This is a genomic window from Secundilactobacillus collinoides DSM 20515 = JCM 1123, from assembly GCF_001435975.1.
Lineage (GTDB): Bacteria > Bacillota > Bacilli > Lactobacillales > Lactobacillaceae > Secundilactobacillus > Secundilactobacillus collinoides.
In genome coordinates this window covers 115,343-173,013 of the sequence record NZ_AYYR01000043.1, presented here as the reverse complement: position 1 = coordinate 173,013, position 57,671 = coordinate 115,343, and the positions used below count along the sequence as shown (strand labels likewise).

The window sequence follows — 57,671 nt, the reverse complement described above, 5'->3', positions numbered from 1 at the left end:
GTGTACGGCAGTTCGGCCTCGTCAACGATCTTAATCGCGTAACGCTGTTGTTTCAGAAATTCACTGGTGTCACTAACGCCCTCATAATGCAGCGGTTCAGCAACTTCATTATCAATGCCGGCAACCGAACGCATCACCGTCCGGCACTGGGTCCCAGCCTCGCGAATCGCCGCAAAAACGGCCTCCAGCTTCCAATCCACATCCATGCCGATGAAGTCAGAGTAGATGACGTCCACGTCCTGCACGGCATTCTGGTACGTCTTTGCTTTGCGGGCATCCCCGTTGACTTGCTGGTCCAGCGGCACCCCTTTTACCGGATCTTCAGCGAACCCGACCACCGTCATCTCAGTCAGTTGTTCGGCTATCTGTTGGGCCACTGGCTGGTCGATACCCAAGATCAAACACTTCGTCATGTTGCGACTTCCTTTCATTGCTCATCGATTATTCATTTTCTCATTTCTACTATACCAGAGGTTTAGCACGCATTATAGCCCATTCACGATTTTCACATAAAACGTTAAACTGAATTTTTAATCATTCGACTATTGAAACAGAAATAAATAAATGATACTATGGAAAATGGTTTTTAAAAGTAAAACACGAACATTGTCGGCAATAATTACTTATTTAAGGGGTTTTAGATTATTATGGGTCAAAAGATTGCGTCATATTTTCAGTTTGAAGAATTAGGGACTAACTACAAGAAGGAATTCTTGGCAGGGCTGACGACCTTCATCTCCATGGTCTACATCCTGTTCGTTAACCCCAATGTCCTGAGCGTTTCCGGCATGGACAAAGGTGCCGTCTTCACGGCCACCGCACTCGCCAGTGCCTTCGGGTGTTTCTTAATGGGCATCATCGCCCGTTACCCGATCGCCATTTCTGCAAGCCTTGGGATCAACGCGTTCTTCTCCTACACCGTTGTGTTGGGGATGAAGATCCCGTGGCAGACAGCCCTCGCTGGTGTGTTTGTTGCCTCTATTTTATTTATGATCCTAACCGCTTTTAAGATTCGAGAAATGGTCGTTGACGCCATTCCGCGTGATTTAAAGATGGCCATCAGTGCCGGGATCGGCCTGTTCATTGCCTTCATCGGGCTCAGTGACGGCGGGCTGATCGTAGCTAATAAGTCCACCATGATCGGCCTTGGTTCCCTGCACGTCGGCAGTACCTGGTTGACCATTATTGGCCTGATTTTGACCATCATCCTCATGAGCGCCCGGATACCTGGTGCCATCTTTATTGGGATGGTTATCAACGTGATCATCGGTCTTTCCCTCGGTCTGATCAAGGCACCCTCTTCATGGATCGCTGGTGTGCCAAGTCTGAAGCCAACGTTTGGTGTTGCACTCTTACACGTTGGCAGCATCAATACACTCCAGTTAGCAGTGGTCGTCTTGACCTTCTTATTGGTCACCTTCTTTGACACCACGGGAACCTTGGTTGGCTTGGCTGAACAAGCTGGCCTCGTTAAGGATAACAAGATTCCACGTATCGGCCGGGCGCTGTCCGCAGACTCCACCACAATGGTTGTCGGTTCACTGTTAGGGACCTCACCAATGGGCGCCTTCGTTGAATCTTCAGCCGGGATCGCCGTTGGTGGCCGTTCCGGGTTCACCGCCGTCGTTGTCGGCGTGCTCTTCTTGCTAGGCTCATTCCTGTCACCGTTGTTAACGGTGATCACTGACCAAGTCACCGCACCCGCCCTGATCATTGTTGGGATGCTGATGGCCCAATCACTGACAAAGGTTCATTGGGACAAGTTCGAAATTGCCGCCCCATCCTTCCTGATCTTGGTTGGGATGCCACTGACGTACAGTATCTCAGACGGGATCGCCCTGGGCTTCATCACCTACCCACTGTCCATGATCGCCGCCAAGCGTGGTAAGGAAGTCAGCCCCATTATGTACGGTTTAGCTGTCGTTTTCGTCATCTTCCTCTGGATCTTGCAAGCCAGCTAATCAGCGACACTTTTAATATACGAAATAAAAATGGTTCTCTGCTCAGAATATAAGAGGCCCCAACTAAATTCCTAAATGGGTTTTTGGTTGGGGTCTCTTTTTGACCGGAAGTGACTGTTTCGTGCACATTTGGGCGAGATAAACTGGCAGTACCAAAGTTACAAATTTACGCCAACCTACAAGTAATATGAGCCGTGAAGCAACCCTTTTTTAACGGTTCAACCACTCTTAATGCGGTCAGTTGCGGTCTGTAATTTAATTAACCCCGTTCGAAAACTCATCACGGCCTGCCAGAAAATGAGCATCGAAACCCATTAAAATAACCAAGTACTACATTAAAATTTAAAAAGACGATTATCTAGTAACTTATTGATATATCAGTGTTTATCAACCAATATTCCAAGTAAACATTAAAATAAAATTAAAAAAGTTGTTGACGTGTTAAAATTTCTTAGCTATACTTACGTCATTCAATCAAGCAAATAAATTCTGACAAGGAGGTTACGACCATGAAAAACACATCATTTACACATACAGTTAACGTAACCTCTGCTCGTCAGAATTTAGTCTTATTATTAAAAACCAGGGACGCAACTTTGAATTAGCGCTTAGTAATCACGTTTACTAAACCACTTCAAACAAGTTGAGCCCTATTTTCGTTTTTAATGATGAGGGCTTGCTTCATACTTCGACTTCAACCCTCATTCATTTACTGGATGAGGATTTTTTTATTGCTCGAAATAAAGGAGGGTCGTCACGAGAAAACCTTTTTGGGATCAGGGATACATATTGCACCACTCGAAAAAATTATTGGAAAGTAGGAATTCAATTATGAAGAAGAACACGTTTAAGAAAATGGCAGGAATTGCCGCGATTATGATGTCAGCTGGGATTTTTGCAGGATGCAGCACTGCAACGACTAAGTCCGAGGGGAACACCGCAACCGGCAACACGATCAAAATTGGGGTCAACATGGAACTTTCAGGATCCGCAGCCGGTTATGGCCAACAGCAAAAACAAGGTATCCAATTGGCTGTCAATCAAATCAACAAAGATGGCGGCGTAAAGGTCGACGGCAAGAAGAAAAAGATCAAGCTGGTCGTCCGCGACAACAAGACATCAACCAGCACCAGTGCTTCAGTTGCCGCTCAACTGGTCAACAATGACAAAGTCAGTGCCATCGTCGGACCAGCAACCACCAATGCCGGAACCGCTGAAATTCCAACCATTACTAAGGCAAAGGTCCCAAGTGTCAGTCCTTCCGCCACCGACCCAGATTACACGTTGAAAAAGAACGGCAAGGTCCAACCATACGTCTTTCGTGCCTGTTACCAAAACAACTTCCAAGGATCAACCGCAGCTAAATTTACATACAACACACTCAAGGCTAAGAACGTGGCCATCCTGACCGATAACTCAAGTGATTACGGGACTGGATTGACCAAGGCCTTCAAGAAAACATATAAGGGCAAGGTCGTTTCAAGCCAGACCTTCCAAGAGGGCGACAAGGACTTCAACGCTATCCTAACCGCTATCAAGAACAAAAAAATTGATGCCATTTACGCGCCAGGGTACTACTCAGAAATCGGTTTGATCATCAAACAAGCGCGTCAAATGGGTATCAACGTCCCAATCGTCGGTAGTGACGGGATGGCCGATCCTAAATTGGCACAAATCGCTGGTGACAAGAACGCTTCAAAAGTTTACTACACCACACCGTTCTCAACCACGGTCGCTGAAAAGTCGAAGACCGCTAAGAAATTCATGGCAGCTTACAAGGCGCGTTACCACGCCGAAGCCCCTACTTTCTCAGCGTTGGCCTATGACTCTGTTTACATGATCAAGGACGCTATCGAAAAGGAAAATTCAACCAACTCCGTTAAAATTGCTAAGGGCTTGGCAAAGACCAAGAACTTTGACGGCGTGACCGGGACCATCACCGTTGACAAGAAGCACGATGCCAACAAGCCGATTGCAGTTGAACAGCTGACAAACGGTAAGGTAAGTGCCTCAACTGAAGTTAAGTAACACAATCGATCATTATCACGTTGAAATCATTCCCGTCTTTGGTGGGAATGATTTTCGCATATTGGGTTCTGACTGCCTGTCACACGCCGTAGTTGGCACGTGGCGCAGTCGATAACGCTGCTAAGTATCGCAAACCCAAGTCAGCAGATCATCCGTCCCCACCGCACGGCGCAGCAACGGTTGATCCGCATGAACTCGATATTAAATTCTTCCGCACATAACGATTAGGAGGAACCAAAGTGCAAACACTACTACAACAACTTATAAACGGCCTCTCGCTCGGCAGCATTTACGCGCTGCTGGCACTGGGCTACACCATGGTGTACGGGATCATTAAACTGATCAACTTCGCCCATGGTGACATCTACATGCTGGGTGCCTTTTGGGGCTACTACGTGATCAATTACTGGCACTTCAACTTCATCTTCGCGCTGCTGTCGGCCATGCTGGTCTGCGCAGTCAGCGGGGTGATTATTGAATACTTGGCTTACCGGCCGCTCCGGCACTCGCCGCGGATTGCCGCCTTGATCACCGCCATCGGGGTTTCGTACTTCCTGGAAAATGGGATGTCGTACCTTTACGGCTCCAGTACTCGGAGTTTTCCGCAAATTATTAAACAAGTGAACTACCACTTCGGCGGTGTTCAAATTTCAAACATTCAAATCTTGATCCTCGTCACTGCCTGCCTGTTGATGATCCTGCTTCAACTGATTATCAAACGCACTAAGATGGGCCGGGCCATGCGCGCTGTGTCTGTTGATCCGGACGCTGCCGAACTGGTCGGGATCAATATTAACCGCACCATTTCGTTTACCTTTGCCCTGGGTTCTTCAATGGCTGGGGCTGCCGGGGTTCTTATCGGGCTTTACTACAACTCGATCGACCCGCTGATGGGGATGACACCTGGGATCAAGGCCTTCGTTGCCGCCGTTGTTGGTGGCATTGGTTCGGTACCGGGTGCTTCGCTTGGCGGGTTCCTGATTGGCCTGCTTGAAACGGGTGTCCAAGCTATCGGTCTCTCCGCGTACAAAGATGCCGCAGTTTACCTCGTTTTGATTATTATCCTGTTGATCCTGCCAGCCGGGATCTTCGGTAAAAATACGAAAGAGAAGGTGTGACGGTCTATGAAAGCAAATTTTAAATATAACATTTGTTGGCTGATCGTGATGATTGCCGGTTTTTATGCCATCAACACCCTCATCCTCGTGGGCGTCATCAACGCCTTTATTGAAAATATGCTGGTCACGATTGGAATCAACATTATCCTCGCAGTCGGTTTGAACTTGGTTATCGGGTTCGCCGGTCAGTTCTCACTTGGACACGCTGGATTCATGGCCGTTGGGGCGTATGCCACAGCAATCATTACGTCGGACCATGCAAACGCTGCTGGCTTTTGGACGTCAATTGTGGTCGGTATCATCATTGCAATCGTGGCCGCTTTGATTGTTGGGATCCCAACACTGCGGTTACGCGGCGACTACCTGGCCATTGCCACCATGGGAGCTGCTGAGATCATCCGGATCATCATCAACAACCTGAAAATTACCAACGGCGCTGCTGGGATGTTTAACATTCCGCAATTTGCGACCTGGCCAGTTGTGTACATTATGGTCTGTGTGACCAGCATCCTCATCGTGAATTTCATTCACAGTCGCGGCGGCCGCGCTGCCATGGCGGTTCGGGAGGACGAAATCGCCACTGAGTCCATGGGAATCAACACGACTAAGTGGAAACTGGCCGCCTTCGTCTTTGGCGCTGCCACCGCAGCCATTGCCGGTTCTCTGCAGGCCTCTTACGTGCAGACCATCGCACCAACCAATTACAACATCATGGAATCCATTGCTATTCTGATCATCGTTGTCCTAGGCGGGACCGGCTCCATCACCGGCAGTTTCGTTGCCGCTTTTGTTCTGGGTATCCTGGATACCGTTTTGCAAGATTTCGGAACCCTGCGAATGGTCATTTATGCCGTCGTCCTTGTTGTGATGATGGTCTTCAAGCCATCCGGTCTGCTGGGCACCTGGGAATTCTCGTTTAAACGCCTCTTCGGCCACCGCAAACCAAAGGGGGAAACGCAAGCATGAGTACAATTCTAAAAGTTGACGACCTCGTTAAAAACTTTGGCGGGTTAGCCGCTGTATCCAACGTATCCATGGCGCTGAACGATGACGAACTTGTCGCCCTCATCGGCCCCAATGGTGCGGGGAAAACCACTGTGTTCAACCTGCTGACCGGCGTGATCGTGCCAAGTTCCGGCGCCATCACGTTTAACGGCCCCAACGGTACCGTACCGATCAATGGTATGAAACCGTATAAAGTCGCTAATCTTGGGCTTGCCCGGACGTTCCAAAACATTCGGCTATTCAAGAACCTCAGCGTCATCGACAACGTACTGATCGCGATGACCAGTCATTACAAGGAAGGGTTCATTCAATCTGTGTTTCGGCTGCCAAAGTACTACAAGACCGAAGCCCGCATTCGTGAAGAGGCCATCGACCTGCTGAAAATTTTTGACCTGCAGGACGACATCAACGTACTGGCAAAGAACCTGTCTTACGGGATTCAACGACGCCTAGAGATTGTCCGTGGCCTTGCCATGAAACCTAAGATTCTCTTCTTGGACGAACCGGCAGCCGGAATGAACCCCGAAGAAACCGCTGATTTAACACGACTGATCCGCAAGATCCAACGTGAATTTCACATCACGGTTTTGCTGATCGAACACGATATGTCCCTCGTCATGAATCTGGCCGAACGCATCTACGTGCTCGACCACGGATCCTTGCTTGCTGAGGGTACCCCAGATGAAATTCAACAAAACGACGCCGTTATCAAAGCGTATTTGGGAGAGGAGGCCTAGAAATGGCCATGTTATCAGTCGACAACCTTGCCGTGAATTACGGTGTCATCACCGCGGTCAAGGGCGTCAGTTTTGAAATCAACGAGGGCGAGATTGTTTCCCTGATTGGGGCAAACGGTGCTGGCAAGACCACGATTCTTAAGACCATTTCCGGCCTGCTCAAACCCGTTAGTGGCACCATTACCTATGAAGGCAAGCAGATTCAAAAGGAGAAAGCCCCAAAGATTGTGGCCCAGGGTATTTCGCAGGTGCCTGAAGGCCGCCATATCTTCCCCGGTTTAACCGTAAAAGAAAATCTGCAGATGGGGGCGTTCCTGCAATCCAATCACCAGCAGATCAGTGACACGTTTGGCGAAATTTACAAGCGGTTCCCCATCTTGAAACAACGGGAAAATCAGGACGCCGCCACCCTTTCCGGTGGTGAGCAGCAGATGTTGGCCATGGGCCGCGCCCTGATGTCCAAGCCGAAACTCATTTTGCTGGACGAGCCGTCCATGGGGTTAGCACCAATCTTCATCAACGAAATTTTCGACATCATCAAGGCCATTCAAGAACAGGGCACCACGGTGCTCCTGATCGAACAAAACGCAAAAAAAGCCCTCTCCATCGCGGACCGGGGCTACGTGCTGGCATCCGGCGAGGTCAAATTAACCGGGACCGGCCAGGAACTGCTGGCCAACGCCGACGTCCAGAAAGCATATCTAGGGGGTTAAACAATGAGTGTTGCAGATTATATGACAAAAAAGGTGATCACCATTTCACCGGATACCAAAATCAATGTGGCCATCAACACCATGAAGGACAATGCCATCCATCGGTTACCAGTTATTGACGGTAATCAGTTAGTCGGCCTTGTGACGGAATCATCCATCTCTGAGGCATCACCATCCAAAGCAACCAGCTTATCGATCTACGAGGTGAACTACCTCTTTAATAAGATGACCGTCGGCGAAGTCATGGTCAAGGACGTGAAGACCGTTGCCCAAACGGCGCAATTGGAAGATGCCATTTATCAAATGCGTCAAAACAATATCGGCGTGCTGCCAGTCATGGACGGTGCTGACGTGGTTGGCATTATTACCAATAACGACATCTTAAACGCCTTTTTGGACATCACCGACTACTACAAGGAAGCGACCGTTGTCCAGATTTTCATCAAGAAGGACCGTACCGGCGTCATCGGCGAAATCGGCACGTTAATGGCCGAGCACGCCTTCAATATTCAAACGCTCATGGTCACCCGTAATCTTGGTGAGATTATGATCGAAATGCACGTTGACCGTGCTGACCGGGATGCTGTTAATACTGTCCTGACGGAGGCTGGGTTTGAGGTTCGGTTTGTGATCGATCAACCGGAGCATCCGGCATAGTATTTAGAACTTGTTTTATATTTAGTTGCTGCTCGCGTTGCATGCCGCAATTTGGTACTCACTAGGCGCTCACTTAAAACACCAGTTAATGTCAAAACCAGTCAAAAACCGTTCGCAGAGAATCCGCCCTCAACGCAAATAAAACCATTGTCAGCGAAGCTTCGCCTGTGGTGTTGGGATAGTCTTTGTCACTTAACAGGGTAATAGATAGCACTGTTTCTTTGCAGCGTATGCACCTTGACCTGCAGTCTGCTTGCTAAACGTCACGCCTTCCCTAAACTGGACCAATCACTTGAACGTCGTCGTTTGGGAGCGTTCAGTTAACATATTTAAACCCAGTGCACTGTTAACTTCTTCAACCAAAACACACATTGCTGACACCTATTTCGAATGCCAAACATCGAAATGGCCTTTGCCTCAGTAGTTGCCCATCCGTTTGCGACTGTCTTCGCCGGTCATCACAGGAGATCCTGTCAGGTTGACGGTTCGAATCTCGGCTTCTGGAGGTGTTGGCAATGTGCTGCGTTTCATCAAGTACGAGATTCTTCGTCTCGCCAGCACCGCGGTGATGGCCCGTGATGTGTTTTTCCTACTACACACCCAAAAAGCACCGGCACAACTGCCTCCACAGTTTTGTCGGTACTTTTATGTGTGCTATTTTGCTTAAGTTGCGTGCCAAATTGAGACATACGATGACCAACCCAGTAAACGCCTATTTGTGTTCTGGAACGTTCACCTTCGACCAGTCGATCTGCCGGTCCTTAAAGTAATAGGCGCGGTCGTGATCGTTGACTTCGCGTATGACGTGCGCCGGTGTTCCGACCGCCACGATATTATCAGGCAAGTCCTTAGTAACAACACTGCCAGCACCGATGACAACGTTGTTGCCAATGGTGACACCAGGCAGCACTATGACGCCGGCACCCAACCAGCAATTTTCACCGATATGGATCGGCATGTTGTACTGGTACTCTTGCTCCCGTAATTCTGGCAGGATCGGGTGGCCAGCTGTCGCAAGCGTCACGTTGGGACCCAGCATCGTATGGGCACCGATATAGATATGCGTGTCATCGACAGCTGTAAAATTAAAGTTAGCGTACACGTGTGCGCCTAAATGCACATGTGCGCCACCCCAGTTAGAATGGAAAGGCGGTTCAATGTAGCACCCCTCCCCGCATTCCGCTAGCATATTTTGCAACATTGCGTCTCGTTTTGCCCCTTCCGTCGGTCGGGTATTGTTAAAATCGTACAGTTTATCTAAACATTTCGTTTGTTCGGCCAAAATGGCATCGCCGTTTGGCAGGTATAAGCTGCCATCATGTAATTCTTCGTTCATCGGTGCACCTACATAGGGTTTATGGGTCTAGTGTACCAGATTATGTAACCGGTTTCTTCATTTAAAATGTTTGTCGCGATGCTGTTTTTGGCATCGTCGCCGAAACGTGTTTCGAAAGGCTAAGGGGCGGCCATATAAGGGACTTTGGCAAAAAATCCTGGCCCGGGATGTCAGTTTGCTTATTTTGAGTGCTTGTGGCGATGTTCTTTTTGGCATCGTTGCCGAAACGTGTTCCGAAAGGCTGAGGGCTCCTGCAGAAGAGACTCTGGTCAAAAAAGTCAGGCCCAGACTTTTCTGACCAGAGTCTCTTCTGCTCCGCCCTCAAAACGCCTTTCTCCACACTCTACAAAAAAACCGCCCCACACACTACCTTGGGGGCGGTTCTGAAACTTTTACCGCGAATGCACTTAACCCATGCATCCGTTTGTACCTTGCAGAAGGTTATCGACCAATTCCTAGATGAATCTAACTCTTGGAGCTCAATCTATCTGGTTTCGTCTGGTTATGCCAGAAGGTTTTTCAGCGGGCGCCAATCTTTTCTTTGGTTACCCGACTCCTCGATCTTTTACTGCTGGTCATAACGTCACTGAGTACTTCCATTTCACTTCCTACACACGACCCGCATGGTCTAGTATCGCCAAACAGCGGGCCACGTTGCTTCTCAGCAACGGTACTTCTCACGCTTCGATGTTTCTTGAAACAATCGTTCATAAACTGGTACAAGCTACATGTGACGTGGTGCCGTGTTACATTGGTCTTATCTAACCTTCCAACATTATAATACCCGAAAATGTAACCGTTTACAAGCAATTAGCTCATCACAAAATTGGCGATAAGAGTCGGGAGAAATTCTGCTTAAGACGCAGGTAAAACGACTGGTCCGCAAACATTTTCGCGGTGATCAATTCGCTCTTGCGAATGTCTCCTTCATAGATGTCTGCCAGTTGCTGAGCCAGTTTATGGTCGTACAAAAAGGCGTTGATTTCAAAGTTTAATTTGAAGCTTCGAAAATCCATGTTTGCTGAACCGACGGAGGCCAGATCATCATCCACCACCATGGTTTTAGCATGCAGAAAGCCGTTTTGATAATAGTAGATTTTGACGCCGATTTTCGCCAGTTCATGAGCATAGTACTGAGTTGCCCGATAAACGAAGGCGTGATCCGGCATGTGTGGTATCATGATTCGCACGTCCACACCTGCCATAACGGCGATGCGCAATGAATCCATCACGCTGTCATCCGGAATCAGGTACGGACTTTGAATCCAAACACGTTTCTTTGCAGATTGAATCAGTCGGATGTAGCCCATCTTGATTTGCTGCAAGTCGGAATCCGGCCCGCTGGTTACGATCTGTAGGTTACTATCGCCTTTAACGCGCGTCAGCGGGAAATACTTGGAATCGATGTGGTCGGTCGGCAGGTCAGCATCCCGGGCCGTTACGTTCCAATCCAGCGTGAATTGACTTTGCAAGCCGAACACGCCGGAACCGGTGATCCGTAAATGTGTGTCGCGCCAGTTGCCGAACTTTTTTTTACGACCGAGGTACTGGTCACCGATGTTGAACCCGCCAACGTAACCGACTTTCCCATCAATGACCACGATTTTTCTGTGATCACGGAAGTTCAGTCGAAAATCGGTAAACAGTGACCGGGCCAAGAACGGTTCGGCATGGCCGCCGGCATCCAGCAGCGGTTTAAAGAAACGCCGGTAAGTCCCCATGGACCCAAACGGATCATAGATCACACGCACTTCAACGCCCGCTTTAGCCTTCAATACAAGCTGGTTCAGCATTCGGTTGCCGATTTTATCGTTATAGAACGAATAAAATTCCACGTGGATACTGCTTTTAGCACGCGCCATATCCTCAATTATTTCACGAAACAGGTCGTTACCATCCGTAAAGATCTTCACGCGGTTTTTTCGCGCCAGGAAGGCCCGGTTCGTGGTCATGAACATGCGGACCATGGACTTCATCGAATCAGAAACTTTATCTGCGAGCAGATTTTCATTTCCCAAAAAGTCACGCTGCTTCTTTAATAATTCATCCAGCTGCATCGTGACGTTGGATTTAACCTTGTACATCTTGTTTCGTGGCAGCTGACGCCCTAGAAACGCATACAACAAGAAACCCACAACCGGCAGAAATAACAGAACAAGCAGCCACGCTCAGATGGCCGCAATATCTCTCCGCTGTCTAAAAACCGTAATTATTGCTAAAATAACGTTAATGAAATAAATAATTTCAATAACCATCGCCCAAGAAATCGACATGTGACGCCCCCTTATCCTTATACGGGAATTATATCGTTTTAAAGGCCGATTTTCAAAACGCACGTTCAAATTGGATATCAAAGGAGTCTTTTCAATGTTGTCACAATTCATCACTGCCTATTACCACTTTGGCATGTTCCACATGTTTCACGTTATGTTCCGTGAAAACCCCGTCATTGGGATCGGCATCCTGGTCGCACTCGTACTTTGGTTGATCTATCGGTACTTTAATAACCGGAGATAGCTTGGCAGCCGACTTGCCACAAACGTTTTTCAGAATTAACGGAATACTTCCCTGCCCAACTTTGTACATTGGTTATCAACGTGTTGTTACGTTAGTGTGGTGCCAGTCGGCCGCATTTGCGCGGACCACTTAGAAAAGATGTGCACAACAAAAAAACGCGCTCAACGTAAAGTTGTGCAGCGCTTTTTTTATTTTCTAACCATCAAGTAATCACGCTGCTGTGTGCTGCAGCTGGAATTTGAGACACCGCTCAACATCAGCCACGAAACGATTGCGGCGCATTACTGAGGCTCCGCTAATCGATCAATCAATATTTATGGCTCGATTCTAATACCTCGGGCTGGTGGTTGCTCAGCAGATAGCCGTGCCCGCTCTTATCGAAAGCCAATCCCTCAAGTTCCCGTTTTGGCGATAACGATGACCAGTTGAAGTTGCCATTTGTCAGCGACCCGCGCCCATCCAGACGACTTGCTGTAAAGCTGGCGATCGAGCCATCCGAAACTAGGTAGAGTCGTTTCCGAACCGGATTATAACCCATCGACTGGATCCTCGTCCCAGGCAAGTGCTTGAGGATCTGGTGCGTTAAGTGAAACGACACATGCTTGGCACTGATTTTCCCTTTATAGACGTATCCGCCCGCACCGGGATTGGTCCAAAAATAAGCGTTACCGGACTTGTCAAACGCCAGGTCATGGCCACCAGGTACGTGCAGCCCGCCGGATGAAAGTTTAAACCGTACCATCCGGTCTGGCCGCAACGTTGACGGATTAATGTGTTGAATCTCGCCGTACATGCTGGTTGGCACCCGAGCACTCTTTTCCTTGTCGCGCCACATATAGAGCGCACCGCTCTTAAAATTGTACGCCAACGATTGGCCGTGACCGGTGGTAAACATCGGCCCGACTTTGATGGCTTTTTGAATCTTCTTTTGCAGGGCGGAATACTTGCCATTATGCTTTACGTAGACCGACTGCAACAGTTTCGGCGACGAGCGAATGCCCAGTTTATCCAACGTGTTCAGGTTGTAACGCACAATCTGACCCTTATTCTTTAAATTAGTTGGACAGTATACAACATACATTAAGCGACCCTTAGAAATTGCAATCGACTGTGGGTTTCCCCAACGCGCTTTGTTTCTCCCCGGTGACGGTAACAGGTATTTCGTTGTAAATGAGACCTTAGTGCCCTTCGTGGATTTGATGGTATGAATGCTGCCCGTCGCGTGCACGTAACTTTTTGGTACCTTGACGAAATGTACTTTACTGTCGTTGACCTTGCGCATTGATGACCGGTGGTACCCGACCAAACCAGATGTTTTTTGGTGCACGATTTTCCAACTTGCTGACGCTGATAGTGGCAGCATAAAAACCACCGCTGCAACACATGCAACGAGGCCTGCCATTCGATGTTTCACACTTACATCCCCCTAAAACGCTATGTTTTCATTTTGATTGACCCATGATGCTATGTCAGGATTTTTTTTCACGATTACTTCTATCATAGAACATTTTCGGGGGATGAGTGCACCAATTTTTTTCTTGTTTTCCCGTGTGTTGTGACGTGTTTGTAATGATGACACAGATAGCGTAAAGACTGCTGCGGTTATATTCTTCAATTTGGGATTGTTTTGCAGATGTTAACGCATGGGCGCTAAAATAATACGGTGACTGGTGGGCTAAAGATTACAATCTAAATCGCTCAGCACTATCAATGAAGTGGAGTCACTTAACCGTTACCCTATTGCGTGTTCGAGACCGTTGAATACCCCGTATCATAGTCAATCGTCGCCCCTGGTTGAACGTTAAAGATATAGATATTGAATCTGACCTGTTTGTCACCGATCGACTCACCTTGCATGTGCACGCCGCGAGCGACCAGTTCCTTTGCCTTAAAGATCGGTGTCACCTGATAACGCAGGTAGCTGTGCGGGTGTTCCTTCAGGTAGCTGGCGACCTCGTCTTCGTACTGTTCCATGTCTGGAGCGTTTAAGGAACGCGTCCCGGTCATCAAGTTTTTCAAGTTATTATTTTGACCAGTCAGCTGATAGCCAATCAAATGGCTTCGGTTATAGAGCCAGTCCATTTGGCCGTCGTAGGTCACCCGCTTATTATGGAAACCAGTCGGATCCACGTACAGCGGTTCCCGTTCAGCCGTTGGCATGAGTGCCTTGTTCAGTAACGCATCCGCCCCCGTGACCCGGTTCAGCGAATCCAGATGGTGGTATTCCTGCCACGGCCCCCTGGTCGTACTCAACTGAGCCTGCGTAAACGTGGGAACGTTCTTATTGACCTGAACGATTTGCTGATCCCTGTAGCGCAAATTGGCCAGGGCAGTTGTCCCCCTGGCCTTGGTGGTACCGGTTCCCGTGCTGGTGCTTGTATCGATACCGTTAGTGCCGCTGCTGCTGTTGTTGCTGCCCGTGGTCACTGATTTGATGAGTGATGACACTTGGCTTGTGATAGTCGGCTGGCTGGCGGCCGTTTTCGAGTTTGATTGACCGTCAGTTGCGGCTGAGATGCCGACAATCATGGCCACAAATAAAACGAGGTACGTGAAAAATGAATTATGATATCGGCGATACCGCTTTGGCATGCTGTCTTCCCCCCTGTAAGTCGCCTTCAAACTGCTGAATATCACCACTTCCCTAGGGATAATCAGCCAACTGTCTGATAAAAGTGGGTCGTTGCGTGACCCACTTTAGGTTTCTCGATTAATGGACACGTTTTATTTTACTAGGAAACATACGTTCGTGTAAAGACATTTTCGTTACTTTAATTTAACCTTTTATTAAAGCCCTAGTTATCCGAACGTCATTTAGATATGCTATACTATCGGCAATGAGGTGATATAAAATGAAGAAGAAGCAGACAAAAGCCCTGCTTTACAGTCTTGTTGCAGTATTGGCGATTTTTCTAGCCGCCTGTGGCAAACAAAGCCAATCCAAGAGTAACGAATCGGCCAGCTTCAAAAACGAGCCCACCACGTCAAAAACTTCTGACGTAAAGAGCACGGTCCTCAAGGGGGACGGTTTCTGGTACCTAGTAGGGTCCATTAACGGTAAGAGTAATTCAGGCATGGAGGCCATAGCATTTGATTCAGACACTGGCAAAGCAACCATGTATAACGTTGACAAGTACTACATGTCTTACGGCAACGCGCAAAAAGCAAACGCGTTGAACAAGGAAGGCACGGTCAACTACAGCTTCAAGCAAAACAGCAATAACCAAACCGTGATCACACTTTCCGGTAAGATGTCGGGTGTTCCATTTGACGAAACCCTTACCGTCAAGACTAAGACGCGCGGTAAAAACAAGAACAAGACGCTTAACATCAGCGGATACAAGGCCGTTCGTGATGTGGACTCAGACAAGACAAACATTGTCTTTGTTAGAGCGTACGCACCAAAAACTAAATAACACAAAAAATCCTAGCAGAAATTCTGCTGGGATTTTTATTTTGCTACATCTGCATTCAGTTGCAGTCTTTGAACTTTTCGGCTCAGCGTCAGTTATTCACGGTCCCTTGAACCAGCTTCATCACCACTGAAACCAACAGCAAAATAATTGGCAGAATCATGGTAACGTTACGCAGGTAGTAAGACAGTTGGTAAAAGCGGCCTGCCGTTTTGTTTGCCTTGAGAAAATCCTTTAACCACCAATATGAGATGCCAGTAATCAGCACGTAGTTGATTATCTGGGCAGTCAGCGAATGGTTCATGAAGATCGACGGCAGCATGGCTAATGCAAGCACACACCAAACGTCATAAATCGCAATGAATGTGCCAGTTCGTTTCATGACAATTGTCCCCTCTGCTATGTTTCGATCCCGATCCCGAAATACTCAGCTAGGCCACTGAGTTTAAACGTGAGCGGCGTTATTGCCGCGTTGTCATATTTCCCGGGAAATGCTTAAAATAATCATTACCGGTGCAGCATATTCAATCCGATTCGTTGACCAAAGACTTTCTCTGCCACACCAGTCGCGTTGGTCAGTACCACATAGACCGCCACGTAGATTAAGCCTAACACACCTGCCAGCAATAAAGCCAACATCTTTGAAACAACCGCCGTCAATACGTGATTTAACAGCAAAGTCACCACTACGAGTATCACCGCAAAAATCAGATTTAGTCGAATAATGGCCCACAGCTCACGTAAATGAATGCGGTAGTATCGTCGAATGTGATGCAGGCCCATCAAGATCAAGACACAGAACGCAATCGTCGTGGCGAGAATGGCGCCAAGTCCCTGCAGAGCGAATACAAGCGGCCATTGAAGAATAAGTTTGATACCTAGGCCGACAAGCAGCGTAACGGTGGCAAGTTTACTCATCCGCAGCGCCTGCATCAGTGTCAGCACGTCAATGCCCAGTCCCAAGGCAAAGCTTTGAACCACGTTATAAACGAGGTAGTGGGCACCGAGTTTATCGAAGTTGAAAAAGATGCCGTAAATGGGATAGGACAGCGCACTGATCATGATAACCATTGGCAGAAGTGTCACCAGCAACAGTTTCAGATTGTCAGTGATTAATTTTTCAATACTCTTGTAACTGGTCTTCACAGACGATAATTTCCCAGATATCAACGGCAGCGACGATTCTGAAACCGCCATGGCAAGCGAAATGACCACCGTGGTAATTTTATTGGGGTTGGCGGAAAAGATCGTGTACAGGTACTGAGTGTACCCCGCCGACATATGCAGACTGCCAATCAGGATCTGCTTGAAAAATAGTTGGTCGACCAGCTGACACAGGGTGATGCCGGAGCCCACGATAACAAACGGGATCGATTCGTAACTGATCATAAGGAGCGTCTTACTCAGTTGGCTGACCGAGGTGTCTTCAGCCAAGGCAGGTGCAGCCGGCTCCCCGCGATGGTGCCGAATCAGGCGCACCAACAAGTAACCGTAGCTGAACACCGCCCCAAAGAAGGCCGCCGCCACACTGATGTAGACCGCCTGAATATAGTTTTTATGAAGCACCTCAATAATGAAGTAGGTTCCTGCCAAAATGACGATGACCCGCACCAGTTGCTCCCACAGTTGTGACAGGCCGTACGGTTTCAGGTCGCCATTTCCTTGGAACCATCCCCGCAACGCGCTCATGGATGGTAAAATGACAATGGCGGGCACCAGCGCACGAATCGCCAGCGTCGCGTCACTGGTTGATTTTACCGGACTGCTGGAAGCCAGCAGCGGCGCAAATGCATACAGCAAAATGCCGCAGATGATACCCGATAGCAGCATGATCACGAACCCGGTCTGTGTCACCCGCTTCGCACTATTCGGCTTCCCCTGCCCATTGTAGTATGCAACCCGCCGCGCAATGGCGGATGGAAAACCTGCTGTACCCAGTGAAATAAACAGCGCATACGGGGTATAGGCACTGTTAAAAATGGCCTGCGCCGTCGTCTGGTGGCTTGGACTACCCAACATAGCCAACCACGGAATCAGGTACACAATGCCCAACACCCGCGAAAAAATGCTCCCAAATGAGAGCCAAAACGAGCCAGAAATTATTTTTGAATTCATATGTTTATCAACCAACCATCTTCCCTTTAATGCTGTTGTTGCTATTCTTACTAATACGTTCACTGCGTTGTTTTCGCTGCGGTTTGCCAATTGAGTACGGATAATCGTCGAACGCTATTGACACTTTTTAGTACTTCACCCGCGCATCACCCCAGCTCATAATGAGTAACCGGCAGCGACTCGCAACGATCAATGAGTCCCGTTATGAAACTACCATTATCAGCCTACAGGAACACCCGTGGCAACACAACACAGTAATCGTTTACAAAAATTATTTTTTCCGTTGTTTTTAATAAGTCACTAAGATAAAGTAAATGAAGGAGGCGCTTACATGGCGCATACAAACCAGTATCCATACCAAGATGTTTTTGAGCAATACCTGGAAAATGAGGGCTTGGCACAGCTCACGATCAACGAGTATCAAACGGTGCTGACGGACTTGTTCAGTTACATGAGTACATTTAACACGGGCTACCAGCGGGACCACCGAGTGGCAGCGCTGTTTGACCGTGACATCGAGCAGTATCTGGCGATGCTGATCAATGCGCGTCACGTGACAAATGGCACCTATAATAAAATGCTGTCACATATTAACATCTATTTCAAATACCTATTCACTCACAACTTAATTTCGCAGTTTCCGACGCTGACGCTGAAGGGCAAGTCAAAGGAACAATTGCGCGCACCGTCGACGAAGTGGCTGTATGCCCTGCCGGAGATCATGGCAAACGACCAGTTATCGTACTACACTCGGCTGACAATGCTGCTGACTAACCGCGGGTACACCGTAAAGGAAATGTTGACGCCAGGGTTCTACACCCAGCTGGATTCCCGTTCGTTCAACGACTGGGAAACAACATTTTGGGCCGAATTCACCAAGTTCATCACCCCGATTCAGGCCCGTCAGCACAGCCAGGACCTGTTTTTAAAACAACGCTTCGATGGCGACCCGCACCTTACTGTGCCTGGTTTGCATAAATACCTCAAACCGGACGAGAAATTGCTGGGCATCCCGCTGACGCCTACCAAGCTCTACCAAAGTATGGTCGTCAATTATTTTCTGACCCACGACAAACTTTCGGATCAGGAACTGGCCGCTAACCTGCGTCTCGACCCCCAATCCATTGCGTACTATCATCAATTAGCGACTGCCGTAAAATCTTAGGCGGTGGTTTTGAAAGGAAGATTCCAATGACCAACTATCAATTTCTGAAGCCCTACACCTTACGAAACGGCGTGACGATTGCCAATCGCATCGCCATGTCGCCAATGACCGAACAATCCAGTTTTGAGGACGGCACCACTACCAGTGATGAACGTGCCTACTACAACCTGCGCGCTGGCGGTGTCGGCATGCAGATCACCGGCTGTGCCAACGTTAATGATCTTGGTAAGGGGTTCGAAGGCGAACTCAGCGTTGCGCATGACGACATGCTGCCAGGGCTCAAAAAATTAGCAACGGCTATGAAAGTCGGCCACACCAAAGCTATTTTGCAGATTTTTAGCGCCGGTCGTATGAGCAATGCCAAGATTCTTCGCGGTGAGCAGCCCGTTTCAGCCGGAAACGTCAAGGCTGATCGACCAGGGGCCGAACAGCCGCGGGCACTCTCAACGTCCGAAGTTGAGGAAACCATCATGGATTTCGCGAAGGCCACCCAGTTGGCAATCGATGCGGGATTTGACGGGATTGAGCTCCACGGCGCCAACACTTATCTCATTCAGCAGTTTTTCAGTCCGCTGACTAACCAGCGCGACGATAAGTTTGGCGGCTCACTCGAAAAACGGATGACCTTCCCGTTAGCCGTGGTCAAGATTTGCGCCCAGGTAATTGCCAAAGCCAACCGCCCATTCATTTTGGGATATCGTTTATCCCCTGAAGAACGCGAAACGCCCGGCATCCGCATGGCTGACACCTTGGAATTGGTCAAGGCTCTGAATAAGACCCCCATTGACTACCTGCACATTTCGCTAGCCGACGCCTGGGGCAGTTCCATCGTGGACGCCAATGACAAGCAACCGGTCTTCGAGAAGATTAAAGAAGTTCTCGCACCAGGCCTGCCGCTCATGGTCGTCGGTCACCTCGCCAGTCCCGCCCAAGTCGAGAAACTCATTTCCGAAAACGTGGACTTTGCCGCTCTGGGCCGTGAAATGATCCGTGAACCAAAGTGGGTCCAAAAGGTCGAAGCCGGTGAAGAAGACAGCATCCGCTATACGTTCGCGTTAAGCGATGTTGACGAGTTAAAGGTCACCAAACCGCTGCTCAACTTCCTGCTGACCGTATTCCGGCGCGGATTCCCGTTGATTACAGATGACAAACAAATTCAACATTAATGTAAAAAGCGTAAAGCCTCTGTGAAATCGCGTTCAGGATCAGTGCTAGCACAATTGCGATGTGCCTCACCGCAGCACCCGATCCGCGGTTCGCAGGTCAATGCAGGTCGTAAATTGAATTAATGGACTGTTAGCCCAAATTACAAACTAATTAAATCGCTTTCATTCTCCCGAGAATAAGGTATGATAAAGAGAAAAGGAGTGATGGAAATGGCAAAAGAGATTACCGTTGATCTGTCAGACTTACAACGCATTGCTGACAAACACACTGAAATCATAAAGGACAACCCCTGGTTGATCCCGGCAGGACTGGCACTTGAACTGATTCCGTTAGCCCTGTTCATTCACGGCCGGGCGCAAAATGGGATTTACCGCAAGAAATTGCAGATCGAACGTGAAAAGACGAGACAGTTGATGCTGCAGTCCCACGGTCATTGCCATCACCACTACAAGCATAAGGGTGGCCACGGCCACCATGGTCCTGACATAAAACAGTTGGCCGACACACGTTCAAAGAAAAATGAAGACTATTAACGCACACTACTGCGCTTTTCGATGACAGCATATCTTTAAAAGGGATGAACCTTCAGTTAATTCACAGCTGAGGGTGCATTCTTTTTATTATCACAACACCCAATTTCAATATCAAAGCATTCATCACGATTCTAAATTAAAATTGTTTCACATGAAACATCAAAAACAAAAGGCTGCTGCGACACTTGTTTATGTGTCACAGCAGCCTTTGACTAGTCAGTAGTAAAATCACATTTATCTATCAGACACCCTATTTCGAAAATCGTTCAACCGGTTTCGCCGCTGGATGATCCGCAAGCCAGGCAAGGATCTGGTCACCCAAATCAGTGACCATCCCCTGCGTCGCTTGCATCTGTGCCGGTGTGATCTCATTTACGTGCATGCCGCCAATGATCATCGCATTGCTCTGCAGGTTCGGCCGCAACTGGGTCGCCAACTGTTCCGTCAGCACCCCTTCTTGGTGATGATGGCCGGGACGGCTTGGCATCGCAATCGTAGCCGGTGCTTCCTGTTGGCTGACAGTAGTTACCACACCATAGTGCGGCACGTCACCGCCGATCAGCTGAATCAGCAGGTCCTGACTCTGACGCGTCACGATGGCCTGCATCGTAAAGCCGGCGCGCGTGACTGAAAACGTGAGTGGCATTACGCATTCCCCTCCCGTTTTGCAGCAGCCTTTGCCTCGTTGAGACCCTGCCAGCGTCCCTGAAAATCATTACTGATGTGCAAATGGTCCAGCAGTTTCATCGTGTTGTGATTGACTAGATCATCAATCGTCTTTGGGTTGTTATAGAAAGCTGGAATCGGTGGGATGATTTCCACACCCATTTTGGCCAGTTTCAGCATATTCTCCAGATGGATTTGATTGAACGGGGATTCCCGCGGCACGATCAGCAACGGTCGATGTTCCTTAAGTGTGACATCAGCTGCCCGGGCAATTAAATTATCCGCCAGGCCAACCGAAATGGCCGCCACAGTCTTCATGCTGGCGGGCACAATCACCATGCCGTCGTGCTGGAACGAACCGCTGGCAATCGTTGCGCCCAGGTTGCGGTCATCTTCGACAACGTCGGCCAGGTCCTGCACGTCCTTGAGCGACCATTCCGGGGCCTCCACCGCTAGATTCTCCTTAGCCCAGCGACTCATAACCAAGTGCGTTTCAACGTCTGGTTGCGCGTGAAGTGCTTGCAGCAGACTGATACCGTAAATGGTACCGGACGCGCCGGTGATACCAACAACGATTCGTTTCATTTTAATCATCCTCTCAATCATTAATCATCCTTAGAATTTTCGCTAAGGTCGTACTGTCCATGCACCGCATAACTGGTCGTTACGTTATTCTAGGTACTCTTTCCAGTTAGGCATTTCCTTAAATGGTGCCCGTTTAAATTTATCTTTCATATCAAAGGGCACGGTACCGTCCAAAATGAGTTTGGAACTCATGCCCCGAATCCGAATTCGCGCTGGGTCGTATTCAGGCAATTCTGACGGATCCAGCGGGTGGTTACGCATGCCTTCCAGCACCATGATGTCCTTGTCGGCCTGGAACCGGGTGTTAACGGTCCACATCACATCGTTCCAGTCGAAGATATCGACATCTTCATCGACCAAAATGACGGTCTTGAGTTCCTTAAACGCTGAGAACGCTAAGATTGCAGCTTGTCGTTGAATCCCCTCATCCGCCTCGTCTTCTTTGTGGATCTGCATAATGATCATGAGCTTCCCACCACCAGCCGGTGCATTGTACACGTTCTTCACCTTACCGGGAATAGCACGATCAACAAGGTTCAAAATTGAGGCTTCAGTTGGGATGCCAGCCATTGAAACATGTTCTTCGGACGGGCCGATAACCGTTTGCACAATTGGGTTGTCCTTTCGGTGGGTCACGGCTTTAATCTTGACCACGTTAACGGCTGGGTTGGCGGTGCCGTTATAACCTGGAAACTCTGGCATAGCAAAGCCGGTATTGGTGTTGATGTCCTCTTGCATGTGGGTGTTTGGTAAAATCTCACCCTCAATGATCCATTCAGAGCGGGCAATCCCCAACTGATTGACGGCAACCCCGTTGACCAGTTGAACGGGTTCGTCACGCAACGCACCAGCTACCTGTAATTCATTGTAGCCCAGTGGTGTTGTCGGCGGCTCGAAAGTGGCGCCAATGGTAATGGCGGGATCCAACCCGATATTGATTGTGATCGGCATCGGTTCGTTTTTCGCCTCGTATTCCTTTAAGAAGGCGCCTAAATGACGACCACCGGGCATGATGTACATACCGATAGTATCCTTGCCTTCCAACACCATTCGGTGAATCGTAACATCGCTTTGCTGGTTGTCAGGACTGGAACCATAGACCACCCCAACAGTGATGTAGGGGCCAGCATCAACTGGTGTGTTGGTTGGTGCCGCCAGCAGTTTGCGAATATCAAAGTCCGGGTCCGTTGCCTTGTGAACAACTTCCTGCGCTGGGGCAGCATCGTGAGCGACCTTCACCGGTTCAACAGGATGGGTCACCGCGTCGTTTAACAAATGGCCCAACGTTTTGTAATCGTGATGCAGGATCTTCCCGACCCGCTTACGACTGGCCATCAGACCAATCAGCACGCGACTATCTGGGAAACCAGTGACGTTGTTAAACATCATCGCCGGACCCTCAGTCGTTGGCCGCTGCACAGTACCGCCAGCACCAATGTAACGGTACACGCCAGCTAAATCAGCTTCTGGATTAATTTCTTTATTGGTTTCATGGTACTGTGTCGGATCATCCTTGATCTCGGCCAGCACTTTTCTCAAATCATACGGTTCTTCACTCATGTCATGACCTCCGTTTCTTGATTACAATGCCCATTATGCCGAGTTCATTCATTGGAAACAATTCTGATTCTAAAAAGAACCATTCCGTTATGGAATAGTTCCGTAAATTACTGTGAGTATGACATTGCGGTATCGGTCACAAAATCTTCATGCAGTCGATTCTGACAACCATCCATGACTGGCATACAAACAAACCGACAAGAACACCCTGTCAACATCCAACCACACTACAACGGTTCCCATGCGCCGTAAAGGCCGACCATATCAGCAATCTTCAGGTACTATGCGGTCTGCGGCGTCTGACCAGTTAAGGGCGGCCAATCTAAAAACTGTCGCTAATGCAGTTTAAATCTTTAGTCAACCGATACAGAACTGACCAATATGAGTGACGTGCCAAATCGCGGACAGAACGGAACACTAATACGATCTCAAACCATCATTCAACATGACTCTGCTGAACAAACGCCCAAAACAGGTCTCCAGCCCGGCTATGATGCAAGGGCGACCGCAAAAAAGCAAGGTAGCTGACACGTTGCGGCTCAAGCGGAACGGTCGTAATGGCGGAGTAGTCGGTGAGGTCGAGGGAGTGCTGCATCATGACGGAAAGCCCCATACCGCGGCTGATCATACCGAGAATAAGATCGATGCGCTGTCCTTTATAAATGATATTGGGCGTGACTCCGGCAGCGTGTGCGGCGTCCATGACGGGTTGGTAAAGATCGGTGGTTTCGTTTAACAATAAAAACGACTCCCCGCTCAAATCCGCCATAGTCAAGGATGGCCGCTGCGCTAACGGACTCGACTTTGGCAGTACGACTGCAAACTGATCCTGCTCTTCAACGAGTTGTTCATACGGACTGGCTTCCAAACTGAACAGTCGTAAAAAAACAACGTCACTGTTCCCATTATCCAGTGATGTCAGCAAGTTTTCATTTTCCGCCTCCGCAAAATGCAGTGCTACTTCGGGATGGGCGGCATGAAAGGCGGCAATCAGATTGAATGCCCGGTACTGAGAAATTGACGGTATACTGTGGATTGTCAGCGTCAAATCGGCTGTTTGCTGGTATTGGCTCACGGTTTCGGTCAGGCGTTCAGCTTCGTGCACCAGTCGTTTTGCGTTGGGGAGAATCGCAATGCCGACTTCTGTCAGCGCCACTTGTCGATGGGCGCGGCTGAATAGTTTGACCCCGAGTGCCTTTTCTAATGAAAGAATTTGTTTAGAAACCGTCGCCTGCGAACTGAATAGCCGCTCGGCAGTCTTCGTATAGTTCAGCGTCGTGGCCAGATCCACGAACGCCTGAATCTTCTTCACGTCCACTGGCTACTCGCCCCGCTTCCGATACCAATAACGGTCTTCCAGTGTATCGATCATCGTGTAGTTGGCTGGAACCGCTAGCCGATTTTCTCGGTGAATAACGAAGCCCTCCTTGTCGTAAAACTTCAGGGCCTCAGTGTTGGCCATGACACACTTGAGTGTCATCAACCCACTGGCCTGTTGGCGCATGCCCTCGATCAAAGCGTGGCCAACCCCCTGCTGGCGGCAGTTCGGATCCACGAACAGCAGGTGAATGAAATTCATCAGCCGGTACAAACTGGCAAACCCAACGATCTGACCGTCTGACTCGGCCACTAGCACAAACTCCCCTGTCGAATCTCGGTCAAAATCAGTGAGTTCCGGTTTGGCGACCCAGGGAAATTGGGCCTGATCCATCTGATAGATCCACGCAACGGCATCGTGATCCGCTGATTTCATTTCGCGAATTAATAGTGTCATAAAAAAAGCTCCTTTTTCGGTCCGCTATGGTCGCCAATTTGTGAAAACCACTTGGTAACGCCCAAAATAGTGCCATGACAGCGAACATTATTTTAAATAATTAATTTATTTCTAATGCATATAATAATTAAAGTATCAAGACGTAAAAATTTCATTTATCACCTGTTAAAAAAGATGATCAAAAAGGGTGCAATTCCCCATTGTTTGCGGTATAGTAGTCACATACCAAATAACCTAATAACCAATCTATGTTCCCTTTACTGATCCGAAACGCTCGGACAATAAAGTGTTTTTCCGAAAGACAAGCATGTTAATCATGGTTGTCTTTTTTATTTCTTATTAATATAATAAGTAATAATTAATCGTTTACAAAATCCTTATAAAATCGCAACACAATCTTTACACTTTTGTTGGAAAATAAACGACCGTTAGCATGCTATACTATTGGGTGACTTTTAATTAAGCATGCCATAATTCAACCTGATTGAACAGGATTAAGGCACCAAAACCCACAATTCCCCCAATTTTTATATTGTGGCGATTATTTTCCCCAAACACTTGGATTTTTTTCACGATTATTGTTAAAAAGACCGCAACTCGACCAGATAGGTGACAGTATTGCAATCAATTTACGAAAATAATCCAAAAACTCTAACACTCGGAGGTCTGACCTATTTTTAACCTGAAATTAAGACGACCGAAAGCTTGGCTGATTATGCTGAGCTGTCTAGTGATGGTCTTTGCGCCAGCACTACCATCATTTGCCGCCAAAAAAGATAAAGACACTAAAATGTCGAACTACAAATCAGTCAAGAGCGCTTACGTCATGGACGCGACAACTGGCCAAACGCTGTATAGCGATAAGGGTGACAAAAAGTTGCCGATTGCCAGTCTGTCTAAGCTGATGACTCTCTACCTGACAACGAAAGCCATTCAGGCCCACAAAATTAGCTGGAATGAGAAGGTCCCGGTCAGCAAAGAACTGATCAAAATGAGTAAAAGTTATGAGCTTGGCACGTTCAAGATCAAGGAAAGCAAGGAATACACTGTTAAGCAGCTCTACCAAGCGGCTCTAATCGCCTCATCGAACTCCTCGGCAATCGCTCTAGGCGAATTAGTCGCCGGCGGAAGCAACAGCAAGTTTATCAGCGAGATGAACCAGCAAGCAAAAAAATGGGGCATTGACGCCACCTTTGTAAGTGCTTCCGGCTTGGATAACACCGACCTGCGGCACTACGGTCTGCAAATTGCAGGCACTTCAAAGAAGGCTCAAAATGAGGTCAGTGCCAAAGCCATTTCAATTGTGGCACAAAAGCTTCTGAAACTGGACGGCGGCATCACCCGCTGGAGTTCCCTGACGTCAAAGACCATCGGCAACCAGACACTGACCAACGTCAACGCGTTGCTGAAGGGTGGTGCCTACTACCGCAGCAGTAACCACGTTACTGGCTTGAAAAACGGCTATACGGAAACCGCCGGCCTGTGCCTGACGACGACTTACTACCGTGACGGCCACCTGCTGATTGCAACGGTGCTGGGCAGCGATACGATCTTCACCACGACAAACGGCCTGATCACCCATCTGGATAAGGTGCTGGATCACAAGGAAGTCACGCTGAAAACGCCGACCTACCACGTTAAAAACCACCAAGTCAAAACGACAACCAGCACCAAGAAGGTGTTAGTCTGGTACCTCAAGAACAAGGATGCCGACAACGTTGCCGTCAAGGACACCCTCACCGCCAAAACGTTGCCGGTCAAAAAGGGCGCAACCGTTGCGACGACAAAATTCACCAATACCGGGCTGCCAACCGCAACAAGTTTGACCCTGCAGGCGAAAAATAAGGTTGCCAGTGACAAGGCGACCCAGTCGAAAACCGCTAAGCAAGAATCATTGATGCAAAAAATTGCCGACTTTTTTGGGCATTTATTTTAACAAAAAATAAAACTTCTCTAAAACACTAAATAACCTTATAGGCCTCTTTTCTACATGAAACAATCTTCTTTTTCAGATCAAGACTTAAAACTTAATGTTTATCCGACCCGCTGAGTGATACAACGGGATACATTAGGAGGGAAACTAATTGAAAAAACATATGCTACATACTTGACTATTCAGCGCTGTAATCGCTTTCGCAACTATCTCTGCAACTGGCGCTACTGCCCACGCACAATCTTGGTTATCCAGTACCAAGACGACTTGGAATGCCACGCAGAAAAATGGCGATAAAGATAATTACAAGTTATTTTACACTAGCATTGGTAACAACAAGAAAGCCTACGTTTGGACAAGTACACATTCAAAACGCATTCACAATCTCAAAAATTACAAGAACACCACTTGGTACGCTTCAAAGACGATCACCAAAGGCAGTGCAACATACGTTCAAATACACAACGCCAGCGGATCAGTCCGGCTTAGTTTGGCGCGGTTACCTGAATGCATTCTCCACAAAAACATCAAAGAACTTTTCAACGCTCAGCTCTTACGAGAATTACATTCAAACCAATCGTTCTCAAGTCCTGACTAAGGCGCTACTAAAAGAATTCCCAAATGCAACATTAAGTTTGTCTCTCTCAAAATACACGACTACAAAATTTGGGAGTTTTCCAAGTACGATCAGCGGGTTTAAAAACATCACACCGTTAAGTACGTATCGCGTTTCCAATAGCGACTTTACCGCTGTGACCAATGCCCAAAACAATGAATTAAATACATCGACGGGTATCTTGAACCTCATGAACTATTGGAATTACACCGCTGGTCTACCAGTTTCATCTCGGATTACAGAAAGTGAAAAGATCTGGAATGAAAATGGCATGACTGCCACGAAACGTGATTCATATGGAAGTGATTGGTATATTGGGATTACCAATTATGAAGGCGATGAAAACCCAACGTTAATTCTCGCGCAAGCAACTGATTAATTTAAATCGAATAATGAGGTGTCAGTCAAAACCAGATTCTTGGCTTGACTGGCACCTCTTTTTGCAGATTAATGTGGCGCCACGTTCGCCCTCCGTATTCAGTTCGTACACTAACCGAACTTTCCCGTGACCCTTACAACTAAATGCGGTAAACTCAAGATAGTAGCTTTATGTAAGCGCTAACAAAGGAGGCACTATCATGACCCTCTCCATGATGAGCAAAACGCAACTGCACCGCCGAAATCTGCAGGTGGTGCTGGCGTATATTTTTAACCACCAACCGGTTGCTCGAACGCAGATTGCAACCGACCTGAACGTGACGAAATCGACCATTTCCACCCTGTACAAAGCCTTAAAAGAGCGCGGCCTAGTTACTGAATCCGGCATTGGCGACCCAACAGAAATTGGCGGCCGCAAGCCAGTCCTCGTTTCGTTGAACACGCGCTACGGCTACACCATGAACATCGACCTGGGCTACCCTGGCATGCTGATCATGCAAAATGACCTGGCGGGCGGCGTGGTGACGATCAAACCAGTAAACACGACCTATTTGCCCATCGAATCCATCTTAAAACGAATCGATCAGCAGGTGGACTACGCAGCCAAAACAAACTGGACGACAAACGGCCTGCAGGGCATCAGTCTGGCCATTCACGGCCGTGTCGCAAACCGACAAGTCATGGATTCACCATTTCTGGATATGCATGACATCGATATTGCGACCTATTTGGAAGACCGTTATCAGGTACCGGTGACCATCGCCAACGAAGCAAGCCTTGCAGCCGTGTACTATCGCGATTTCGATAATCGGGACAACCAGTTAAACAACCTGGTGCTCGTCAGCATCCAACGCGGGGTGAACACGGGACTGCTCCTTAACCGCCATCTCTATCGGGGCGGGCAAGGCCGTGCCGGTGAACTCGGCCACGTGAGAGAGAATGGTCAGCAGTTGACCAGCACCAGCTCGGAGGCAACAATCATCAGCCACATCAGCAACGCCAAGGGTGAAAATCAGCTTTCACTGGTGGAGGTCAAAAAATATCACCAGCGTCATGACAACACAACGGATTTGATTTTGACCGACTGGATCAACCAACTGGCACAAATTACCTTCAACCTAACGTCCCTGTATGACCCGGATGAGATTGTTTACAAATCCCCGCTAATGGACGCGATTCCTGAACTCTTTAACCGTTTACAAGCGATTACGACCCAACTTTCCCCAATGCAAGAGACCCCAGTACCACTTAGTTTAGTCGCCCACACAAAGTACGCCTCATTACTGGGCGGCTGCGCAATGGTGACGAGAAAGATTCTGGACCTGGAGGACTTGGAGCTTAATTTCACGCCGGTGAGAGAACGGGCACTAGTATAAGCAAACTTGCTGATCAAAACATCGCTGAAACTGCATGTTCAATAACTGAACAAACTAGCAAATTACGCAACAGGAAATGACATCCAAGACACTTAATGAGTTTCCGAACACAATGTTGCCCCTTAGTTTCCACCTCGTCATTAGGTTACCGATTGCTTGGGATAAAGGCAGGCGAGAGCGGATAATCTAGAAACCAGGGTTAATGCACTTCCGATTTTTCACAACCATAAAACAGATTATGGCTATTAGTGTAGTGGAGCGCCAAATCGCGAAACGAAACGACAGTCAAAACACAAAACCAAAAAAAGCCAGGAGCTCAACCCTGACTTCTTTTGGTGTGTGAAAAAATCGATAAACAGTCGTCATTCTAATGAACCAACAAAGCTTTAAAGATGTGAAGTGTTTAAATTTGGAACACTGTAGTTAACGTCCGGTAACTGCGTGAGCCACTTTTTCGACTGACGCTTCAAGTGGTAAGCCAAAGTCAACAACCATCCGGCCTTCGATCTTACCGGCTTTCATTTCATCGATGATGTCGTTAACGTCGCCTAAAGGCCGGGTAGCAACGATTGGGTGAATGGCGCCCTCAGCAGCGAGCTGGAAGGCTTCAGCAAGATCCTGCCGAGTGCCGACGAGTGAGCCGGCAATTTGGATCCCGTCCAAAACAACTTTGACAATGGAGAGTTCCATGTTCCCTTTAGGCAGTCCAACGGCAACTACCCGGGCACCGGCGCGGACTGATCCAACAGCTTGGTCAAAGGCAATTTGAGAAACGGCGGTGACAACTGCAGCGTGGGCGCCGCCGATTTTGCCCTGAATCCACTTGCCGGAATCTTCTGTCCGTGAGTTAAAGGTTAGATCAGCCCCCATTTTCTTGGCAGAGTCCAACTTGTCATCGTTGATATCAATGGCGATAACGTGAGCTTTAAAGACGTTCTTCGCCCACTGAATGGCCAAGTTGCCCAAACCACCGACACCATAGATGGCAACCCATTCGCCTGGATGAATATTCGCGGTCTTCAAGGCTTTGTAAGTGGTCACACCGGCACAGGTGATGGAACTGGCTTCAATTGGATCTAGGTCATCCGGTACCTTAACCGCGTAGTCAGCGTCGGCGATAACTTCTTCGGCCATGGCACCATCCACGTTATAACCAGCATTTTGGACTTCTCGGCAGAGTGTCTCACGCCCAGTCAAACAATATTCACAATGCCCGCAGCCCTTGAAAAACCAAGCAATTGAAACGCGGTCGCCCTTCTTTAAATTGGTCACCTCGGACCCGAGTTCGGTAACAATACCAACCCCCTCGTGACCGATAATTCGACCAGGGACTTCGCCGAAATCACCATTTGCAACGTGGATGTCTGTGTGACAAAGCCCGCAGTATTCAGTTTTAACTAAGACTTCGTTCGGTTTGATTGGCCGTAACGTAACATCTTTAATATCAACATATCCATCTGAATTGGAACGAACAACGGCTGCTTTCATAATCGTGATCCCTCGTTTTCTTAATTTTAGTTTCGCTATTGACCTCTGTTGCTTGAACACACCCACATTATGTGAATTTTTCTACAATCAAGCAATGTTTTTCGCAAAACTATTTTTAATCGACGCCCCCAAACTTAGTGAAATGTGGGGGTAACACATTCTCTTTCAGAAAACACGACTGATTATGAAAACTGGTATTATCGCAACTACAGTCGCTTCACTCTTATAAAATGTACCTTTAATAAAATAATAATTTCTGTTCGTTCGGGTAACATACTAAGCAATAATTCTTGTGCTTTTAGTAACAAATTCAGCTGATTTTTGATTCATTTAACCTTTTTTCGACCAGATAATCAATATGTTCAGGCAATATCGTTATTAAAAACACTAAATACCGATGGGGTTGAACCCCCTTTTCGCATTAATTCTGTTTCACACGCCGTTTCACACGCAAAAACATCCGCTAGTTCAGTTACTGTACGAACCTGACGACAAGTGCAGTTCTTCCCATGTCAGACCCGATTATTTTTAATCATGTTCTAATGTTGACTTCTCTGCTATACTATTTCCAAGAGAAAAACTGTAAGGAGCTGCGAAATGAATACGATAAAAATCGGCCTCATTGGTCTGGGTACTGTCGGAACAGGTGTCCTCCAAATGGTCATGAATAACCAAGATAAGGTTTCCAACATTACGGGTCAGAACCTGAGTGTCAAAACGATTGTGGTCCACGATGTCAACAAACCGCGTAACGTTGACACCGGTGATATCACGGTCACCGATGATCTGAACGCGATCATTGACGACCCGGAAATTAAGATTGTCGTTGAAGTCATGGGCGGCGTACACCCAGCCAAGGAAATTATTTCTAAATTGTTAAACGCCAAAAAACACGTCGTTACAGCAAACAAAGACTTGATTGCCTCGGCTGGTGAAGAACTGGCAGCTATCGCGCGTGAGAACCACTGTGATTTGATGTACGAAGCCAGTGTGGCCGGTGGCATCCCAATTCTGAGAACCATTGTCAACAGCTTTTCAGCCGATAATATTATCGAGGTCAAAGGAATCGTCAATGGGACGACCAACTACATCCTGACCCAGATGCAGCAACATCATTGGAAGTACGAAGACGCGCTGAAGAAGGCTCAGGAACTCGGGTTTGCTGAATCCGACCCCACAAACGACGTCGCCGGTATTGACGCCGCCTACAAGATGATCATTCTCAGCCAGTTTTCGTTTGGCACCCACATCACCATGGACGATATGGCTGTGGAAGGGATTCAAAACATCCAGTTATCAGATGTGAAACAGGCCGCAGCGTTTGGCTACACCATTAAACTGCTGGGTATTGCCCGCCGCATCAACGACGGTGTGTTCGCCGAAGTCGGCCCCGTACTGGTGCCATTGGACCACCCGCTGGCCACCATCAACAACGAAAACAACGCTGTAATGGTCACCGGGCAGGCCGTTGGTGACACGCTATTCTACGGACCCGGTGCCGGTGGTCTCCCAACCGCCAACAGTGTGTTGAGCGACATCGTTTCGGTGACAAAGAACATTGTGCTGAAAACGACCGGGAATTCGTTTAACAATTTCCAAGCCGAAGTCAGTTCGGCCGCAGCCAGCGAAGTTGTCTACCCGTACTACCTCGCGTTGAAGATGCCTGACGTGCCCGGCGAAATGTTGAAGGTCACAAAGATCATGACCGATATCAAAGCCAGCTTCAGCCAGATCATTCAAACCAAGAATCCGGACCAAACCGCCCGCGTCGTCATCATCACCCACAACATGTCCAAAGAACAACTCGCCCAACTCACTGAGCGCCTGCGTCAAACGCAAACGATCGAACTGTTGGCTGCCTATAAAGTAATGGACAAGGGGTAGTGTTTCTTCTATATAATATGTATCTTTTCGTAACACTATAACGTGTTACTTTCGCTTCCCAGGTTAACTGCTTGGGAGCGTTTTTATTTTGGCCAGATAATGACTGAAAATGGGTGTTCTGTTTCGCGATTTGGCACGGTGTTCGGTTAATGCGAGTGACGACCGCACTTTGGCCGATACTCACGTGTGAGACGAATGAATATCATATATGTATATATCGTGAATATTCCATCAACAAGTAAGTAATTATTTACTGACTTCGCAGTAAATTCACCATAACCACCCAGTTAAATGAGAATAACATGAGCCTTACTGATAGGAAATGCATAAAAACATCCCATGACCAGGTACCGCACCGAAGAAATCCAGAACTGCGGTGATGTGGAGCAGTATTAATTTTAACTGTATAACCAATGCCAACAGCAAAGTAACACGAAAACGTGAACTAAAACACGAACTACCCTGCATAAATTCTCAAAATTATTAGCAAAAAGCATTGTAATGCAGACTAGATTAGAATATCATTAGAATATATTTCAAAAACTATCCTGATTTCAAAAAAATTGAGACTGTTCATTAAAAGTAGGTGTTCTTAAATGCAAAACCCAACTTCACAAGAGAAGCTGATGTACGACCCGCGCTTTGAACATGATGCGTGTGGGATGGGTTTTATTACCCAAGTCGATGGTCGTGCCAGTCACGATCTCGTTGAAAAAGCACTAACGATGCTGCAACGGATGAATCACCGTGGCGGGACCGGTGCAGAACCAGACACTGGTGACGGTGCCGGAATTCTGATGGCCATGCCAGACCCCTTTTTTAGAAACCAGATGAAACAGGTGGGCCTAGCCCTGCCTGACGTGGGTGATTATGCGGTTGGCCAGTTCTTTTTGCCACACGACGAACAGGCCCGCGATATCTTGCTAAAAGCTGTGACCCAACAAATTAGCGACGCTGGTTTTCAAGTGCTGTGGACCCGTAACGTACCGTTTGTGTACGAAAACTGCGGCCCAACGGCACAACAAACCATGCCGAGCTTCATTCAAGTCATCATCCAGCGCCCGTATGACAGTGCTGCCGGCCGCCCGTTTGAAGACCGTCTTTACCATCTGCGTCGCCAACTGGAGAAGACTTATGATGCAGAAGCGCTGTCAATTTGTTCGTTATCAAGTCGGACCATCGTGTACAAGGGGATGCTGCACGCCTATCAAGTCGGCCTGTTCTATCCTGACCTGCATGATGAGACGATGGCGAGCTGTATCTGCCTGATTCACTCACGATTCTCGACCAACACGTTTCCAAGCTGGAACCGGGCCCAACCATTCCGTTTTCTTGCCCATAACGGTGAAATCAATACCTTAAAGGGTGCTGAAAACTGGATGACGAGTCACGGCATTGAAATTTACGATGAGGACGATTCTGACTCTGCGAAGCTAGAAAACTGTATGGAATATCTCTACCGTCACGGTCGCGATATTCCGCAGGCGCTCATGATGATGATTCCTGAAGCTTGGGGACCAGATGCCAAGCTGCCGAAACAGCAACGCTCGTTTGACGAATACAATGCCACCTTCATGGCACCATGGGACGGCCCAGCCGCGCTGTGTTTCACCGATGGTATCCAAGTCGGCGCCTTTTTGGACCGAAATGGTCTGCGACCATCACGGTACACGCTGACTAAGGATAACCTCCTAGTCGTCGCTTCTGAATCCGGCGTGGTTGACATCGACCCCGGCGACATTGCCGATAAGGGGATCCTGTCACCTGCAGAAATGTTGTTGGTAGATACCAGCACCGGCAAACTCTATAAGACTGAAGAATTAAAGAAAAAATATGCTAACGCCCACCCGTACCAGCAATGGTTAACGGGTAACCGGTTAGCCCTCGACACCCTGCCCGAAGTAAAGGCCGATGCTGAAATTAGTGACGCAGCCTTGCAACAATTGTGGCGTCGCTATGGTTACACCTATGAAGCTATCAAGACGGCGGTGATTCCCATGGCCAAAAATGGCGGTGACCCCACCGTTGCTATGGGCTTTGACTCACCGCTTGCAGTCTTGAGCAAAAAAGCTGAGTCACTATTTACCTACTTTAAGCAGTCCTTCGCTCAAGTCACCAACCCGCCAATTGACCCGTTGCGTGAAAAAGTCGTGATTAGTACCACCCTGTTCCTTGGGCGGGATACCGACATCACCAAAGACGAAGCGGATAACTGTCAAAAATTAAAGATTGAAACACCGTTGCTCAATGACCGGGATTTTGCGAAACTCACAAGTCTGGACCTGCCAGCACTGAAGGTCGCGACCCTTTCATTAGCATACGACATCACCGACCGGCCAAACCGATTGGCCCATGCGTTAGATGACCTGTTTAAGCAGGCCGAGAATGCTATCGACAACGGCGCCACTATCCTGATTCTCTCCGACCAGCACGCTAAGAAGGGGCAACTGACCATTCCGATCCTGCTTGCGGTTGCCGGGCTGCATAATGACCTGGTTCGACAGGGTAAAGGCACCGATGCGTCCATCGTTGCCGACACCGGTGAAGCCTGTGAAATTCACCACTTCGCCTGCCTTGTCGGTTACGGTGCTGCTGCCATTCACCCATATGGCGCCTTTGCAACTTTAAAGGAACGCGGGCTTGGCGACAAAATTGACACCTACTGCGATGCCGGAACCAAGGGCATCATTAAGATCATGAGCCGAATGGGGATCTCAACGGTTGCCGGATACCAAGGCGCCCAGTTGTTTGAAGCAGTCGGTCTCGCTGACGATGTAGTCAACCAGTACTTTACCGGTACCCCTAGTCGGTTGGGCGGGATTTCTCTCGACCAGATCGAAAACGAAACTAAGCGTCACTACGACGATATTTACAGCAACCACGCCATCGATGACCTGCCATCCGGCGGGAGCTTCCAGTTCAAGGAAGACGGCGAGGCGCACCTGTACAACCCAATGTCCATCTATCGGTTCCAAAAGGCTGTCCGTTCGGGCGACTATGACGAGTACAAGACCTACGCGAAAGCTATGGAAAAGGAATCGCTAGATAACCCAGTAACGTTGCGCTCCATGTGGCAGATCAACAAGGCCGGTAACAAGGCCGTGCCAATCAGTGAAGTCGAACCAGTCAGCGCTATCGTTAAACGGTTCAAGTCTGGTGCCATGAGTTTCGGTGCGCTCTCAGAGGAAGCTCACGAAACGATTGCCATCGCCATGAACCGACTCGGTGCCCGCAGCAACTCTGGTGAAGGTGGCGAAAATCGCAAACGGTTTAAGATCGGCGCTGACGGTGAAAACCGCAACAGTAAGATCAAGCAGGTCTCAACAGCGCGGTTCGGTGTGAATACCGAATACTTGATGAGTGCCGAAGAGATTCAAATTAAAATGGCGCAGGGGGCTAAACCCGGCGAAGGTGGCCAACTGCCCGCTAAAAAAGCTTACCCATGGGTTGCAAGTATCCGGGGCTCAATTGCCGGCGTGCAGCTGATTTCTCCGCCGCCTCACCATGATATCTACTCCATTGAAGACTTGGCTCAATTGATTTACGACCTCAAGCAGGTTAACCCCTATGCCAAAATCAACGTGAAGCTCGTTTCCTCGACCGGTGTCGGCACAATTGCTACCGGGGTTGTTAAAGCGGGCGCGAACACCGTGGTTATCGCCGGTTACGATGGCGGTACCGGGGCCGCACCGCGGAATTCTACCCGTGACTGTGGACTCCCATGGGAAATGGGACTCGCTGATGCCCACCAGACGCTGGCAATGAACAACCTACGCCAACGCACCACGCTGGAAGTGGATGGGAAACTCATGACCGGTCGCGACATTGCTGTGGCCATCATGTTGGGCGCCGAAGAATTTAGTTTTGCCACCCTAACGATGGTCTCGATCGGTTGTATCATGATGCGCAAGTGTAACTTAAACACCTGCCCTGTAGGCATCACCACCCAAAATCCAGACCTGCGCCGTCTCTATGCCGGTAAGCCAGAGTACGTGGAAAATATGATGCGGTTTTTGGCTCAAGACCTGCGAGAAACAATGGCCAAACTTGGATACCGGACCGTGGACCAAATGGTGGGTCATGGTGAACATTTAACACCGCGTTACGTACCTGCTGGTAAGGCCAAGACCCTAAACTACGATCGCCTGATTCAAAAGACCATCCCGATCGAACGTAAGGTCACCGATCCGTTCAAAGCCAAGTATGACTGGCCTGATTTGGACAAGTTTGCTGAAACGAGTCTGCAGGCTGATACTGAAACGGCAGTCGAACTGCCAATCAACAACACGCAACGAACTGTCGGTGCCCGCATGGGTGGCTGGATCGCCAGCCACTTTGGTAACGACGGTCTAAAACCTGGCCGAATGAAGTTCAGCTATAAGGGCACAGCTGGTCAATCCTTCGGCGCCTTTATTACCCAAGGCCAGGAACTCAAACTCACCGGTGAAGCTAACGACTACGCCGGCAAGGGGCTTTCTGGCGGTCGTTTGATTGTTGCTGCGCCAAAACAAGCACAGGACCTCTACGCCCACTCGCCCATTATCGGTAACGTGGCCTGCTTTGGTGCTACCAGTGGTGAAGCCTACTTCAACGGCCGCGCTGGTGAACGGTTCGCCGTTCGAAACTCCGGGGCCAAGGTCGTGGTTGAAGGCATCGGCAACAACGGTTGTGAGTACATGACCGGTGGTGTTGCCGTCATCCTTGGCCGCACGGGTCGAAACTTCGCTGCTGGGATGTCAGGCGGTGTTGCCTACGTCTACGACTGGACCCACGATTTCAAGTCCAAGTGCAACCAGGGCCTCGTGGACCTCTACAAACTAGGCGAATCAGACGATGACAGCGAATTGAAAGATCTCATCTCACGCCATTACTACTTCACGAACTCGGCTCAGGCCAAGCAGATTCTTGATGACTGGGATAACCAGAAACAAAACTTCATCAAGGTTTACCCACGCGACTTCCATAAGATGCGCGACCTGATTGCTAAGTATCAAAAAGATGGCATTCCAGAAGACCAAGTTGTTTCAAAGGCCTTCTTCGCTGCCACTAACGACCAGAAATAGGAGGACTGAACATGGCAGATCCAAATGGTTTCTTAAAATACGATCGTAAAGACAATCCCATGCGTCCTATTCCTGAACGTATCAAGGACTTTAACATCATGGAACTGGACCTCGACGACGCTGAACGTCGCCAGCAGGCCGCTCGCTGCATGAACTGCGGAATCCCATTTTGTCACCACGGACTTTTCTACGCCGGCAACCGCGCTGTCAGCGGCTGTCCCAACGACAACCTGATTCCCGAATGGAACGACATGGTTTACGAAAACGAGGACAAACGCGCTTTTGAACGCCTCACTCGGACCAACTACCTGCCCGATATGACCGGACGGGTGTGCCCTGCCCCCTGCGAAGTCGCCTGCGTTCAGGCACTGAACGGCCCCGGCATCACCATTCGCAACAACGAAAAATTCATCATCGAAAAAGCCTTCGAAAACGGTTGGGTGGTGGACTCCGGCAAGCCGAACCATCGTACCGGCAAGAAAATTGCCGTGATTGGCAGCGGCCCCGCTGGCATCTCAGCCGCCTGGCGACTGAACCAGCTCGGGCACTCCGTCACCATCTTCGAACGCGACGACCGGTTCGGCGGCTTCCTAATGTACGGCATTCCCAACATGAAGCTGCCTAAGAAAGTGGTTGACCGCCGTTTTGACGCCCTGAAACAAATTGGCGTTAAGCTGGTCGCCAACACTGAAGTCGGCAAGGACATTTCGGCTGACGATCTAAAGCAGGACTTCGATCGGGTCATCATCTGTACGGGTGCCCGCCAAGCACGGGAGCTCAACGTCCCGGGTCGCGACCTCGACGGTGTGCACCAGGCTGCCGAATACCTGAAGACCACGATGCAGCACGTCCTGAAAAACGGAACCCGTGCCACCACGGAACTCCAGGGCAAGCACGTCCTCGTCCTCGGGGGTGGTGATACAGGAAACGACTGTATCGGTACCGTCATCCGTCAGGGCGCAGCCGGCATCACTCAGCTGGAGATTAACCCAGCGTTGCCGGACGAGCGTACCCCGCAGAACCAGTGGCCTGAGTGGCCGATGGTCAAAAAGCACGGTTACGGTCAGCTGGAAGCCCAGTCGTTGTTTGGCGACGTCACCAGCTACTCGGCAACAGCCACGCAGGTGTTCGGCAAGAACGGCCACGTTACCGCTGCAGAGATCAGCGAGGTGGGGCCGGACTTCAAACCGATCAAGGGCACCGAAAAGCGCATCGATGTTGACCTGATCCTCCTCGCCATGGGCTTCACAGGCGCAGAACAGTGGTTATTTGACGCGTTCAACATCACCGAGTGCCACGACGATTACACAACCAACGACAGCCAGATCTACGTCGCAGGCGATTGCCGCCGCGGTCCAAGCCTCGTGATCTGGGGCGTCTATGAAGGCCGAACCTGTGCTGAAAAGGTCGATGCCTCGCTTAAGATGGCATCGGTCGCTGTGGATTGATTCTTATGGATACGCAAAAGAGACTAGCAGCCTGTATTGGGTTGCTGGTCTCTTTTACTGTGCCGTTTATTTGTCGGTAAGAGTCTAAAGTAATTGTAATGCACACCATTGTTTCACGTGAAACTTTTAGTGTAGCTTTGAAGCTATGTAGTAAAGAATGTTCGCTGCTCATTAAATCATATACCGCACGCATCGTTCCCTACGTTGTCTGCAACAACTGTCAATACATTTTCTAATGTATGAGCTACAGCCGATGCGATATACTAAACTAAACGAGGGGAGCATTTAACTATGAAATTTAAAAAATTATCAATTCTAATTGCACTATGTACTGTCGGTTTATGCTTAACAATTCCAAATCAGGCGCACGCAAGCGTCTATAAAACCGTAAAAACAACTTATACCAAATCTGGCGAACGTACACCATTACTATACCATGCTACCAATACTAGTAAGTCAATCTCTGTATGGAACCTTAACCACACTAAGGTTCGTTATAATTTAAAAAATCATCCGGCGACAACTTACACAGTTAATGCCATTACCACGTTCAGTCATAACGGGAAAAAGGCGGTCTATTACCATGTCATCCCACTATCGCCTGAAAAAGATACCAAATTACCTGGTGGCTATGTTTGGCACAACTACTTGGCAAAGGGACATAATCCAAACTACCAGTTAATCAATAATGAAAGCATTTTCTACTTTGACACCTCAAAAGAATACCAAGCCTACATCAAAAAATCCCCCTCGCAGGCATTAACAAGAAAAGTATTAGCGCTCTTTCCTAATAGCACGGTTTCGCTTGACCTGTCTCGGGCAGCACTAAAAGTTAATCAGAACACTTTTAACATTACTAATATTCAATCAATCAACCGCATTAGTACGTTAGATGTCTACCTGAATACAGCTAATAGTACGTCCACTTCACAACGATACGCCAAAATCAAATCACTGCTTCTAGCAAATGGGTACACTACTAGTAAAAGAAACCAAAAATTAGTGATTGGTACTGATCTTGATAACTTCACGTTTCACTCCTGGGCAGATGGCATGATGGAACAAGGATTCATTACTGGTATAGAAAAGTAATTAGCCATCGTTTAGTCAAATTAAACCAATTAAAAAGAGACTGTCCACAAACATATGGACAGTCTCTTTTTAATGATCAAACTACTTTAAATTAACATTAACTCAAGCGCACTTTGAGTTATAGCAACCAGTTAAATTAATCAGAAAAGCTTGAACCATAATAACAAGAGACTATAATGAACAATATTAAACTACAATTTACCTTTTTGGGGGAGACAACATGAAACCAATCAAATTAGCCCTTGCTGTGACAATCGCTCTTGTAGGAATCGGCACTCCAGGCATTAAAAAAGCTAACGCAAGTAGCTACACTATTACTCATACTGAATATTATCAGACACGTCCAATTTATCATGCCGCTAATAAATCGCAAAGCGCCTATGTATGGAATAAAGCACATACAAAAAAGATCCATAATTTAAAAAATTACCCCAATACCAATTGGGATGCGACTGCCGCTATCACACTTAAACATAATGGTAAAAGTGCACTTTACTACGCTGTTATTGCTTCAACGCCTAACAATAAAACCAATGTTGAAGGCTACGTATGGCATGGCTATTTAACTAAGGGATATAACAAAAACTATGCCGTTTGGAACAACCTCGCACTGCAAGGATTCACTTCGACTTCCGATTATCAATCCTATATTAACCAGTCAAGCTCCCAGCAACTAACCAGAGATGTTTTAAAGCTTTTCCCAAATAGCTCGCTATCCCTATCACTTTCAAACTATGTTGAAAACCGTGATATGTTAGCAGATGATTCCGCTACATTTAATAAAAGCTATAGTAATGCAGTGATTCCAAGCAAGGCTAACAACTATTTTTATCACAGTTATAAGGACACCCGTTCAACTACAACACGCCTACAAGAAATTGAGACGGCTCTAAACGCAGAAGGCTACAGTGCCACAAAACGAGCATCACTTAAAGGATACCAAATTGGGATTTATTATGTTGATAAGTACTATGGTGATACAGATGATACTGGTCTTGGTATTATCCTTGCAAAACCAACCAACTAGTCATTGAGTCCCCTTGGAACATTAATGACTGTATTCAAAAAGCCTCCAACTTGGGAGGCTTTTTGAATACAATTAACTAAAAATAGATTTAGGAACCGTATAAATTATAGTTATCTGAAACTGAATCCCCTGTATAATGTGCAACGGCAAAGTAGATATCGTCACCTTTTAGCTGAATACCCTCAGTTTCAGTAACACCGACAGTACCATCAGATATCGTCTGAACTTCATTGGAGGTGAACTCCCAAAGCGATTTTTGAATTTTTGTTTCCTGTGTTTTACTACCGCTTGTAAAGTACATTGCACGCCCATCTGAAAATTCTAACCCTTGAATTGATTCGTTAGCAACTTCTCCATAGGCATGAAATTTGTTTAAAGGCGCATACGCCAAAACAGTACCAGTTACATCTTGAAACGACGTAAATTTCTGATTGGCAGCTTCGTTCGTATCTAAGATATCATTCAAAGCCTCATTATCATAAATTGTATAATTACCGATTCGAGGAGAGGCATCATTGATGGAGAGAACTAACAACTCAAGCTTTTTACTTGGTGTATCTGTGTCGCTTGATAAAGCTGCTTCAAACCGAGTAAGATTACCAGACGATGAGCCATCGTAATTGGCACGGATAACAGATGATAATCTTGTTGCGTCTGTATAGTTATAGTCATTAGGCTCAGTCTTAGATGGATCGTACGTAATTCGAGCAAGTTGAGTTGCCCAATAAGTTGTATCATTTTCACTTATTAAGGTTTGTTCACCCTTAGTGCCAATCCAGAAGTAAGAAATTCCTTTATGACTGAACCACTGTAGCGTTTCACTATGCCCAAAGTTCGTCAGATACATATCATCAATACGTGCCCCAGTCATATCACATCGCGTTAAAATGGCATCGGTGTCAATACGCTGTAATGCGTAAATATACGTAGTTCCCACATAAAATGTTTGAACTGCATTTGTATATCGCAGTCCACTAAACGTCACAAATTTTGTTGCTGTCACGGCCATAATTATTACCTCTATTCATTATTTTGTATAATCACCGGCGATTACAATCTCAATACTAATATCATTCACATTTCCTATGTTTCCATTTTATTTCTGAGCTATCAAACTAATAATTCACTTCGAAACAAATGCTGGTCCATGCTTCAAGCTTTAGCAAGTCCATCTACGTTTGGAATCTAAACCATACAAAAGTTCGCTATAACTTAAAAAACTATCCAGCCACAACATACTCTGTTAATGCCATTACAACCTTCAGTCATAATGGCCAAAGATCTGTTTATTATCATACCTATCCAATTTCTCCAGAAAAAGATACTAAGTTAGCTGGTGGATATGTATCGCATAAGTACCTTACAAAGGAGCACAATCCGAATTACCAGCTGATCAATAACGAAGATATTATGCACTCTGGAAATTCAACAGAGTATCAAACCTATATCAAAAAATCGCCATCTCAGGCACTAACTAGAAAGATACTTGCCTTATTCCCCAACAGTACTTTCTCTCTTGATTTAAGTCTGGCATCATTAAAGTACAACAAAAACACTTATAACATCACCAATATCCAATCGATAAAACGGATTAATTCATTAGATACGTATCTCAATACGAAAAACACGTCATCCAATGCCCAAAAGTACACAAAAATCAAAGCTTATTTAGCAGCTAATGGCTATACCACTAGTGTACGGAACCAAAAACTCGTCATCGGTATTTACATTAACAACTTCACGTTTCACTCCTGGGCAGATGGCATGATGGAACAAGGATTCATAACCGGTATTGAAAAGTAATTAGCCGTCATATCACCCATTATTTAATCGAATTAAACCAATTAAAAGAGACTGTCCACAAACATATGGACAGTCTCTTTTAATGATCAAACTACTTTAAATTAACGTTTACCCAAGCGTACCCTGAGTTATAGTTACCAGTTGAATTAATGCAAATTGTATTCACCCTAAGGCTAGTCTCACCCTGCTTAGTCACTGTCTTCTTCGAATGCAGTAACAATTCAAATTTCTCAGACTTATGAGGACCGAGGAAATCTGTATAAGTGCCATTAGATTTAATGTTAAACATCTTAGGACTTAAACTGGTTGTTTGTGAAAAAGCAAAATGATTTGGAACTGTGCTACTAACTGGGTATAATTCTCCGACGTAATTTGTGACAATGCCGTCAAAAGCACTGATCGCGCCAAACCGGTAATACCCATTATCAGTATTATTATAGGCAGTTCCCGTTATCTTGGCCCAAGTTGGATAGTTAGAATGTTTTTTGGACACTTGATAAAGATAGACATTATTGACCTTTAACTTATAGTTCGTGTTAAACGTAAATGTCTTTTTTACTGAATAACTTTTCTTGCTAGTGTACGTCTTATGCAATTTTTTAGGTTGGTTATTCTGATAATAATTGAAGTAGGCCGCATGTGCACTGACGCTATTAGTAACTAGTCCAATTCCGAATAGCGCAACCATTACTGCAATGATTCTAATTTTTCTACCAATTGAATGACTCATGATTAACACTCCCTCTTTGATTGAAACTAGTATAACACAGATTTTGCTATGTTAAATATTTAGATATGCGGAAAAAGGCTCAGGCTGAATTTTTTAAACACATAAAAACTAGGTACCCCAATATTGATGAGTACCTAGTAATGCTCTAAATCAGTGCTAAAAAAGCTAACTTTTTGTTACCAGTTATCCTTCGAAACCGAATATACATAGTTACCTGTTGTATAATTATCAGTGCCTGAGCTATCATTTAGATGCGTTGAAATACCAAGATATAATACATCCTTAATTTGAACACCCTCAGTCTCGACATACGAACCTGGAAATTGCGAAGTTGCAAAGGTGACAGGAGTGAAAGTCCCATTCCAACTAGACTTATCAATTGCCGGCGTTTCACCAACATTACCACTACTTACATAAATTGCTTCTCCATCAGATAAGTCAATCCCTTGAACTGAATCGTTTGGTGTCATTCTATACAAAGACCCAGAGGTTTCCCATGAGTGACTATCACTCCCAGCTGCGGCCTTCATTTCTGAATTTGTACATGAGACGTAGTTCTTGCCAAGTGCAATTTGATCATCCAACGCCTTGTTTGCCTTTTGCAAGTCATAGTACGTTAAGCGAGCATGATGATCACTAATTCGAATCGTAGTCATCAACATATACTCGCGACTGGTTGAAATAGCACCCTCGACACGTAAAGTAGTCCCAATTGAAGAACCACTATAATTGTTATAATTAACTTCAGCAAAACGTTCAATATCAGTATAATCTTCAATTGTAGTTGCAGAATATTGAATCCGTCCAAGTTGTGTAGCCCATTCTTTATCGCTACCTGGTTCATTTGCTTTTGGATCAATAGCAACCAAAAAGTAGTCGTTGCCATTATAACTATACCAATCAAGTGTCTGTGCATGACCAGTATTCTTTAAAGTCATCTTATCATTTCCCGCAGCTGAAAAATCAATTGTTGTTCCAGTCAAAGCTGCTCGAGAAATAACAGAGTCATTACCAAATTGTTGTAATGCGTAGATGTTACTAGTACCTACATATACTTTTTGGACCACATTTTGATGACCAGAAGAGTTTGTTGGTAAATTGATTAATGTATACTCCAGATTTGCAGTTGCCATAATTATTACCTCTATTCATTATTTTTTATAACCACCGGCGATTACAAGTTTCATACTAATATCATTCACATTTCCTATGTTTCCATTTTATTTCCGAGATGCTAAATCAATAATTCACTTCGAAGCAGTTGCCAGCCAACGCTGATAAATCAGCGTTGGCTGGCAACTGCTTTTTAAAATTAGATTTTCTCTTTTAAGCGTTAATGCCTTAAAAAAACTAGTAAACCACTGCTCATTATCATCAAATCAGAAAAAAACTCGAAATATTTCAAAGACTATTTGTATTATTATATAATCGTTAAATGGTTTTTATTTAATGAATCTATAATAAATCATTGAACACGGTGTCTTATGTATTGTATGCTAAGGGTGAGATTAATATCATCCGATTACGAAACGTTACAGTAAGTTTAGGGGACTTTCTGTTAGCGCTTACGTGGTGGCCGAAAAAGCTAGCTTTCTATGTTTTTCAACATTAATCTCACTGTACCCACTAGGAGTAATCATTTTCAAAACGCTTCACGGATGCTGATAACAGAGCGTTTGTTTAGGGAAGGATGATTACGATGAGAACTGGAACGTTCACTTTTTTAGAAGATATTTTACGGGATTATCCGATAACTGATGACTACATTAATAAGCGTCAGTGTCAGATTACCTACACAGCAGACATTTGCGACCAGGGAATCGCAAGTAAAACTGCCAAGCAACTTCAAAAAAACATGAAACTCACAACTGAATTGGATGAGCGCTTGGTTCAACTTCGGCTCAACGAAGCCTGTGTTGCCTATTGTTTAGCCCATACCGACCAAGAAACACTAACCATTATTGACGAATTATACTTCAAGCGTCACTCAGCCTTGACCCTCGAAGGTCTCGGCCAGCAGCTGCACCTGAGTAAATCGTGCATCAGCAAACGCCGCGCACAGTTCATGATGCTGCTTGCGGACCAGCTTGGACTATCTAGTTCAATGAGTTATTAGAAAGGAGCTAATTCGATGACCTATGACGAAATTGCAGATATTTCCAGTCACCAAGACGATTCACTCGCCTTTATGACGCAACTTGCCCGGTATGCACAGGGCGTTATGATCAAACTCACTGAAGGGTCTGAGAATGGTGATGCCTATGTGAATCCCAAAGCAGGAAATCAAGTCACTAACGGCTTAACTGTTTTTCAGAGTGTGGGCGCCTACCACTACTTTAAAGCTAATTCCGGCAAGTTCGGGACCGTTGATCCGGTGAATGAGGCGAAGTGGTTTGTCAAAAACCTAACCGCGCTGGGCTTGGATCAATCAACCTACTGTGCGCTAGATGTAGAGGATAACGCATTGATGAAGGAGGTGACGCTCGACATTAACTTGTTTTTACAATACATGATGAGCCAAGGCTACACCCATCTTAGTGTCTACGCTTCAGCTTCTTGGTTTACTTCTGGGCGTATCCGTCAAAAAGACTTGTTTAACAATGTTCCTATCTGGGTGGCTGCCTACGGTGGATCACAGCCAGGTGTCCCCGACGCGGGCGCATGGCAGTATACCAATAACGGCCACCAGTTAGGTGTTGATTTTAGCTATGATTTTGCCGGTATTCTCCATTAATTTAACGACTTGAACGGTAGGAGGTGTAACGATGTGGCAGGAAATTTCTGAGTGGCTGCAGTGGGCGGACTCAACAGGACTGATAACGTTTTTGATCTCACTGACAGTTGTTTTGTATCGATTGATTCATCCACTCATTCAAAGTAAGATCCAGGACAGTGATACTGACATTAAGGTTCAGACGCTGACCATTGCGGATAATTTAGCCAGTGCAATCGTGCCGGAACTCGCTATTATGGCCGAAATGACCAACGACGAACGTAAAACAGAAGCGATTCGATTCGTCAATAATAAGCTGACGATTTTGGGCTTACAGCTGACTGATGAAACGGTATCCGCTAAGGTTGAGAAGGCCTACCAGGAGTATAAACGGGCGGATCAGACAACGAACAATTAATACCAAAGCGTTTCTAAGCATAAATCATGTGCTTAGAAACGCTTTTGATTTTTGAACATATAATCACTGTTACAAACAACACAGTACGAAATAGATAAATCTATTTTAATTGACAGAAATCATTTATTCGGTTTAAGTAATTAAGAGTTATGTTGTCAAACGGACCACAGGACCACAGGGAAAATCTAAAAAGCCATGTTTTTGGCAGTTACCTATGTTAAAATTCAATTATAGAGAGAGGATGGTACCTATGAAAAAAGCACTTATTGCCGGGCTCGCTCTTGCGAGTTTCGTCTTATACTTAGGATTCACAACGCAAAACGTTTCAGCCAGTACTGCCTACCGAACAGTTACAACAAAAAGCTATGCCAAATCAACCCCGACCTATCATGCTAAAAACGCAACTAAGAGTGTCTACATGTGGAACAGCACACTGACGAAGAAACTTCATAACTTAAAAAACTATCCACGTACAACTTGGTACGTAAAAAAAAGCGTTAAATTAACTAATGGTAAAAAAACCGGAATTTTCTACTATATCCAAAATAAAAGTAACTCAGTTAGCGGATATGTTTGGCGCAACTATTTAATCAAGGGTGCCTACAAGTCATCAGCAACTCCAACAAGGGCGTCACTGTCTGAAGCAGAAATTGTAAAGCAGGTCATGACTGTATTACCAGGTACAGTATATGATGCTAGTCTTCAAAAAATTGCTGATAGCAACATTGCTCATGATGGCGACGTCTATGCAAATATGCAAGAAGCGTTACCAAAGAATGAACAGTCAAACTTTGCGATGCTTGGCTTTGATTACTTTGATAATGCAACGTTATTATCGGAATTAAAGGCTGGTAAGATCTCATATGCTGCTTATTCAAAACAACTGTTAACTGAGAACTTAACCGCACAGTTGAAAGATAAAGGCCAAGTATTCTACTCACTCATTAAGGGAAAAACAATTAACGACTTTTCTGGATGGCACATTGCGGTATCAGCTTATCCTTCAACTTCAAAGTACTTTGGGTCTGCGCTGGTATTGTTACTTAAACCCACGGCTTAATGTAATTAAAAGACACCTACCAATTGGTAGGTGCCTTTTAATTATATGTCTATTCATCCCATAAACTCTTATCAGTTCGGTAAATACGATTCTGTTCAGTTGAATAAGGTGACATTGTTTGGTGATACGAAATACCAACGTACAGATCAGAAGAAATTTGAACACCCTCTGTTTCAATGTTTTGTGAAGACCAATTTGTATTATAAAGACTATTTTGTACTAGCGATTCAGTGCCCCAATAATACTTAGAAATTGCAGGCGTGTCCTGTGTCGCATGATTGTCACCTTTAGCCTGACCACCAGAGATATAAATTGCACGGCCATCAGAAATGTCAAACCCTTGAACCGAATCATTGAGTAACGCACCATTGGTAATATTTTTGATTTCTCTAATCGGATCACTTGCCAAAGCTGAGGTTAAATCACCACAAGAATAGTTGCCATGTTCAGCGTCAACTGTATCAAGTAAATTATTCACCTTTTCATTGTCGTACAGGGTAAAATGACCCATTAAATCAGTATCAATTCCGGCAATAAGTAGCAACCGATTTGAATCATTGGTAGTGGATAGTGCTGCCTCAACCCGGTGAATCTTTCCATATGCGCTACCGCTCGTTGTTGCACTGCTAACACTTGACAGACGAGTAATCGTGGTATTTCCATTATATGGCGTTGAAGCTTCTGTATTGGCCTCAAATTGAATACGTCCAACTTGCGTCCCCCAGTTTTCTGTAGTGCCATCCCCCTTTGTAACAATCCACCAGTAATCCAAACCTTTATGCGTGAAATACTCAAAGGTTTGCCCATGCCCCATATTTAATAGATACATATGCTCAGCATTAGCACCTGAAAAGTCTAAATCATAGGTATCAGTAGCAGACGCTTTGGGAACCCGTGAAATCACTACATTTGTATTAGCATCATACAATTGTAAAGCATAGACATAAGTGGCCCCTACATAAGCCTTTTGAACAACATTGGTTTTGGGTAAATTATTAAGTCGATAAAGTAAATAAGCTGGTTCACTTGCCATAATTAAAGCCTCATTTCTGATAAATGTTAATCACCGGTGATTACAGTTATTATCTTAAGCTCAATTACGGTAGTAGTGTTTCCACTTTATTTCTAAATTAAACTCACTTAATTTCCATTCATTTTTTGATTGATACCCACTTACAAACTTCAATAATTCAGTTTTGATATTAATTATTTTAGGTTTTCAACTAGTGGTACAAATCATATCGGCTAAAACTTTCCAAAATCTATCCGGATTTCAAGTGCTCTTACCAAACAATATCTAACTATTATTTTTCACAGTCAAAATAACGTCATCAGATAACGGGTCCTTTAGTCAATATCCGATGACGTTATTTAACTTAATTTGCTGGAATCGCTAACTGAAGTCCAAATTCAACCTCGTCGACATCCACCAGCCTTGTACAATAGTAAATCCCAATCTTGTAATTACTCATCGCATCCCGCTTGGCTTGCGTATAACCTGCATCATTCAACGCTTGTTCAATTGCTGCAGCTCGTTGATTGGTAGAGAGGTTCGTGTACTTTGTTGGATCAAAATAAGTATTGACGCTCGGCAACAAAATGGTGTCCGTAAACGCGTTACTATAATATTTTGAATCAACCAGATTCTCACTCAGATCGATGGACACCTTTGAATTCGGAAACATCGCGAGTACCTTTCGTGTCAGCGCTTGTGAAGGAGATTTTTGAATGTAGTTTGCGTAGTCTGTATCCGAGACAAAGTCATGGTTACCTGGTATGACAAATAAATTATTCCAAACGGCGTAATTCTGGTTATACCCCTTGGTGAGGTACCCTCGCCAGATACGACCGTTAACTGGCGTATGATACCGCTTATTAGGTGATGCTGCTGTAACGTAGTAGTAAACCGCGTCCTTGCCATTATGACGGACAATTTCACTCTTAGTCAGCGTCCAAATAGAGTTGGGATAGTTTTTGATATTGTGCAGTTTCTTTGTATGTGTCTTATTCCAAAGGTAAGCATTTTGCGTTTTATTCTTGGCATGAAATTTTGGAGCATGTGAATAATACTTTGTCTTAATGATTTGATACGAACTGGCGCTGGCTTTTGTTTGGTTTGTGTTAACAGCTATCGTCATCGTTGCCAGAATACCTGCTAATGTGGCAAGGTATTTTACTGTTTTGTGCATGATTGACCCTCCTGATTTAAAGAAAATCGTCCCCTGATTAATTCTATTTTACATCAAGAAAGGGATTAACAATACAACATCAAGTAGCCTGGTTAGGTGTTCAGTATGAACGTGCGGGTCATATGAGGATTAGCTACTCACCGCCGTAACTCGTACGATTCAAAAAAGCCATGCAGCCTCATTAGCGTTTACCTAATGAGGCTGCATGGTCGTTTTTATTAATCAATTATCCTCTAAAGTGACCTAGGCCCGTCTGCGATGCGAAACGGCAAATACGATCAGCTCGCCTACTAAAATAAGTGCAAAGAAGATAACGAGCACAACGAATGTGACCAATCGTAAATGCGTCGATTGTGCCAGACCCGCCCCATCCGTTTTACGCAGGAAAATAACCGCAGATAGTAAAATGAAGATCACCGCCAAAATGACGTTGGTGATGAGATAGCCGTGTTTCATGAGTCCTTCACCTCTTACACAGATTTGTTTTTAAAGACCAGATAACTAGCAACTAAAAAGAGCGCCACATACACAACAATACCCACAACGAAATTAGTGATACTTAACCCCGTCTGTGTTTGCAAAGAATGACTGATCAGTTGCGCTTTGAAATTTAACATGTTGACGATATTCCATTTTAATAGGCTTAATTTAGCGATCAACGAGAAGTTTGCCCCATCAATCAACCCGACCATTAAGTAGACCAATACCCCAATGGCCACTGGTATCGCAGGTGTTTTAGAGATCACTGACAGAAAGAAGACAAACGACCCAAGTAACAGTGTTTCAAATGCCGAACCCAAGATCCAAAGAAATGTGTCCTTCATGATGATCGATTGGAACGCCTCGTGGAATAGGGCACCACTGACAATGGTATCCAGGAAAAAAATACCTAAATACATGAGGCCAATAACGATAATCAACGCAACCGCCTTTGAGGCAATGATCTGTAGTCGCGATTTAGCCGCAATAATTAGATTCTTAATGGTGCCCTGCTGAAATTCTGAGGACATCAGATCCGCTGCAAAAACCATAACGATCAGTGGGATGAACTGTAACGTGGAAAACGAATTTTCGACCATAAATTTGGTACCAAAATAAGCTGGTTTTATAGCCGTAACGCCCACCATGACAAGGTAAAAAACACTAATGACTAGTAAAATAAGTCTAACATCTTTGCGACTTCGTAATTTGTAAAGCTCAAGGCCAATGCCATGCACCATCCTATTTCCCTCGTTTCATCTGATCTAAAATTTGCATCTCTAAATCATCATCCGTTTGCCTGATTTCGGTCACTTCGATATGGTTAGCGGCAATAATATTGAATACCGTTTTAGTCGTGGCTTCGGTAGCGAGATTCACGACAACACGACCATGGGCCTGATGAGTTGAAATTGTTGCTCGCGTCAACTCAGTCAGCAGCTTGTTGTTATTTGTCGTTGCCAATTCAAACCAATGATTAGCGTCACCACCACGAATATCAAATGCTTCAAGATGACCGCCGTTGTTTAAAATATAAAGGTTGTCCGCTAACCTTTCTAATTCACTAATGAGATGACTAGAGATTAAAAAGGTGACCCCTGTTGCGGCTAAGTCTTGGATGATGGTTCTAAAATCCACGACAGACTGTGGATCAAGCCCATTGATCGGTTCATCTAAAATCACAACCTTTTTCCCCGTAATGATGGCCTGTAAGATACCAACCTTTTGTCGCATCCCTAATGAGTAACCCGAAACTTTCTTTTGAATGTAATGGTCCATTTTGAAGATCGTAATCACGCGTTCCAAAAGTGCCTCATCGACATCATTCGTATAAAGTCTAATGTTGTCCATTCCTGACAGATAGGTGTACAGTCCTGGGCTTTCGATCAAAGCACCAATTTCAGTTATTTTTGGTTTTTTCCTGGCAGTGATCGTTTGGCCATTGACGACAATTTCCCCCTGAGAAAAAGGCGTTAATTCCAGGATGCATTTCATTAGGGTTGTTTTGCCAACCCCATTTGGTCCGACTAGGCCGACAATCGTCCCCTCCTGAACGGACATATTGATATTATCTAATATGATCCTTTTATTGTATGTTTTGGTTAACCCCGAAATTTGCAGTAACGCTGCTCCCATAAACTGTTCACCTACTTGATTTGGATTAAATCTCGACTATTGCTTGCTATGTACCATCGACACCACAATGGCTTGAGTCTCGCACAAAAGAAAACCCATGTCAAAGCGCGAAAAATAGGGTGATAAACGCCGACCTAATTGGCGTACAAGTTCTTTTACAATCGTTGTTTTCAAACGCCAACACTATTTGGTATAGAGTGGTCTTGCACGCTTTATACCTTTAATTCGACCGCCTTAAAGTGTCACAATTACGCGTCATTATTTAAAAAATGATAGCGCGTATTTATCAGTTCCTGGCAACCATAGCGTTAAATTCCGATTCGCTCAAGTTAAATTGGGAAAAGTCTTAAAAGGAGGTGTCTTAATTTATAAGACACCTCCTTTTTAGGACGTTATTGTTGGTTATTTAGTTGTTTTTGGAGACTGGGTTGAAACGCTTTTCGGAAAACAGAAAGCTGCATGTAAGCTAACTCTGGCAGAAAGGCCAGGTTCAGGCCTTTCTTCGTGGTTCTCTGTCCTCGAGTCGAAACGCCTTTCGGAAAACAGAAAGCTGCATGTAAGCCAACTATGACAGAAAGGCCAGGTTCAGGCCTTTCTTCGTGGTTCTCTGTCCTCGAGCCGAAACGAGTTTCGGAAAACAGAAAGCTGCATGTAAGCCAACTCTGGCAGAAAGGCCAGGTTCAGGCCTTTCTGCCAGAGTTAGCTTACACTCCGCTTCCTCCCGTTTTCCTTCACTCTCTACTCCAATGCATCCCAAGGCGCCAATTCAATCGGCTTGTCTTTCAAAATCGCTTGTTGGGCATCCGTCAGGTACTTCTTATGCACCACGACCTCGTACACAAACTGGTCCATCCAGTCGTCCGTCATCACGAAGTAGCCCTTCTCGCCGTTCTTTTCGCCCCAGGAGTTCTCCACCTTCCAGCGGTTCGGCTGGCCGTCCACCAGGTTAACGCCTGTCAGCGTCATGGCGTGGGTCACCTCTGCCTCGTGGTATTCAAACCGCTTGGCCTTGCTGAGGGTCAGATCAATACCGAACAGCTCTGCCTTTCGGTACAAATTAGCGTCCAAGAAGCCCTGTTCGCGACTCATCTGCTGGAGCACGTCGTTACCAAACCAGATCGTTTCACCGTCCTGTAACTGCTGAATGGCCGTCTTCTTCAAGACATCCATGTCGACGTTCAGGAACTGAATCTGCTTGCCGCCCACGATGTTCTCCTGACTGGCTAGCCGGTACAGCTTGTTCAACGGTTTGTCTGGTGAATTGGTGACCACCACGTAGTCGTCCAGATCCACGTCAAATTGGTTCTTGAAGAAGTCCTGTGGCGTCAGACCAGGCTCACGGTGTGTCTTCTTATCGTCATCCGTGTATTCCAGATCAAAGCTGGTCGGCGGCTCGCCAAATGAGTAGGCCGCCATCCGGTACACTTCACTAACCATGGCATGGCGTTCAGCTGCTAGATCAGCATCCGTCGCGTGTTGGGCAACCATGTCCCGCAACACAACAGCGTCTCGGCGCATCTTCAGTGCCAGCGTCGTCGCAAACGCACTCGTGTGTTCCGTGTTGTAGGTCTCTGGCATGGCGTAGCTTGGCACGACCCCGTACTTCTGCACGAGGGCGGCTGCCATGGCCCACTGACCACCGTCGCCACCAGCCATCTTCAGGTAAAAGGTCACTTCCCGGTCGTCGGCGGGGCGGTCGGCCGTTTCAATAATGTGTTGGTAAAACATGTTGGCGCGCTCGACCTTGTCCCAGAAGAACAGGTAGTTTTGCGACAGCTCAAAGTCCTTGACCTTGTGGGTCGTCGCAAACTGGTGCCGCAGCGTGTTCAGCAGAGAAAATTCCCAGCAGCGGCCGGATTGTTTCTGATTAGTCACAGCGCCGGTGGGCACCTCGACGGAAAATGTCCGGTTCAACCGCGTCTGGGCCTGTGGATCCTGGGAAGCCGCGTTGACGCCGTTGTTCATCACGGCTCGGCTGATCACATCAGCAGCCGGCTGGCCTTCAAGGTCTTGATGAAAGGCCAAAAAATCGTCTTGTGTCAGTGGTGCATTGGGTGTTGTTGTCATTGAATAACCTCCTTGAGATGATGATTGTGAGTCTATTTTACACCAAGTATTCATGACTGATTTACCTTAATGTCTAGATGAGTAAAAATTTGAAAGCCTCCCTATGGATTCCCTTCTTTTCATCGGCATAATCAATTGTCAAGACTGATCAATTTACAACTTCCAGAATTCAAGATTCATGACACGATAGTCGACCATTTCAGTAAACACTACCGTTATACTTGGCGTCTTTATGTGTTTCCGAGTATGCTTTGTGACTTGCAAACGGAGACTGATATTCGCATGCAAAAAAGTCAGTTTAAAGCACCAACGAACAGTTTCAGCCACAATAACACACAAAAAAGCGTCAGATTCGTTTGACCGAACCTGGCGTTTTTTAAATAAGAAAAGTCAAACCCTTGCGCCTCGACACCGCACCTAAACAACCATGCCGAAACCAGTTCCAGAAAACGAAAAACAGGTGTCAGCCAACTCTGGCAAAAATGCCGATTTCAGGCGTTTCTGCCGGAGTAAACTAACGCCTGTTTTCTTTTGCGCTTTAGTAACCCAGTGTATTAATATTATGCCGCTGTGTCTTGGTTCCCGTCCACGCTGGGACCTTCACAACGCCGGCAACCTTGCTCTTATAGACAAAGCCCCAGTACCGACTATCGTTAGACACACTCCGGTGATCCCCTAAAACGAAGTACTCATTCTTAGGCACCTTAGTCACGTGCTTGCCCCAGCCGTACTGCTTAGCAAGTGAGGCAAGTGTCCAGTTGGAACTGCCCGTACCGCTTGTCGCTTGGCTCTTGCTGATAAAGCTTTGGTTGACCTTCTTACCATTAACGTATAACGTATTGTTCTTAAAGGCCACCGTATCCCCTGGCAAGCCAATAACCCGCTTGACGTAGTCGGTTCCCGGCTTTGCTTCCGAATCTTCACCGTGGGCATCAAACACGATGACGCTCAAGTGTTTGATTTTTTCTTGTTTAAACATCCAAACGCGTTCATTGTTTGTTAGGTTCGGCTCCATTGATGGTCCATCTACCCGCACTGGTGACAGGACGTAAGCCTTAAGCCCGAACGCAACGATCAGCCCAATGGCAATCGGCACGATCCAGCTAAGGATCTCTTTTAGTGCTTTCATTCTTCTACCCCTTCCCTTAACACATATCGTGTTAGGGTCACATTTTTCTCTATTATAACAGTCCTATATTACTCTATTTGCTGGGTATCACGCAAATATTAGGAGTGGTTTTGACAAATCTTAGGGGTTTTGTTGCGGGTTTGTCATATCAAGCACGCGTCAAAAACGGTGCTGCACTCAGAATATAAGGTCGGACCACATTTCAGTGCCCGTTTCAGGACTGAAAAAATAAGAAAATTGTCGAAAAAGCGACTAAGGCCAACACGTGTGCTGACCAATGCCACGTGTCAGACTGACTGGCGACCCCAGGCAGCAGTTACCATATTAAACGATCACAGTTAAAAAGCGTCAATGACAAATGACTGTCACTGACGCTTTTAAATGTCCTATTGCTTGATGGTACCGAAAACAGTGTGGTGCATTTAATTCCTTAATTTCACCATAGCACACTTCGCATCAAAATAACGTAAAAACGCACAAATACCGTGTCTTAGCATCTAAGACTGCCTTGACAATTCCCCAAAGTTTCCCTACACTATACCCAACCAAACTTTTGGCTATTTTAGTCATGGTATCCTGACTAATCCTACAAAATATGAAACTGGGCAGCTTGCCTGGGAATATAACAAAACCTCATCAAAAACCCACTTGGATTTTTGATGAGGTTTTGTTATGTGGTCGATAAAAATTCTGTCGCTAACGATTTAGTAAACACATCGTGACTCATTGATAGCAACCTGTTAAAACTAAAACGCGCATTGGGGTTCCCTTATCAAAACATCAGGTACACAATTGACCGCCCGATTTTAACTATGAAGGGACATTAAGTTGATCTTCATAAGACTTTCTAGGTAGTCTAGAGGCACCCTTTGACAGGTGAAGCGCCGGTCGCACCAAGTGGCGGTGACCAAGGTAATCCTGTTGGTACCGCTGTAGCAAGTCCAAGCTGGAAAGGGCCACTTCTTGAATCGTATAACTGCCATCATGGGCTTTGAAGGTAACACTGTTATTAGAGATGTTGATCTTGGCGAAGTAACAATCGAGACTGGTGACTTCAGCAACGCGTCCATCCGGATATTTGAGCCGAATCGGGTGCTGACGTTCAATGTGCACGGGATCGTCGGGATACAAGCTACAGACAAATGGGTCGTCAGCCGTGACGGTCTGCCACTGGTCGTAAGGCTTACGCGCCGTGATTGCGCGAACGGGCAGCTTTTCTCGCTTGAAGTCTGCCGGGTACAGCGGCACCCCAGCGTAGCCCTTAGCGCCGCGATAGACGTCCACGCGTACCATGTGGGAGTTGCTGGCAACCCCGCGGCCCTGATGAACGCGGGTCAGCAGCGTGGCCTTTTTGGTCACCTTAACTTTAGTGACGACCATGTCCCGCGACCCTGTTGAAACGACCAGCTGGTTCTCCGGAAATGCTTGCTTACCGTTGCCGTCGTTGGCAGATAAGGCCGCCTTTACCGCCGTGTAAACGAGCCGATTACTGCCATCGGCTGCTAAGTCATAAGCGCCCTTGGCACCCGTGATTTGACTGCCGTCTTTCGACAGCTTCAGATGGTTGATAGCAACGCGCTGAGTCACTTCGCCCGTTTCGGCAAAGTGCTTTGGTGAAAAGACCGTTTCTTTATGAACTTCACCACCGATACCGTGGTGCGGTGCACGAATGGCGAAAACCGGTTTGAGTTGTTTGATTTCCCGTCTTTGATAGGTGCTCCAACGTTGCTGGCCCATGGTTTTTGCCGGATCATCAGCTAATCGACCCGCTAACTCGGCGCGAAATTCCGGCCAGGGCAGCGGCACCTGATTTTTCACCTGAAGGTAGCTGGGATTCAACTGGCCATCGTTATCGTTGAGCTGACTAAAGGCTGACCACAAAGTTTCGTTGTGGCTGATTTCTCGAGCGGTGCTGTAGTTTGTCAGCAGATCGATGTACATCGGTGTCAAACAGCCGGCTACCACTGCTTGAGCGGCGTAGCGTAAGGTTGTCTCGTGTCGGAGCGTTTTTATGCTGAATCGACGCAACAGTTTGGTGACGGTCTGGTCACTAACGGCAGCGGCCGGTTTCTGATAACCAGAACGGAAGCGA

Annotated in this window: 49 protein-coding genes and 1 pseudogene (2 of these 50 running past the window's edge); 26 read left to right on the top strand and 24 right to left on the bottom strand. The window is 46.6% G+C overall.

Annotation, left to right across the window (positions count from 1 at the left end; all coding sequences use genetic code 11):
• Positions 1–413: the 5' portion of an NAD(P)H-binding protein gene (locus FC82_RS08090; protein ID WP_054758742.1), read on the bottom strand. Its footprint begins 175 nt before the window's first position; 413 of the gene's 588 nt are visible here — the first part of the coding sequence; its start codon is at positions 411–413; its stop codon lies off the left edge, out of view.
• Between the two features lie 234 nt (positions 414–647).
• On the opposite strand from FC82_RS08090, the gene FC82_RS08085 reads away from it, so the two are divergent.
• The 8 genes from FC82_RS08085 to FC82_RS08055 all read left to right on the top strand — a co-directional run bounded on the left by FC82_RS08085 (position 648) and on the right by FC82_RS08055 (position 8,219).
• A complete protein-coding gene (locus FC82_RS08085) occupies positions 648–1,961 on the top strand; it encodes an NCS2 family permease (RefSeq protein ID WP_056996686.1) in 1,314 nt (437 codons plus the stop codon).
• A gap of 831 nt (positions 1,962–2,792) precedes the next feature.
• Positions 2,793–3,989, top strand: coding sequence for an ABC transporter substrate-binding protein (locus FC82_RS08080; RefSeq protein WP_054758744.1), 1,197 nt, complete (start codon positions 2,793–2,795; stop codon positions 3,987–3,989).
• Positions 3,990–4,081: 92 nt separating this feature from the next.
• Positions 4,082–4,210, top strand: coding sequence for a hypothetical protein (locus tag FC82_RS17335; protein ID WP_268873499.1), 129 nt, complete (start codon positions 4,082–4,084; stop codon positions 4,208–4,210).
• A gap of 18 nt (positions 4,211–4,228) precedes the next feature.
• The gene (locus FC82_RS08075) at positions 4,229–5,107 is read left to right on the top strand and encodes a branched-chain amino acid ABC transporter permease (protein ID WP_056996685.1); all 879 of its coding nucleotides are present in this window, start codon (positions 4,229–4,231) and stop codon (positions 5,105–5,107) included.
• Positions 5,108–5,113: 6 nt separating this feature from the next.
• Positions 5,114–6,073, top strand: a complete 960-nt coding sequence (locus FC82_RS08070) for a branched-chain amino acid ABC transporter permease (protein WP_054758745.1) — start codon at positions 5,114–5,116, stop codon at positions 6,071–6,073.
• Entirely contained in the window at positions 6,070–6,849 is a 780-nt protein-coding gene (locus FC82_RS08065; protein ID WP_054758746.1) for an ABC transporter ATP-binding protein, read from the top strand. Before FC82_RS08070 ends, FC82_RS08065 begins: the two co-directional genes overlap by 4 nt.
• Positions 6,850–6,851: 2 nt before the next feature.
• The gene (locus FC82_RS08060; RefSeq protein WP_054758748.1) at positions 6,852–7,562 is read left to right on the top strand and encodes an ABC transporter ATP-binding protein; all 711 of its coding nucleotides are present in this window, start codon (positions 6,852–6,854) and stop codon (positions 7,560–7,562) included.
• 3 nt (positions 7,563–7,565) lie between these two features.
• Positions 7,566–8,219: a CBS domain-containing protein gene (locus tag FC82_RS08055; RefSeq protein WP_056996684.1), complete on the top strand. Its 654-nt coding sequence runs from the start codon at positions 7,566–7,568 to the stop codon at positions 8,217–8,219.
• Positions 8,220–8,931: 712 nt separating this feature from the next.
• On the opposite strand, the gene FC82_RS08050 is transcribed toward FC82_RS08055, so the two are convergent.
• Entirely contained in the window at positions 8,932–9,555 is a 624-nt protein-coding gene (locus FC82_RS08050) for a sugar O-acetyltransferase (RefSeq protein ID WP_054758753.1), read from the bottom strand.
• 818 nt (positions 9,556–10,373) lie between these two features.
• Positions 10,374–11,828 (bottom strand): annotated as a pseudogene (cls, locus tag FC82_RS08040) (cardiolipin synthase).
• Between the two features lie 70 nt (positions 11,829–11,898).
• On the opposite strand from cls, the gene FC82_RS16995 reads away from it, so the two are divergent.
• Positions 11,899–12,072, top strand: coding sequence for a hypothetical protein (locus FC82_RS16995; protein ID WP_191982934.1), 174 nt, complete (start codon positions 11,899–11,901; stop codon positions 12,070–12,072).
• A 307-nt stretch (positions 12,073–12,379) separates the two neighbouring features.
• Here the strand turns inward: FC82_RS16995 and FC82_RS08035 are convergent, their stop codons facing one another.
• A complete protein-coding gene (locus FC82_RS08035) occupies positions 12,380–13,486 on the bottom strand; it encodes a hypothetical protein (protein ID WP_328585560.1) in 1,107 nt (368 codons plus the stop codon).
• Positions 13,487–13,809: 323 nt separating this feature from the next.
• Positions 13,810–14,664, bottom strand: coding sequence for a DNA/RNA non-specific endonuclease (locus FC82_RS08030; protein ID WP_056996683.1), 855 nt, complete (start codon positions 14,662–14,664; stop codon positions 13,810–13,812).
• Positions 14,665–14,924: 260 nt separating this feature from the next.
• Here FC82_RS08030 and FC82_RS08025 point away from each other — a divergent pair, with 260 nt between their 5' ends.
• Complete coding sequence (locus tag FC82_RS08025; protein WP_054758758.1) at positions 14,925–15,488, top strand: hypothetical protein; 564 nt, start codon at positions 14,925–14,927, stop codon at positions 15,486–15,488.
• Between the two features lie 88 nt (positions 15,489–15,576).
• On the opposite strand, the gene FC82_RS08020 is transcribed toward FC82_RS08025, so the two are convergent.
• Both FC82_RS08020 and FC82_RS08015 read right to left on the bottom strand, forming a co-directional pair.
• Complete coding sequence (locus FC82_RS08020; protein WP_056996682.1) at positions 15,577–15,867, bottom strand: hypothetical protein; 291 nt, start codon at positions 15,865–15,867, stop codon at positions 15,577–15,579.
• A gap of 125 nt (positions 15,868–15,992) precedes the next feature.
• Positions 15,993–17,600, bottom strand: a complete 1,608-nt coding sequence (locus FC82_RS08015) for a polysaccharide biosynthesis protein (protein ID WP_056996698.1) — start codon at positions 17,598–17,600, stop codon at positions 15,993–15,995.
• 331 nt (positions 17,601–17,931) lie between these two features.
• On the opposite strand from FC82_RS08015, the gene FC82_RS08010 reads away from it, so the two are divergent.
• The 3 genes from FC82_RS08010 (at position 17,932) to FC82_RS08000 (ending at position 20,465) form a co-directional block, all read left to right on the top strand.
• Entirely contained in the window at positions 17,932–18,765 is an 834-nt protein-coding gene (locus FC82_RS08010) for a phage integrase N-terminal SAM-like domain-containing protein (RefSeq protein WP_056996681.1), read from the top strand.
• Between the two features lie 26 nt (positions 18,766–18,791).
• The gene (locus FC82_RS08005) at positions 18,792–19,931 is read left to right on the top strand and encodes an NADH-dependent flavin oxidoreductase (protein ID WP_054758767.1); all 1,140 of its coding nucleotides are present in this window, start codon (positions 18,792–18,794) and stop codon (positions 19,929–19,931) included.
• Between the two features lie 210 nt (positions 19,932–20,141).
• Positions 20,142–20,465 (top strand): hypothetical protein, encoded by a 324-nt coding sequence (locus FC82_RS08000; protein WP_054758768.1) that lies wholly within the window; start codon positions 20,142–20,144, stop codon positions 20,463–20,465.
• Positions 20,466–20,715: 250 nt separating this feature from the next.
• Here the strand turns inward: FC82_RS08000 and lpdD are convergent, their stop codons facing one another.
• From lpdD to FC82_RS07975, 5 genes are all read right to left on the bottom strand, one after another.
• Positions 20,716–21,111 carry a prenylated flavin chaperone LpdD gene (gene lpdD, locus FC82_RS07995; protein ID WP_054758769.1) on the bottom strand — a complete coding sequence of 132 codons (396 nt, stop codon included), beginning with the start codon at positions 21,109–21,111 and terminating at the stop codon, positions 20,716–20,718.
• On the bottom strand, positions 21,111–21,716 hold the full coding sequence (locus FC82_RS07990; protein ID WP_054758770.1) for a UbiX family flavin prenyltransferase: 606 nt from the start codon (positions 21,714–21,716) through the stop codon (positions 21,111–21,113). The genes lpdD and FC82_RS07990 overlap by 1 nt, the downstream gene beginning before the upstream one ends.
• An 84-nt stretch (positions 21,717–21,800) precedes the next feature.
• A complete protein-coding gene (locus FC82_RS07985) occupies positions 21,801–23,276 on the bottom strand; it encodes a UbiD family decarboxylase (protein WP_054758772.1) in 1,476 nt (491 codons plus the stop codon).
• A 436-nt stretch (positions 23,277–23,712) separates the two neighbouring features.
• The gene (locus tag FC82_RS07980) at positions 23,713–24,588 is read right to left on the bottom strand and encodes a LysR family transcriptional regulator (RefSeq protein WP_162260938.1); all 876 of its coding nucleotides are present in this window, start codon (positions 24,586–24,588) and stop codon (positions 23,713–23,715) included.
• Between the two features lie 9 nt (positions 24,589–24,597).
• Positions 24,598–25,050, bottom strand: coding sequence for a GNAT family N-acetyltransferase (locus FC82_RS07975; RefSeq protein WP_054758779.1), 453 nt, complete (start codon positions 25,048–25,050; stop codon positions 24,598–24,600).
• A gap of 715 nt (positions 25,051–25,765) precedes the next feature.
• On the opposite strand from FC82_RS07975, the gene FC82_RS07970 reads away from it, so the two are divergent.
• The 3 genes from FC82_RS07970 (at position 25,766) to FC82_RS07960 (ending at position 29,353) form a co-directional block, all read left to right on the top strand.
• Positions 25,766–26,986 carry a D-alanyl-D-alanine carboxypeptidase family protein gene (locus FC82_RS07970; RefSeq protein ID WP_082620266.1) on the top strand — a complete coding sequence of 407 codons (1,221 nt, stop codon included), beginning with the start codon at positions 25,766–25,768 and terminating at the stop codon, positions 26,984–26,986.
• A 437-nt stretch (positions 26,987–27,423) separates the two neighbouring features.
• On the top strand, positions 27,424–27,978 hold the full coding sequence (locus FC82_RS07965) for a hypothetical protein (RefSeq protein WP_054758781.1): 555 nt from the start codon (positions 27,424–27,426) through the stop codon (positions 27,976–27,978).
• Between the two features lie 199 nt (positions 27,979–28,177).
• Positions 28,178–29,353 (top strand): ROK family transcriptional regulator, encoded by a 1,176-nt coding sequence (locus tag FC82_RS07960; protein WP_054758783.1) that lies wholly within the window; start codon positions 28,178–28,180, stop codon positions 29,351–29,353.
• A gap of 423 nt (positions 29,354–29,776) precedes the next feature.
• Here FC82_RS07960 and adhP read toward each other — a convergent pair whose 3' ends face one another.
• Positions 29,777–30,841, bottom strand: a complete 1,065-nt coding sequence (gene adhP / locus FC82_RS07955; RefSeq protein ID WP_054758785.1) for an alcohol dehydrogenase AdhP — start codon at positions 30,839–30,841, stop codon at positions 29,777–29,779.
• Positions 30,842–31,438: 597 nt separating this feature from the next.
• Between adhP and FC82_RS07950 the strand changes: the two genes are divergently transcribed.
• The 5 genes from FC82_RS07950 to FC82_RS07930 all read left to right on the top strand — a co-directional run bounded on the left by FC82_RS07950 (position 31,439) and on the right by FC82_RS07930 (position 41,355).
• The gene (locus tag FC82_RS07950) at positions 31,439–32,725 is read left to right on the top strand and encodes a homoserine dehydrogenase (protein ID WP_056996678.1); all 1,287 of its coding nucleotides are present in this window, start codon (positions 31,439–31,441) and stop codon (positions 32,723–32,725) included.
• 596 nt (positions 32,726–33,321) lie between these two features.
• Positions 33,322–37,788: a glutamate synthase large subunit gene (gene gltB / locus FC82_RS07945; protein ID WP_056996677.1), complete on the top strand. Its 4,467-nt coding sequence runs from the start codon at positions 33,322–33,324 to the stop codon at positions 37,786–37,788.
• Positions 37,789–37,799: 11 nt separating this feature from the next.
• Positions 37,800–39,236, top strand: coding sequence for a glutamate synthase subunit beta (locus FC82_RS07940; RefSeq protein ID WP_054758787.1), 1,437 nt, complete (start codon positions 37,800–37,802; stop codon positions 39,234–39,236).
• A 291-nt stretch (positions 39,237–39,527) separates the two neighbouring features.
• Positions 39,528–40,328 carry a hypothetical protein gene (locus tag FC82_RS07935; protein WP_056996676.1) on the top strand — a complete coding sequence of 267 codons (801 nt, stop codon included), beginning with the start codon at positions 39,528–39,530 and terminating at the stop codon, positions 40,326–40,328.
• Between the two features lie 220 nt (positions 40,329–40,548).
• On the top strand, positions 40,549–41,355 hold the full coding sequence (locus tag FC82_RS07930; protein WP_056996675.1) for a hypothetical protein: 807 nt from the start codon (positions 40,549–40,551) through the stop codon (positions 41,353–41,355).
• A gap of 88 nt (positions 41,356–41,443) precedes the next feature.
• On the opposite strand, the gene FC82_RS07925 is transcribed toward FC82_RS07930, so the two are convergent.
• Positions 41,444–42,364: a helveticin J family class III bacteriocin gene (locus FC82_RS07925; RefSeq protein WP_054758794.1), complete on the bottom strand. Its 921-nt coding sequence runs from the start codon at positions 42,362–42,364 to the stop codon at positions 41,444–41,446.
• Positions 42,365–42,492: 128 nt separating this feature from the next.
• On the opposite strand from FC82_RS07925, the gene FC82_RS07920 reads away from it, so the two are divergent.
• Positions 42,493–43,158, top strand: coding sequence for a hypothetical protein (locus tag FC82_RS07920; RefSeq protein WP_056996674.1), 666 nt, complete (start codon positions 42,493–42,495; stop codon positions 43,156–43,158).
• Between the two features lie 91 nt (positions 43,159–43,249).
• On the opposite strand, the gene FC82_RS07915 is transcribed toward FC82_RS07920, so the two are convergent.
• Both FC82_RS07915 and FC82_RS07910 read right to left on the bottom strand, forming a co-directional pair.
• A complete protein-coding gene (locus FC82_RS07915; RefSeq protein ID WP_056996673.1) occupies positions 43,250–43,888 on the bottom strand; it encodes a hypothetical protein in 639 nt (212 codons plus the stop codon).
• A 176-nt stretch (positions 43,889–44,064) separates the two neighbouring features.
• Positions 44,065–45,021 (bottom strand): helveticin J family class III bacteriocin, encoded by a 957-nt coding sequence (locus tag FC82_RS07910; protein ID WP_054758797.1) that lies wholly within the window; start codon positions 45,019–45,021, stop codon positions 44,065–44,067.
• Between the two features lie 566 nt (positions 45,022–45,587).
• Between FC82_RS07910 and FC82_RS07905 the strand changes: the two genes are divergently transcribed.
• The 4 genes from FC82_RS07905 (at position 45,588) to FC82_RS07890 (ending at position 48,079) form a co-directional block, all read left to right on the top strand.
• Entirely contained in the window at positions 45,588–46,004 is a 417-nt protein-coding gene (locus FC82_RS07905; protein ID WP_056996672.1) for a hypothetical protein, read from the top strand.
• A 15-nt stretch (positions 46,005–46,019) separates the two neighbouring features.
• Positions 46,020–46,622 (top strand): GH25 family lysozyme, encoded by a 603-nt coding sequence (locus FC82_RS07900; RefSeq protein WP_054758802.1) that lies wholly within the window; start codon positions 46,020–46,022, stop codon positions 46,620–46,622.
• Between the two features lie 31 nt (positions 46,623–46,653).
• Positions 46,654–47,019, top strand: coding sequence for a phage holin family protein (locus FC82_RS07895; RefSeq protein WP_054758804.1), 366 nt, complete (start codon positions 46,654–46,656; stop codon positions 47,017–47,019).
• Positions 47,020–47,269: 250 nt separating this feature from the next.
• Positions 47,270–48,079, top strand: a complete 810-nt coding sequence (locus tag FC82_RS07890; protein ID WP_056996671.1) for a hypothetical protein — start codon at positions 47,270–47,272, stop codon at positions 48,077–48,079.
• A 49-nt stretch (positions 48,080–48,128) separates the two neighbouring features.
• On the opposite strand, the gene FC82_RS07885 is transcribed toward FC82_RS07890, so the two are convergent.
• The 8 genes from FC82_RS07885 to cas9 form a co-directional block, all read right to left on the bottom strand.
• Positions 48,129–49,112 (bottom strand): helveticin J family class III bacteriocin, encoded by a 984-nt coding sequence (locus tag FC82_RS07885; protein ID WP_054758808.1) that lies wholly within the window; start codon positions 49,110–49,112, stop codon positions 48,129–48,131.
• Between the two features lie 343 nt (positions 49,113–49,455).
• Positions 49,456–50,268 (bottom strand): hypothetical protein, encoded by an 813-nt coding sequence (locus FC82_RS07880; protein ID WP_054758810.1) that lies wholly within the window; start codon positions 50,266–50,268, stop codon positions 49,456–49,458.
• 243 nt (positions 50,269–50,511) lie between these two features.
• Positions 50,512–50,724 (bottom strand): DUF3923 family protein, encoded by a 213-nt coding sequence (locus FC82_RS07875; RefSeq protein ID WP_054758812.1) that lies wholly within the window; start codon positions 50,722–50,724, stop codon positions 50,512–50,514.
• A gap of 14 nt (positions 50,725–50,738) precedes the next feature.
• On the bottom strand, positions 50,739–51,488 hold the full coding sequence (locus tag FC82_RS07870) for an ABC transporter permease (protein ID WP_054712511.1): 750 nt from the start codon (positions 51,486–51,488) through the stop codon (positions 50,739–50,741).
• A 1-nt stretch (position 51,489) separates the two neighbouring features.
• Positions 51,490–52,383, bottom strand: coding sequence for an ABC transporter ATP-binding protein (locus FC82_RS07865; protein WP_054758816.1), 894 nt, complete (start codon positions 52,381–52,383; stop codon positions 51,490–51,492).
• A gap of 738 nt (positions 52,384–53,121) precedes the next feature.
• Positions 53,122–54,450 carry a C1 family peptidase gene (locus FC82_RS07860; RefSeq protein WP_056996670.1) on the bottom strand — a complete coding sequence of 443 codons (1,329 nt, stop codon included), beginning with the start codon at positions 54,448–54,450 and terminating at the stop codon, positions 53,122–53,124.
• Positions 54,451–54,988: 538 nt separating this feature from the next.
• A complete protein-coding gene (gene lepB / locus FC82_RS07855) occupies positions 54,989–55,579 on the bottom strand; it encodes a signal peptidase I (protein WP_054758818.1) in 591 nt (196 codons plus the stop codon).
• Between the two features lie 810 nt (positions 55,580–56,389).
• A protein-coding gene (gene cas9 / locus FC82_RS07850) for a type II CRISPR RNA-guided endonuclease Cas9 (RefSeq protein ID WP_054758819.1) crosses the window boundary here: on the bottom strand, positions 56,390–57,671 show its final stretch. 2,027 nt of this gene lie beyond the right edge of the window; the window shows 1,282 of its 3,309 coding nt (coding positions 2,028–3,309); the start codon falls outside the window, past its right edge; it ends in the stop codon at positions 56,390–56,392.

Bases quoted from the DNA above. Each gene is read 5' to 3' on its own strand.
- FC82_RS08085 (WP_056996686.1), top strand. From the start codon at position 648: ATGGGTCAAAAGATTGCGTCATATTTTCAGTTTGAAGAATTAGGGACT.
- FC82_RS08080 (WP_054758744.1), top strand. From the start codon at position 2,793: ATGAAGAAGAACACGTTTAAGAAAATGGCAGGAATTGCCGCGATTATG.
- FC82_RS08070 (WP_054758745.1), top strand. From the start codon at position 5,114: ATGAAAGCAAATTTTAAATATAACATTTGTTGGCTGATCGTGATGATT.
- FC82_RS08065 (WP_054758746.1), top strand. From the start codon at position 6,070: ATGAGTACAATTCTAAAAGTTGACGACCTCGTTAAAAACTTTGGCGGG.
- FC82_RS08060 (WP_054758748.1), top strand. From the start codon at position 6,852: ATGGCCATGTTATCAGTCGACAACCTTGCCGTGAATTACGGTGTCATC.
- FC82_RS08055 (WP_056996684.1), top strand. From the start codon at position 7,566: ATGAGTGTTGCAGATTATATGACAAAAAAGGTGATCACCATTTCACCG.
- FC82_RS08050 (WP_054758753.1), bottom strand. From the start codon at position 9,555: ATGAACGAAGAATTACATGATGGCAGCTTATACCTGCCAAACGGCGAT.
- FC82_RS08030 (WP_056996683.1), bottom strand. From the start codon at position 14,664: ATGCCAAAGCGGTATCGCCGATATCATAATTCATTTTTCACGTACCTC.
- FC82_RS08025 (WP_054758758.1), top strand. From the start codon at position 14,925: ATGAAGAAGAAGCAGACAAAAGCCCTGCTTTACAGTCTTGTTGCAGTA.
- FC82_RS08020 (WP_056996682.1), bottom strand. From the start codon at position 15,867: ATGAAACGAACTGGCACATTCATTGCGATTTATGACGTTTGGTGTGTG.
- FC82_RS08015 (WP_056996698.1), bottom strand. From the start codon at position 17,600: ATGAATTCAAAAATAATTTCTGGCTCGTTTTGGCTCTCATTTGGGAGC.
- FC82_RS08010 (WP_056996681.1), top strand. From the start codon at position 17,932: ATGGCGCATACAAACCAGTATCCATACCAAGATGTTTTTGAGCAATAC.
- FC82_RS08005 (WP_054758767.1), top strand. From the start codon at position 18,792: ATGACCAACTATCAATTTCTGAAGCCCTACACCTTACGAAACGGCGTG.
- FC82_RS08000 (WP_054758768.1), top strand. From the start codon at position 20,142: ATGGCAAAAGAGATTACCGTTGATCTGTCAGACTTACAACGCATTGCT.
- lpdD (WP_054758769.1), bottom strand. From the start codon at position 21,111: ATGCCACTCACGTTTTCAGTCACGCGCGCCGGCTTTACGATGCAGGCC.
- FC82_RS07990 (WP_054758770.1), bottom strand. From the start codon at position 21,716: ATGAAACGAATCGTTGTTGGTATCACCGGCGCGTCCGGTACCATTTAC.
- FC82_RS07985 (WP_054758772.1), bottom strand. From the start codon at position 23,276: ATGAGTGAAGAACCGTATGATTTGAGAAAAGTGCTGGCCGAGATCAAG.
- FC82_RS07975 (WP_054758779.1), bottom strand. From the start codon at position 25,050: ATGACACTATTAATTCGCGAAATGAAATCAGCGGATCACGATGCCGTT.
- FC82_RS07970 (WP_082620266.1), top strand. From the start codon at position 25,766: ATGCTGAGCTGTCTAGTGATGGTCTTTGCGCCAGCACTACCATCATTT.
- FC82_RS07960 (WP_054758783.1), top strand. From the start codon at position 28,178: ATGACCCTCTCCATGATGAGCAAAACGCAACTGCACCGCCGAAATCTG.
- adhP (WP_054758785.1), bottom strand. From the start codon at position 30,841: ATGAAAGCAGCCGTTGTTCGTTCCAATTCAGATGGATATGTTGATATT.
- FC82_RS07950 (WP_056996678.1), top strand. From the start codon at position 31,439: ATGAATACGATAAAAATCGGCCTCATTGGTCTGGGTACTGTCGGAACA.
- gltB (WP_056996677.1), top strand. From the start codon at position 33,322: ATGCAAAACCCAACTTCACAAGAGAAGCTGATGTACGACCCGCGCTTT.
- FC82_RS07940 (WP_054758787.1), top strand. From the start codon at position 37,800: ATGGCAGATCCAAATGGTTTCTTAAAATACGATCGTAAAGACAATCCC.
- FC82_RS07935 (WP_056996676.1), top strand. From the start codon at position 39,528: ATGAAATTTAAAAAATTATCAATTCTAATTGCACTATGTACTGTCGGT.
- FC82_RS07930 (WP_056996675.1), top strand. From the start codon at position 40,549: ATGAAACCAATCAAATTAGCCCTTGCTGTGACAATCGCTCTTGTAGGA.
- FC82_RS07925 (WP_054758794.1), bottom strand. From the start codon at position 42,364: ATGGCCGTGACAGCAACAAAATTTGTGACGTTTAGTGGACTGCGATAT.
- FC82_RS07920 (WP_056996674.1), top strand. From the start codon at position 42,493: ATGCTGGTCCATGCTTCAAGCTTTAGCAAGTCCATCTACGTTTGGAAT.
- FC82_RS07915 (WP_056996673.1), bottom strand. From the start codon at position 43,888: ATGAGTCATTCAATTGGTAGAAAAATTAGAATCATTGCAGTAATGGTT.
- FC82_RS07910 (WP_054758797.1), bottom strand. From the start codon at position 45,021: ATGGCAACTGCAAATCTGGAGTATACATTAATCAATTTACCAACAAAC.
- FC82_RS07905 (WP_056996672.1), top strand. From the start codon at position 45,588: ATGAGAACTGGAACGTTCACTTTTTTAGAAGATATTTTACGGGATTAT.
- FC82_RS07900 (WP_054758802.1), top strand. From the start codon at position 46,020: ATGACCTATGACGAAATTGCAGATATTTCCAGTCACCAAGACGATTCA.
- FC82_RS07895 (WP_054758804.1), top strand. From the start codon at position 46,654: ATGTGGCAGGAAATTTCTGAGTGGCTGCAGTGGGCGGACTCAACAGGA.
- FC82_RS07890 (WP_056996671.1), top strand. From the start codon at position 47,270: ATGAAAAAAGCACTTATTGCCGGGCTCGCTCTTGCGAGTTTCGTCTTA.
- FC82_RS07885 (WP_054758808.1), bottom strand. From the start codon at position 49,112: ATGGCAAGTGAACCAGCTTATTTACTTTATCGACTTAATAATTTACCC.
- FC82_RS07880 (WP_054758810.1), bottom strand. From the start codon at position 50,268: ATGCACAAAACAGTAAAATACCTTGCCACATTAGCAGGTATTCTGGCA.
- FC82_RS07875 (WP_054758812.1), bottom strand. From the start codon at position 50,724: ATGAAACACGGCTATCTCATCACCAACGTCATTTTGGCGGTGATCTTC.
- FC82_RS07870 (WP_054712511.1), bottom strand. From the start codon at position 51,488: ATGGTGCATGGCATTGGCCTTGAGCTTTACAAATTACGAAGTCGCAAA.
- FC82_RS07865 (WP_054758816.1), bottom strand. From the start codon at position 52,383: ATGGGAGCAGCGTTACTGCAAATTTCGGGGTTAACCAAAACATACAAT.
- FC82_RS07860 (WP_056996670.1), bottom strand. From the start codon at position 54,450: ATGACAACAACACCCAATGCACCACTGACACAAGACGATTTTTTGGCC.
- lepB (WP_054758818.1), bottom strand. From the start codon at position 55,579: ATGAAAGCACTAAAAGAGATCCTTAGCTGGATCGTGCCGATTGCCATT.